Annotated in this window: 57 protein-coding genes (2 of these 57 cut by a window edge); 12 read left to right on the top strand and 45 right to left on the bottom strand. The window is 54.1% G+C overall.

Annotated elements, in window-relative coordinates; genetic code table 11:
- From urtC to SMB34_RS03320, 4 genes are all read right to left on the bottom strand, one after another.
- On the bottom strand, positions 1-842 hold the 5' portion of the coding sequence (gene urtC / locus SMB34_RS03335) for an urea ABC transporter permease subunit UrtC (protein ID WP_037987655.1). 346 nt of this gene lie to the left of the window's left edge; the window shows 842 of its 1,188 coding nt (coding positions 1-842); the start codon lies at positions 840-842; the stop codon falls past the left edge of the window.
- 3 nt (positions 843-845) lie between these two features.
- Positions 846-2,540, bottom strand: coding sequence for an urea ABC transporter permease subunit UrtB (gene urtB, locus SMB34_RS03330; protein WP_205618033.1), 1,695 nt, complete (start codon positions 2,538-2,540; stop codon positions 846-848).
- Between the two features lie 116 nt (positions 2,541-2,656).
- Complete coding sequence (urtA, locus tag SMB34_RS03325) at positions 2,657-3,931, bottom strand: urea ABC transporter substrate-binding protein (protein WP_037987654.1); 1,275 nt, start codon at positions 3,929-3,931, stop codon at positions 2,657-2,659.
- A 355-nt stretch (positions 3,932-4,286) separates the two neighbouring features.
- Entirely contained in the window at positions 4,287-5,183 is an 897-nt protein-coding gene (locus SMB34_RS03320) for a LysR family transcriptional regulator (protein ID WP_240478736.1), read from the bottom strand.
- Between the two features lie 152 nt (positions 5,184-5,335).
- Between SMB34_RS03320 and SMB34_RS03315 the strand changes: the two genes are divergently transcribed.
- On the top strand, positions 5,336-6,319 hold the full coding sequence (locus SMB34_RS03315; RefSeq protein WP_037987653.1) for an MBL fold metallo-hydrolase: 984 nt from the start codon (positions 5,336-5,338) through the stop codon (positions 6,317-6,319).
- Positions 6,320-6,411: 92 nt separating this feature from the next.
- Here the strand turns inward: SMB34_RS03315 and SMB34_RS03310 are convergent, their stop codons facing one another.
- Positions 6,412-7,608, bottom strand: a complete 1,197-nt coding sequence (locus SMB34_RS03310; protein ID WP_037987652.1) for a urate hydroxylase PuuD — start codon at positions 7,606-7,608, stop codon at positions 6,412-6,414.
- 261 nt (positions 7,609-7,869) lie between these two features.
- Between SMB34_RS03310 and SMB34_RS03305 the strand changes: the two genes are divergently transcribed.
- Complete coding sequence (locus SMB34_RS03305) at positions 7,870-8,784, top strand: LysR family transcriptional regulator (RefSeq protein WP_037987651.1); 915 nt, start codon at positions 7,870-7,872, stop codon at positions 8,782-8,784.
- 64 nt (positions 8,785-8,848) lie between these two features.
- On the opposite strand, the gene SMB34_RS03300 is transcribed toward SMB34_RS03305, so the two are convergent.
- The 3 genes from SMB34_RS03300 to SMB34_RS03290 form a co-directional block, all read right to left on the bottom strand.
- A complete protein-coding gene (locus SMB34_RS03300; protein ID WP_037987650.1) occupies positions 8,849-9,886 on the bottom strand; it encodes a histone deacetylase family protein in 1,038 nt (345 codons plus the stop codon).
- 75 nt (positions 9,887-9,961) lie between these two features.
- Entirely contained in the window at positions 9,962-11,137 is a 1,176-nt protein-coding gene (locus SMB34_RS03295) for a methyl-accepting chemotaxis protein (protein WP_007088851.1), read from the bottom strand.
- A 26-nt stretch (positions 11,138-11,163) separates the two neighbouring features.
- Entirely contained in the window at positions 11,164-11,697 is a 534-nt protein-coding gene (locus SMB34_RS03290) for a PAS domain-containing protein (RefSeq protein ID WP_007088850.1), read from the bottom strand.
- 266 nt (positions 11,698-11,963) lie between these two features.
- Between SMB34_RS03290 and SMB34_RS03285 the strand changes: the two genes are divergently transcribed.
- Positions 11,964-12,347: a hypothetical protein gene (locus SMB34_RS03285; RefSeq protein ID WP_037987649.1), complete on the top strand. Its 384-nt coding sequence runs from the start codon at positions 11,964-11,966 to the stop codon at positions 12,345-12,347.
- Positions 12,348-12,418: 71 nt separating this feature from the next.
- On the opposite strand, the gene SMB34_RS03280 is transcribed toward SMB34_RS03285, so the two are convergent.
- The 9 genes from SMB34_RS03280 to uraH all read right to left on the bottom strand — a co-directional run bounded on the left by SMB34_RS03280 (position 12,419) and on the right by uraH (position 23,290).
- A complete protein-coding gene (locus SMB34_RS03280; RefSeq protein WP_174441863.1) occupies positions 12,419-13,501 on the bottom strand; it encodes a BMP family ABC transporter substrate-binding protein in 1,083 nt (360 codons plus the stop codon).
- A 217-nt stretch (positions 13,502-13,718) separates the two neighbouring features.
- Positions 13,719-14,639, bottom strand: a complete 921-nt coding sequence (locus tag SMB34_RS03275) for an ABC transporter permease (RefSeq protein ID WP_051682096.1) — start codon at positions 14,637-14,639, stop codon at positions 13,719-13,721.
- Complete coding sequence (locus SMB34_RS03270) at positions 14,639-15,718, bottom strand: ABC transporter permease (RefSeq protein WP_037987648.1); 1,080 nt, start codon at positions 15,716-15,718, stop codon at positions 14,639-14,641. The genes SMB34_RS03275 and SMB34_RS03270 overlap by 1 nt, the downstream gene beginning before the upstream one ends.
- Positions 15,705-17,288 carry an ABC transporter ATP-binding protein gene (locus tag SMB34_RS03265; RefSeq protein WP_037987647.1) on the bottom strand — a complete coding sequence of 528 codons (1,584 nt, stop codon included), beginning with the start codon at positions 17,286-17,288 and terminating at the stop codon, positions 15,705-15,707. Before SMB34_RS03265 ends, SMB34_RS03270 begins: the two co-directional genes overlap by 14 nt.
- 122 nt (positions 17,289-17,410) lie before the next feature.
- Positions 17,411-17,887, bottom strand: a complete 477-nt coding sequence (locus tag SMB34_RS03260) for a nucleoside deaminase (RefSeq protein WP_007088844.1) — start codon at positions 17,885-17,887, stop codon at positions 17,411-17,413.
- Between the two features lie 108 nt (positions 17,888-17,995).
- Entirely contained in the window at positions 17,996-19,030 is a 1,035-nt protein-coding gene (xdhC, locus tag SMB34_RS03255) for a xanthine dehydrogenase accessory protein XdhC (protein WP_037987678.1), read from the bottom strand.
- 4 nt (positions 19,031-19,034) lie between these two features.
- Positions 19,035-21,443, bottom strand: a complete 2,409-nt coding sequence (gene xdhB / locus SMB34_RS03250) for a xanthine dehydrogenase molybdopterin binding subunit (RefSeq protein ID WP_037987645.1) — start codon at positions 21,441-21,443, stop codon at positions 19,035-19,037.
- Positions 21,436-22,929 carry a xanthine dehydrogenase small subunit gene (gene xdhA, locus SMB34_RS03245; RefSeq protein WP_007088841.1) on the bottom strand — a complete coding sequence of 498 codons (1,494 nt, stop codon included), beginning with the start codon at positions 22,927-22,929 and terminating at the stop codon, positions 21,436-21,438. The genes xdhB and xdhA overlap by 8 nt, the downstream gene beginning before the upstream one ends.
- 7 nt (positions 22,930-22,936) lie before the next feature.
- Positions 22,937-23,290 carry a hydroxyisourate hydrolase gene (uraH, locus tag SMB34_RS03240; RefSeq protein ID WP_007088840.1) on the bottom strand — a complete coding sequence of 118 codons (354 nt, stop codon included), beginning with the start codon at positions 23,288-23,290 and terminating at the stop codon, positions 22,937-22,939.
- A 421-nt stretch (positions 23,291-23,711) separates the two neighbouring features.
- Here uraH and puuE point away from each other — a divergent pair, with 421 nt between their 5' ends.
- Genes puuE through SMB34_RS03220 form a run of 4 tightly spaced genes read left to right on the top strand, consistent with a single transcriptional unit; the run spans position 23,712 to position 26,793 of the window.
- Positions 23,712-24,632, top strand: coding sequence for an allantoinase PuuE (puuE, locus tag SMB34_RS03235; RefSeq protein ID WP_037987644.1), 921 nt, complete (start codon positions 23,712-23,714; stop codon positions 24,630-24,632).
- A gap of 33 nt (positions 24,633-24,665) precedes the next feature.
- Entirely contained in the window at positions 24,666-25,193 is a 528-nt protein-coding gene (uraD, locus tag SMB34_RS03230) for a 2-oxo-4-hydroxy-4-carboxy-5-ureidoimidazoline decarboxylase (RefSeq protein WP_037987677.1), read from the top strand.
- Positions 25,194-25,244: 51 nt separating this feature from the next.
- On the top strand, positions 25,245-26,276 hold the full coding sequence (alc, locus tag SMB34_RS03225; protein ID WP_037987676.1) for an allantoicase: 1,032 nt from the start codon (positions 25,245-25,247) through the stop codon (positions 26,274-26,276).
- A 4-nt stretch (positions 26,277-26,280) separates the two neighbouring features.
- Positions 26,281-26,793 (top strand): ureidoglycolate lyase, encoded by a 513-nt coding sequence (locus tag SMB34_RS03220; RefSeq protein WP_037987643.1) that lies wholly within the window; start codon positions 26,281-26,283, stop codon positions 26,791-26,793.
- Positions 26,794-26,832: 39 nt separating this feature from the next.
- Here SMB34_RS03220 and SMB34_RS03215 read toward each other — a convergent pair whose 3' ends face one another.
- The 9 genes from SMB34_RS03215 to SMB34_RS03175 all read right to left on the bottom strand — a co-directional run bounded on the left by SMB34_RS03215 (position 26,833) and on the right by SMB34_RS03175 (position 35,880).
- The gene (locus SMB34_RS03215; protein ID WP_037987642.1) at positions 26,833-27,510 is read right to left on the bottom strand and encodes an HAD family hydrolase; all 678 of its coding nucleotides are present in this window, start codon (positions 27,508-27,510) and stop codon (positions 26,833-26,835) included.
- Positions 27,507-28,283, bottom strand: a complete 777-nt coding sequence (locus SMB34_RS03210) for a tetratricopeptide repeat protein (RefSeq protein ID WP_240478734.1) — start codon at positions 28,281-28,283, stop codon at positions 27,507-27,509. The genes SMB34_RS03215 and SMB34_RS03210 overlap by 4 nt, the downstream gene beginning before the upstream one ends.
- Before the next feature lie 56 nt (positions 28,284-28,339).
- Positions 28,340-30,046 carry a DUF4153 domain-containing protein gene (locus tag SMB34_RS03205; protein WP_037987641.1) on the bottom strand — a complete coding sequence of 569 codons (1,707 nt, stop codon included), beginning with the start codon at positions 30,044-30,046 and terminating at the stop codon, positions 28,340-28,342.
- Between the two features lie 143 nt (positions 30,047-30,189).
- Entirely contained in the window at positions 30,190-30,972 is a 783-nt protein-coding gene (locus SMB34_RS03200; RefSeq protein WP_007088832.1) for a succinate dehydrogenase iron-sulfur subunit, read from the bottom strand.
- A gap of 25 nt (positions 30,973-30,997) precedes the next feature.
- Entirely contained in the window at positions 30,998-32,794 is a 1,797-nt protein-coding gene (gene sdhA / locus SMB34_RS03195; RefSeq protein WP_007088831.1) for a succinate dehydrogenase flavoprotein subunit, read from the bottom strand.
- A gap of 4 nt (positions 32,795-32,798) precedes the next feature.
- Entirely contained in the window at positions 32,799-33,182 is a 384-nt protein-coding gene (sdhD, locus tag SMB34_RS03190) for a succinate dehydrogenase, hydrophobic membrane anchor protein (RefSeq protein WP_007088830.1), read from the bottom strand.
- 27 nt (positions 33,183-33,209) lie between these two features.
- On the bottom strand, positions 33,210-33,590 hold the full coding sequence (sdhC, locus tag SMB34_RS03185) for a succinate dehydrogenase, cytochrome b556 subunit (RefSeq protein WP_007088829.1): 381 nt from the start codon (positions 33,588-33,590) through the stop codon (positions 33,210-33,212).
- Positions 33,591-33,862: 272 nt separating this feature from the next.
- Entirely contained in the window at positions 33,863-34,915 is a 1,053-nt protein-coding gene (locus SMB34_RS03180; RefSeq protein ID WP_037987640.1) for a MaoC family dehydratase, read from the bottom strand.
- 86 nt (positions 34,916-35,001) lie between these two features.
- Positions 35,002-35,880, bottom strand: coding sequence for an HpcH/HpaI aldolase/citrate lyase family protein (locus tag SMB34_RS03175; protein ID WP_037987639.1), 879 nt, complete (start codon positions 35,878-35,880; stop codon positions 35,002-35,004).
- Positions 35,881-36,099: 219 nt separating this feature from the next.
- Here SMB34_RS03175 and SMB34_RS03170 point away from each other — a divergent pair, with 219 nt between their 5' ends.
- Genes SMB34_RS03170 through SMB34_RS03160 form a run of 3 tightly spaced genes read left to right on the top strand, consistent with a single transcriptional unit; the run spans position 36,100 to position 40,058 of the window.
- Positions 36,100-37,650 carry an OmpA family protein gene (locus SMB34_RS03170; protein ID WP_037987638.1) on the top strand — a complete coding sequence of 517 codons (1,551 nt, stop codon included), beginning with the start codon at positions 36,100-36,102 and terminating at the stop codon, positions 37,648-37,650.
- 1 nt (position 37,651) lies between these two features.
- A complete protein-coding gene (locus tag SMB34_RS03165; protein ID WP_037987637.1) occupies positions 37,652-39,187 on the top strand; it encodes a hypothetical protein in 1,536 nt (511 codons plus the stop codon).
- A complete protein-coding gene (locus tag SMB34_RS03160; RefSeq protein WP_156962629.1) occupies positions 39,177-40,058 on the top strand; it encodes a hypothetical protein in 882 nt (293 codons plus the stop codon). Before SMB34_RS03165 ends, SMB34_RS03160 begins: the two co-directional genes overlap by 11 nt.
- Positions 40,059-40,065: 7 nt before the next feature.
- Here the strand turns inward: SMB34_RS03160 and SMB34_RS03155 are convergent, their stop codons facing one another.
- The 11 genes from SMB34_RS03155 to pspA form a co-directional block, all read right to left on the bottom strand.
- Positions 40,066-40,968 (bottom strand): efflux RND transporter periplasmic adaptor subunit, encoded by a 903-nt coding sequence (locus SMB34_RS03155; protein WP_037987635.1) that lies wholly within the window; start codon positions 40,966-40,968, stop codon positions 40,066-40,068.
- Between the two features lie 8 nt (positions 40,969-40,976).
- On the bottom strand, positions 40,977-41,180 hold the full coding sequence (locus tag SMB34_RS03150) for a DUF1656 domain-containing protein (RefSeq protein ID WP_007088825.1): 204 nt from the start codon (positions 41,178-41,180) through the stop codon (positions 40,977-40,979).
- Positions 41,177-43,270, bottom strand: a complete 2,094-nt coding sequence (locus tag SMB34_RS03145; protein WP_037987634.1) for an FUSC family protein — start codon at positions 43,268-43,270, stop codon at positions 41,177-41,179. The genes SMB34_RS03150 and SMB34_RS03145 overlap by 4 nt, the downstream gene beginning before the upstream one ends.
- 15 nt (positions 43,271-43,285) lie before the next feature.
- Entirely contained in the window at positions 43,286-43,693 is a 408-nt protein-coding gene (locus tag SMB34_RS03140; protein ID WP_233421799.1) for a MarR family winged helix-turn-helix transcriptional regulator, read from the bottom strand.
- A 192-nt stretch (positions 43,694-43,885) separates the two neighbouring features.
- The gene (locus SMB34_RS03135; RefSeq protein WP_240478733.1) at positions 43,886-44,989 is read right to left on the bottom strand and encodes a serine hydrolase domain-containing protein; all 1,104 of its coding nucleotides are present in this window, start codon (positions 44,987-44,989) and stop codon (positions 43,886-43,888) included.
- An 89-nt stretch (positions 44,990-45,078) separates the two neighbouring features.
- Positions 45,079-45,411: a hypothetical protein gene (locus tag SMB34_RS03130; RefSeq protein WP_037987632.1), complete on the bottom strand. Its 333-nt coding sequence runs from the start codon at positions 45,409-45,411 to the stop codon at positions 45,079-45,081.
- Positions 45,412-45,433: 22 nt separating this feature from the next.
- Complete coding sequence (locus SMB34_RS03125; RefSeq protein ID WP_051682094.1) at positions 45,434-46,003, bottom strand: EndoU domain-containing protein; 570 nt, start codon at positions 46,001-46,003, stop codon at positions 45,434-45,436.
- A gap of 102 nt (positions 46,004-46,105) precedes the next feature.
- Entirely contained in the window at positions 46,106-47,482 is a 1,377-nt protein-coding gene (locus SMB34_RS03120; protein ID WP_037987631.1) for an ATP-binding protein, read from the bottom strand.
- Between the two features lie 256 nt (positions 47,483-47,738).
- Complete coding sequence (locus tag SMB34_RS03115; RefSeq protein WP_037987671.1) at positions 47,739-48,317, bottom strand: PspC domain-containing protein; 579 nt, start codon at positions 48,315-48,317, stop codon at positions 47,739-47,741.
- A complete protein-coding gene (pspB, locus tag SMB34_RS03110) occupies positions 48,314-48,562 on the bottom strand; it encodes an envelope stress response membrane protein PspB (protein WP_007088817.1) in 249 nt (82 codons plus the stop codon). Before pspB ends, SMB34_RS03115 begins: the two co-directional genes overlap by 4 nt.
- 56 nt (positions 48,563-48,618) lie before the next feature.
- Entirely contained in the window at positions 48,619-49,284 is a 666-nt protein-coding gene (gene pspA, locus SMB34_RS03105) for a phage shock protein PspA (protein ID WP_007088816.1), read from the bottom strand.
- Positions 49,285-49,452: 168 nt separating this feature from the next.
- Between pspA and pspF the strand changes: the two genes are divergently transcribed.
- On the top strand, positions 49,453-50,454 hold the full coding sequence (pspF, locus tag SMB34_RS03100) for a phage shock protein operon transcriptional activator (protein ID WP_037987630.1): 1,002 nt from the start codon (positions 49,453-49,455) through the stop codon (positions 50,452-50,454).
- Between the two features lie 15 nt (positions 50,455-50,469).
- Positions 50,470-50,925 (top strand): hypothetical protein, encoded by a 456-nt coding sequence (locus tag SMB34_RS03095; RefSeq protein WP_037987629.1) that lies wholly within the window; start codon positions 50,470-50,472, stop codon positions 50,923-50,925.
- Here the strand turns inward: SMB34_RS03095 and SMB34_RS03090 are convergent.
- The 8 genes from SMB34_RS03090 to SMB34_RS03055 form a co-directional block, all read right to left on the bottom strand.
- The gene (locus tag SMB34_RS03090; protein ID WP_037987628.1) at positions 50,922-52,055 is read right to left on the bottom strand and encodes an acyl-CoA dehydrogenase; all 1,134 of its coding nucleotides are present in this window, start codon (positions 52,053-52,055) and stop codon (positions 50,922-50,924) included. The genes SMB34_RS03095 and SMB34_RS03090 overlap by 4 nt on opposite strands.
- Before the next feature lie 69 nt (positions 52,056-52,124).
- The gene (locus SMB34_RS03085) at positions 52,125-52,745 is read right to left on the bottom strand and encodes a carbonic anhydrase (RefSeq protein ID WP_007088812.1); all 621 of its coding nucleotides are present in this window, start codon (positions 52,743-52,745) and stop codon (positions 52,125-52,127) included.
- 142 nt (positions 52,746-52,887) lie between these two features.
- Positions 52,888-53,199, bottom strand: a complete 312-nt coding sequence (locus SMB34_RS03080; protein WP_007088811.1) for a P-II family nitrogen regulator — start codon at positions 53,197-53,199, stop codon at positions 52,888-52,890.
- A gap of 4 nt (positions 53,200-53,203) precedes the next feature.
- Positions 53,204-54,178, bottom strand: a complete 975-nt coding sequence (locus SMB34_RS03075) for a sodium-dependent bicarbonate transport family permease (protein WP_037987627.1) — start codon at positions 54,176-54,178, stop codon at positions 53,204-53,206.
- A gap of 163 nt (positions 54,179-54,341) precedes the next feature.
- Positions 54,342-55,529, bottom strand: coding sequence for an acetyl-CoA C-acyltransferase (locus SMB34_RS03070; RefSeq protein WP_007088809.1), 1,188 nt, complete (start codon positions 55,527-55,529; stop codon positions 54,342-54,344).
- 30 nt (positions 55,530-55,559) lie between these two features.
- On the bottom strand, positions 55,560-56,732 hold the full coding sequence (locus SMB34_RS03065; RefSeq protein WP_037987626.1) for an isovaleryl-CoA dehydrogenase: 1,173 nt from the start codon (positions 56,730-56,732) through the stop codon (positions 55,560-55,562).
- 58 nt (positions 56,733-56,790) lie between these two features.
- A complete protein-coding gene (locus tag SMB34_RS03060) occupies positions 56,791-57,255 on the bottom strand; it encodes a PaaI family thioesterase (protein WP_037987625.1) in 465 nt (154 codons plus the stop codon).
- A gap of 195 nt (positions 57,256-57,450) precedes the next feature.
- A protein-coding gene (locus tag SMB34_RS03055; RefSeq protein WP_240478732.1) for a substrate-binding periplasmic protein crosses the window boundary here: on the bottom strand, positions 57,451-57,671 show its 3' portion. The gene runs 622 nt beyond the window's last position; the window shows 221 of its 843 coding nt (coding positions 623-843); its start codon lies off the right edge, out of view; it ends in the stop codon at positions 57,451-57,453.

The following is a 57,671-nucleotide window of genomic DNA, read 5'->3' as shown; positions in this document are numbered from 1 at the left end:
GCAATCCCGGCCATCACAGCCGATACGGTAAAGACGAACAGTTTGTAATATTCGACCCGGTAACCGGTAAACCGCACGCGCGCCTCGGCATCGCGGATCGCGATCAAAACCTTGCCCAGACGCGAATTGGTAATGCAGCGCGCAACGACGTAACAGATGCCCAGCATCACACAGGATACAATGAACAGGGTCGCCCGCGTTCCATCGGCCTGCAACGAGAATCCAAGAATATCCTTGAAATCGGTCAGGCCATTATTGCCGCCAAAGCCCATGTCGTTGCGGAAAAATGCCAGCAACAGCGCATAGGTCATCGCCTGTGTGATGATCGAAAGATACACACCGGTCACCCGGGACCGGAAGGCAAGGAAGCCAAACACAAACGCCAGAAGCCCCGGCACGAACATCGCCATCACGATGGCGAACCAGAACATGTCAAAGCCGTACCAGTACCACGGCAATTCGGTCCAGTTCAGGAACACCATGAAATCGGGCAATTCCGGGTTGCCATAAACCCCGCGATCCCCGATCTGGCGCATCAGATACATGCCCATGGCATAACCGCCAAGTGCGAAAAACGCCCCGTGACCAAGGCTTAGAATCCCGCAGAACCCCCAGATCAGATCAACCGAAAGGGCCAGCAAAGCGTAGCAAAGGTACTTGCCAAGCAGGCTCATCATCCAGGTTGGAACATGAAAGGCCGATCCTTCGGGCACGATCAGATTGCCAACCGGGATCAGAACCGATGCCGCAATCAGGATCGCAAGCAGGATCATTCCGCCGCGATCACGCAACAGCCAGCCGATCACCGGCGTCATTTGGTATTTCGTGCGATAGTCGGTCATATATCAGGCCTCCACCGCGCGACCCTTAAGGGCAAACAGCCCCTTGGGTCGTTTCTGGATGAACAGGATCAGCGCAATCAGAACAAAGATTTTCGCCAGCACCGCACCGGCCACCGGTTCAAGGAACTTGTTCACAATGCCAAGACTGAATGCGCCAAGGACCGTGCCCCAAAGGTTGCCAACCCCGCCAAACACCACGACCATGAAACTGTCGATGATGTAGGTCTGGCCAAGGTTCGGACTGACGTTTGAAATCTGGCTAAGCGCGACACCGGCAATGCCCGCAATGCCGGAGCCAAGCCCGAATGTCAGCGCATCGACATAACCGGTGCGGATGCCAACCGATCCCGCCATGCGGCGGTTCTGGGTGACAGCACGCATTTGCAGGCCAAAGGCGGTATAGCGCAGCACAATCGCGATCCCGCCGACTACAATCAGACTGAACAGAATGATCCAAAGCCGGTTGTAGGTCAGCACCAGACCGCTTGACAGCTCAAGCGCGCCACTCATGAAATCGGGTGCCATGACCTGCTGGTTGGTGGCACCAAAGATGCTGCGAATTGCCTGCTGCAAGACAAGGCTCACCCCCCATGTCGCCAGAAGCGTTTCAAGCGGACGCCCATACAGGAAGCGGATGACACAGCGTTCGATCACAATGCCAACCAGCCCCGCGACAACAAATGCCGCAGGCACCGCAATCGCCAACGACCAGGGCGAACCCGACGGGAAGACAGATGAAAAAATCTGCTGCACAACAAAGGTGGTATAGGCACCGATCATGATCATTTCGCCGTGCGCCATATTGATCACACCCATCACACCAAAGGTGATGGCAAGGCCAACCGCGGCAAGTAACAGGACAGAACCAAGGCTGATGCCGCGATAGACATCGCCCAGCGTCTGCCACATCGAAAGCCGCCCCTCGACATCGGCAAGGGCGTCTTTGGCCGCTGCAACGACTTCGGGCTGATAGCCTTCGACTTCGGCACTGGCAACGAATTGCGACAATACCGCACGGATTTGCGGTGTGGTTTCGCTTGCCAGCACTTCGATGGCCGTCAGGCGTTCCTCGGTGGTTTCACCAGCCGCCAGCGCCATGGTTGCCCGTGCAAGCTCCATCCGCGCCAAAAGTGTCGCATCTTCTTCACGTTCGATCGCGCGGATCAGCAATGGCAACATCGACGGATCGCGGGCATCCATGACCTGTTCAACGGCAGCGGTACGGATACCGATATCCTGACTAAACAGGTTAAGGGCCGCCAACGCATCGCGCAGCGCACCGCGCAAACGGTTGTTGATCTTGATCTTGTCGAGTTCCTTGGAACTGCTTTCGCCCACCACATCACCGCTGACGACATCGATATGGTTCCAGACCTTGCCCTTTTTCTCACCAATCACGACATGCTCGTCGCTGGCACGCACAAACAGATTGCCTTCAAGCATCGCATTCAGGATCGGCGCCACACGAGGGTCGCCATCGGCCGCCATGGCCTCGATTGCGGCAAGCTTTTTGGTCGAACTTTTATCGTTCAGCTGTTCCGTTACATTGCGCAGTTCTTCGTCGCTAAATGCGTGTGCTGGCTGCGGAAATGCCAGCGTCATAACCGCGCAAATTGCGGCAACAGCAAACAGAGCGGACAGGGAATTTTTTGCGCGGAAACAGAAACGGCACAGGACAGCGGTCATGACAATACGCATGGTCACCAAGCCTTTGAAAATCGGATGTCAGAAAATCGCAAAAAGAATGGTTGCCCGATGATCAGGACAACGAAAAACAGGCTGGCTGCATCAACAGCCAGCCTGTCCAATCCCGATCAGTACATCGGTTTTTCACAGTTGCCGCAGACCCACGGATAGGTCCAGTCGGCGGTCAGCTTCGCGCTTTCGGGCAGGAAGTCCGACCATGCATCGCCAACGACGGTGCCTTCGGTTTCCCAAACGATGTCAAACTGGCCATCATCCTGCACTTCGCCGATCAGAACCGGCTTGGACAGATGATGGTTAGTGTTCATGACAGCGGTACCACCGGTCAGGTTTGCAACTTTCTGGCCATACATGGCCTGGCGGACGGCATCAACATCAGTGGTTCCAGCCTGCTCAACAGCCTGTTTCCACATGTTGAAACCGATATAGGTTGCTTCCATCGGATCGTTGGTGACGCGTTTTTCGTCACCGATAAAGGCATGCCATTTTTCGATGAAGGCCGTGTTGGCATCGGACTCAACCGACTGGAAATAGTTCCACGCCGCCAGATGCCCCACCAGCGGCGCGGTATCGATACCAGCCAGCTCTTCTTCACCGACCGAGAAGGCAACAACCGGAATGTCTTCGGCCTTAATACCCTGGTTGGCGAGTTCCTTGTAGAACGGCACGTTGGCATCACCGTTAATGGTCGAAACCACGGCGGTTTTCTTGCCGGTGGATGCGAATGCCTTCACATCGGCAACAATCGACTGCCAATCGGAATGACCGAACGGGGTGTAGTTCTCCATGATGTCTTCATCGGAGATACCCTTGCCATTAAGGTAGGAACGCAGGATTTTGTTGGTCGTTCGAGGATAGACATAGTCCGTTCCCAGAAGAACGATACGCTCGGCACCGCCGCCATCTTCGCTCATCAGGTAGTCAACAGCCGGGATTGCCTGCTGGTTCGGCGCGGCACCGGTATAGAACACGTTGCGCGAGCTTTCCTCGCCCTCATACTGAACCGGATAGAACAGCATGCTGTTCAGTTCCTCGAACACCGGCAGAACCGACTTGCGCGAGACCGAGGTCCAGCAGCCGAACACGACATCGACCTTGTCTTTTTCAATCAGTTCACGTGCTTTTTCGGCAAAAAGCGGCCAATCCGACGCCGGATCGACAACAACTGCCTCAACCTGTTTCCCCAACAGGCCACCATTTTTATTCAGATCGTCCACCAGCATCAGGACCGTGTCCTTCAGCGTGGTTTCCGAAATCGCCATCGTCCCAGAGAGAGAGTGCAGAACGCCGACTTTAATCGTATCAGCGGCCTGGGCATTTGACATGGTAATTGCAGACCAAGCCAAGGCCCCTGCGCCCATAAGCGCCTGAAGCTTCTTATTCATTCTATTGCCTCCACTGCGAGTTTATTGCACCGCAGTGTTGCTTGCTAAAATCGTGCCAGATTCCGAATAATATGCTGCAACGCCAGAAATCTCGGCAACTCAACGCAATATCCAACTATTTAACAGGCAGAAAGTGGAAAATATTTGCGCCAGGCGCGATTTCAATGATCACTTTTCGATCATTAATTAAAATTTGATTATTTTTTAATCATGTTGACCTTGGGCTTCTTCCCCATTATCTGAGGGGCGGAAGTTTCGCCTTTCTGCGGTTATTGCACCACAATGCCCATAGGCCGAAGCATCCCGCCCCGCCGGTTCGCCGGCGGGGTTGTTTATATATGACAATGCGGAACAATCATTGCGCCGCGATGGCAGGCAGATTCGTTGAAATGTCACCGATCACCGATCTGATCTGATTGCGCAACCAGACCAGCCCGACATCCTTGTCCGCCCAGATCGGCCAGTTCATGGTCACCGGCGGGAAGTTCAGCGGAATAGGCATTTCACAGAACACCAGCCCGAATAAGGGCGCATATTGTGCCGCAATCCTGCGCGGTACAGTCGCAACAATCGGGGCATTCCGGGCAGCGGCAAGCAACGGCATGAAATCTGGTGCGGCCAGAACAACATCAAGACCGATGCCAATCGCACGTAATGCATCCCCAACGCAGCCTTCGACATTTCCGGTCTGAGACAGAACCGCGTGGCGCGCGCCAAGGTATGTTTCGCGCGATAATGGCGGCGTCAGCTTGCAGATATCGGGGTTAAAGCAACAGGCCACACTGGACTCAAACAGCACTTCGCCGATCTGGCGAGACTCCTTGCATCCGATTGCCAGATCGATTTCCCCGGCATTCAGCATCAGATCGACCGTCTCGACGGTAATCGAACGACTTACCAGACGCACACCGGGTGCGGTTGATTGCAAATGGTGCACCAATGCTGGCAACAGGACCATTTCCATTTCGCCAGTGATACCAATGCGAAATATGCGATCTGCCGTGTCCGGATCAAAACTGTCCGTCGCCTGAAGCGCACTTTGTGCCTGCGTCAAAGCCGCCCGAACAGGCCCGGCAAGGGCCCGCGCCTTTGCGGTTGGCTGCATTTTCTGTCCGACACGGACAAAAAGATCATCCTGCAACAGCATCCGGAGCGTTGATAAATTGTGGCTCATGGCGGACTGACCAATCCGCAATTTTTCCGCAGATTTTGTGACACTCAGCTCTTGCATCATTGCGTCAAACGCAATCATGAGATTGAGGTCAAATGACCTTAAATTGAAATGATCAATAGTATCCATGACCCGCATCGATTTGATTACTGACTGATTGGAATATAGCCTTTCTCTATCGCGTTACAAGCTGCCGGTTAAATCCCGGCATTTGATTGAGGGAGAATATTCTGATGCTGTCACGCAGAGACATGCTTAAAGGTTCGCTTGCTGCCACTGCCATCGGGGCGACGGCCAGCACCGTTTTTGTACCGTTGCGCGCTAGCGCCAAGGCACCATTGGTTGGCACACAGGCCCCCGGATATTACCGCCTGATGGTGGGCGAGGTCGAAGTTACCGCACTTTCGGATGGTACCGGGCAGTTTCCACTTGCCGATCTGTATCTCAATACCAGCCCCGAACACGCACGCACGGCCCTTGCCAATGCATTCCAGGGCACACCAACAACGACATCCGTGAACGCCTATCTTCTAAACTTCGGTGATCGTCTTGTGCTGCTGGATGCCGGGACCAGCGACCTGTTGGGACCTGCCCTTGGCAAATTACCGGCCAATATCATCGCATCGGGCTATCACCCCGATCAGATCGACGATGTGGTGATCACCCACATTCATACAGATCATACCGGCGGACTGACCTTGAACGGCAGCAAAGTCTTCCGCAACGCTACGGTGCATGTACCGAAACTTGATGCCGAATACTGGCTAAGCACGGAAAATCGCAACAAGGCCCCGGAAAGTGCCAAGCAATATTTTGATCAGGCCGTCCTATCGACCAAGCCCTATATCGACAGCGGCACACTTTCGACTTTCGAAACCAATGGCTCGCCGGTGCTGGGCCTGATCAATTCAACACATCGTCCGGGGCACACACCGGGCCACAGCGCCCTTTGGTTCGAAAGCAATGGCGAAAAATTCGTTTATTGGGGCGACATCACCCACGGCGATGTCATCCAGTTTGACGAACCGGGCGTCTCGATTGCGTTTGATGTCGATCCAGATCAAGCCATAACCACCCGCGAGGCTGCCTTTGCCGAAGCCGTATCAGAAAAATATCTGGTTGCCGGGTGCCATATCGCCTTCCCGGGCATTGGGCATGTCATCGAAGACAGCACGATGTTTGACTGGGTGCCGATGAACTATCGCGCTGACGTCTGATCAGGCTCCCCACGCGCATTTAAGACGCCAGACGAAAAAGGGCGACCTGTATCACGCAGGCCGCCCTTGATTTCCGTCATCAACAGAACCGGCTATTCCGGCATCCCGGCACGGATCCACTGCCCCAACTGCCCCCGTTCCTCGTCCGTCATTTCGGTCATGTTGCCAAGCGGCATGGCACGCCCGATGACGGCCTGTGCCAGAACGCGCTGCGCATTGGCTTTGACCTGTGCGATGTCATCAAACATTACGCCCATCGGCGCCTCGTCAAAGCCTTCATCGGTCGGGTTGGCAGAATGACAGGCCGTGCAGCGGGTCTGAACAATCGCCAGCGCATGATCGCCGGTGATGATTTCCTGATCGGCCAGCTTGGCGGCATCGGGATCATAGGACGCAAACATCGCTAGGATCGCCATGCCCACCGCAGCCGATGGCAGTTGCCATGCAATCGCCTTGCCGCTGCCCCCGGCATTACGCGTGTTAAAGAAATGGCGCACCAACCCACCAATGATCAGGATCAGACCGACAATCAGCCACGACTGATCATGGGAAAACAGCATCGAATAATGGTTGCTGATCATCATCAGCAACACCGGAAGCGTCAGATAGTTATTGTGGGTGGATCGCTGTTTGGCCTGCAATCCCAGGGCCGGATCGGGTTTCTCGCCCGCCATCAGACTGGCGACGACCTTTTTCTGGTTAGGGATAATGATGCGAAACACGTTGGCAGCCATGATCGTACCCAGCATCGCCCCGACATGGATAAACGCCCCACGACCACTAAACACATGGGTAAAGCCATAGGCCGCAACCATCGCCAGAATGAACACGCCAATCGCAAGTTTTCCGGTGCTTTGGCCAATCGGACTTTTGCACATCAGATCGTAAATCACCCAACCGGCAAACAGGCTTGCAAGCCCGATCAGGATGGCATCCCATTTGCCAAGCGGCATGACATTCGGATCAATCAGATAGCTTTCGGCACTCCAGTAATACATTGTCACCAGAAGCGCAAAACCGGTCAGCCAGGTGAAATAGGCCTCATACTTGAACCAGTGCAGTTCGGGCGGCATGGATTTCGGCGCAACCATCCATTTATTCACATGGTAAAACCCGCCGCCATGGACCATCCAGGCTTCGCCATAAACGCCTTCATCCATGCCCGGACGCTTACGCAGGCTCAGATCCAGCCAGACGAAGTAAAAGGATGAACCGATCCACGCGATACCGGTAATCAAATGCGCCCAGCGCAGGATCAGATTGATCCAGTCCTGAAACAGAATATCCACCCGTTGAAACCTCCGTCTTGCCGGGCGTCGCTCATACCGCCCCGCTGTCCCCTTGCCGGTTATGCGCATCATGCGACCGCACTGATCCGGAATTATTCCAATCAGAGTCCTAACATAGCGTATCCGGGTGCTCTATTATTAAGGGCAGGTGCATAATCGAAATGACTTTCAAGTTATTTTTTAAAATGGCACAGTAGCCGTCAGGATTTGGAAACACACAAATTCAGAAAATAAAAAAGCTGTATCAGGAGCCCACAACCCATGTCCGACTTTGAGGACATCCAGATTTTTGTCCGCGTAGCCGAACTTGGAAACCTGTCTGCCGCCGGGCGCGAGCTGCGCCATTCGGCGGCGGTCGTTTCAAACCGGATTGCGCGCCTTGAAGAACGGCTGGGTGTTCGGCTTTTGAACCGCACAACGCGCCGGGTCAATCTGACGACCGAGGGCGATGTTTATTACCGGCACTGCCTGCGCATTCTGGCCGAAATGCAGGAAGCTGAAAATGCCATCGCCAATCAGAAAAACACCACGCGCGGTCCGGTCACGCTGACGTGCCCGATTGCGTTTGGCAACAAATATGTCGCCCCTATCATCCCGAAATTTGTTGAAAAAAACCCGGACGTTCAGATCAGGCTACACCTTTCCGACCGGTTGCTTGACCTGCTGCAGGACAAGGTCGATCTCGCCATTCGCATTGCCGAGTTAAAGGAAAGCTCTTTGATCGTGCGCAAGCTTGCAGCCAATAAACGTATGCTGGTGGCAAGCCCGGCCTATCTGAAACGACATGGCATTCCCAGGGCGCCGGGCGATTTGTTGCATCATAACTGCCTGTTGCTGCGTTTTCCCGGATCACGGCAATATCAATGGACCCTGCATGGTGCCGAGACGGAAGGCCCGGTAACCCTGTCGGTTTCCGGATCCATGGATTCAGACAATAGTGAAGTGCTGACCCGCTGGTGCCTTGATGGGCATGGCATCGCGCTTAAATCCCACTGGGAAGTCGGCGACCATATCCGCAACGGCCAGCTTCAGGTTGTTTTGCCCGATTATACGCCCCCAGCCCATGCGGTTTATGCGCTTTATCCCGAAAACCGTTACCTGCCAACACGTGTGCGGGCCTTTGTCGATTTTCTGGTAAGCGAGTTTGGCGGAACACCGCCATGGGATAAGAGCTGATACAAATCCGTATATCCACAAAACGCTCCGATAGATGCAAGGCGTTTTGAGGCTTTTGTTTGTATTACTTTTTGATTTCGGACAGATACCCACCCAGAACAGCCGCGACATTGAAACCGATGACGTCATGGGCATAACCACCTTCCATGACAAAGACGGTTTTCAATCCCAATCGCCCGATCATCTGGCCAATCCGTTTAAAATCATCGGTTTGCAGTTTGAAATCGCACAGCGTTTCGGCCTCATGAGCATCAACGCCGAGCGCGATTACCAAAGCTTGCGGCTGCCAGGTGATAATTTTTTGAATAGCTCTTGCAAAACCTTGTGACCACGGCCCGAAATCCGATCCGCCGGGAAGCACGATATTCAGGTTCGCCCCCTGCCCGTCCAGACGACCGGTTTCGTTTTCATAACCCATAAAGAACGGGAATTGATGCTTGGGATCGGCATGGATCGACACGGTCAGAACATCACCACGGTCATAGAAAATATCCTGCGTTCCGTTACCGTGATGGTAATCGATATCAAGGATCGCAACCTTTTTCGCACCTTTGGTAATCATCTGCTGGGCGGCAATGGCAGAGTTATTAAGGAAGCAATATCCGCCATAACGATTGGCATGTGCATGATGCCCCGGCGGGCGGGTCAGGGCAAAGGATGCCTCGCCATCGTTCCAGACGGCTTCGGCCGCCGACACCACGGTTTGCGCCCCCCAATAGGCCGCCTTCCATGTCCCCTTGGTGATCGGGGTATCCGATGAAATGGCATATTGCCCAAGACGCGCACTGATATGGGCGGGATGACCACCGGAGAAACCGGCTGTCGGCCAGACATAGGGAAAAGCATCATGATCATTGCCTGCGGCATTCCAGTCCGCCCAAGCGTTTTCAAGAAAGGACAGATAATCCGCATCATGAATGGCGGCAATCGGTGCCATGCCATGATCGGTAGGGTCAACCAGCTGCGCCTGTACGGAATGGGCCACCGCATCGCGGATGATTGCCATCCGGCGGGAATTTTCAAAGCATGGAATCAAACGCCCATGGTGCATTTCACCATTCCCGTCATGGGCATCGTGGCGGGAATTAAAAAACACACGCATGACTGACTTCCTTTCCGGCAAAGGCGATAAGGGGCATCTATCCCCTTATCGTAGCAGAAAGTTCTTAACAGGTAGCTATTTGCGCGCGGTGCTGTACAGCAGTTCGGCGATGGTATCAAGGAACCCACCCAGCTGTTTGCGCAGATTTTCAGACTCCCGCGCCAGTTTGCCCGCCATATCGCGGGTGGTATCGGCGGCCTCGCCAGTCTGACCGGCCATTTCGGAAACCACGGTGATATTGTCGGTCACTTCCTGTGCGCCGCTGGATGCCTGTTCGACATTGCGGGTGATGTTTGATGACAATGCCGTCTGGGTTTCAACATTATTCGAAATCAGATCCGAACGGATGGCCAGATCATCAATGACAGATGCAATCTCGCGGATCGAATTGACCGATGCCTCGATTGCATTCTGGATGTCCTGTACTTTTTCCTCAATCGATTCCGTTGCCTTGCTGGTCTGGTTGGCAAGGCCCTTGACCTCGTTTGCGACCACGGCAAAGCCCTTGCCCGCCTCGCCTGCACGGGCCGCCTCGATGGTCGCATTCAGAGCCAGAAGGTTGGTCTGTGCCGCGATATCGCGGATAAAGCTGACAACTTCGACAATCTCGCCTGCTGCTGCTTCGAGCTGGCCGATACGCCCATCCGTTTCCTGTGCCAGGCCATTCGCACGATTGGCAATTTCTACCGATTCACGAGCCTGATCGGCAACAGTGCGGATCGACTGATTGAGTTCTTCGGATGCCTCGGACACACCAGCAACATTGGCCGCCGTTTGACGGGCCGCGGCGGCAACGTTTGTCGAACGCGAACTGGTTTCATGTGCAATACGATTGGCGTCACCCGATGCGCTTGAAAGCGCACCCGCGGCCTCGGCAATCTGATCAACGGCTTCGAATGAACCGCTTTTGAATTCTTCAACGATGGTATTGAAACCGGTCAGTTTTTGTTCAATCGACGCGGTCGCCGCATTGATTTTCTGTGCCGACGTCAGATAGGCCCCGACAAGCCCGGTTTCGACAATCCGACGATAATACCGGTTTTCAGAAACAGCCCCCATCGAAGCCGCACTTTCGCGCAAGAAAGCGTCATTTCGGTCAATCAACCTGTTGATCGCGATGAAAAGTTCGCGCATGTCGGGATGACTGTCGACGCTGGTTATGCGCGCTTCGTAATCCCCTTCGGCCGCGGCCAGAACAACGTCCAGTGCCTTTTTGATCCCCGATTTGCTAGAACCACCAAATAGCGACATTTTGAAACCTCGAATTAGCAAACAGCCTAAAGGCTTTGAATGAATTTGTCGTATGCCAGACCGGCATCTGAAAGCTTTTGCGCCAGAGCTTTTTCCGCGGCGATCATGCCGTCCTTACGATTGGCGGTGCTTTCTTCGATCTGGCGGAGTTCCGCATAAAGCGGGATGATCGTGTCTTTAAGAACCTTTGGATCAGCCACCCGACGGTTCGAGTGGTAGCCGATGATTTTGCCATTCGCGTCAAGACTGGGCGTGATATGGGCGTACACCCAGTAATGATCGCCATTCTTTGACATGTTGACGACATAAGCGAAGATCTCGTGACCGGCGGCGATTTCATCCCACAGCAATTTGAAAACACAGCGCGGCATATCGGGATGACGAATAAGCGAATGAGGCTGCCCGAGAACTTCCTTTTCATGGTAGTCAGATAGACGCAGGAAAACCTCGTTAGCATATGTAATCCGGCCTTTAAGGTCAGTTTTGCTGACGATCAGTTCTTCCGGCTCGAAATGACGTTCCTTGCCCGTTGGCTTGGCCCTGACTGGCGTTTGGCTCACGTTTCTTTCCCCGATTTTCTGTCCGATTACCTGCTATTTTAGATCACAGCAGTTTGAATGCCCGGATACCATGTAACGATATATCCGCGAATGATAAATGTAAAATATCCATGTGATACATAGACTAAGCGTGATGATAAAAATTAGATAAATATAATTGGCGCCCACAATCCCAACATACAATAGTAGGATCGACCAACGATCATGTCTTGTCAGGCGGTCATCCTTTTGATCTTCTGATAAGGGGGTGTTTGCAGGGAAGCAACATGACAAAAGATCTTCGGGACTTTCCATTTCGCGTGGTGATCCATGAAAAGCGCTCTGCCCAGGGCGTGCTTGACTGGCTGGACAAGAATATCCGCAGCGACAGATGGACCATGGGCATTCGCAATATCGAACTGCCGCGCGCGACCCAATCCGCCCCCATCGTCGATCTGGTGATCTATTTTTCCCGGCGGGAGGATATGGAGCTTTTTCGCGAACGCTGGGCGGGTAAAACGCGCGAGCACAAGGTCAAACTGAAATTCTGGCGCGCTGCACTTTATGCCTTGCTACACCCGAAGATGGAAATGATCGCCTACGAAAAAGTCGATGACAGCCCGAAACGCATCCGTCCGGGGGATCCGGAAACAAGCATCGAGAAACCCTGAAACGAAACAACCCCGCACATCAGATGCGGGGTTGTTCAGTACGTCGCCGTTACAGGACGTGCAAATCGTGATTATTTCGGCAGCTCGGCATCAATGCCTTTGATGTACCAGTCCATGCCCAGAAGCATTTCGTCGGTTGCATCTTCGCCTTCCTTGATGCGCAATTCGCCAGCCTGATCATAGATCGGGCCTGCGAACGGATGAATTTCACCTGATGCGATCTTGGCTTCGGTTTCTTCGGCCAGTGCTTTTACGTCGTCCGGCATGTTGGTGTAAGGTGCCATGTCCACCATACCGGAATCAATACCGCCCCATGTGTCGATTGATTCCCAAGTACCATCCATGACAGCCTTGGCACGTGCGACATAATATTCATCCCAATGGTCAACGATCGCGGTCAACTGTGCCTTCGGGGCGAATTTGATCATGTCCGATGCCTGACCAAAACCAACGATACCGCGGTTCTCGGCAACCTGAAGCGGAGCCGGGCTATCGGTGTGCTGGACCATGATGTCAGCACCCTGATCAATCAGGGCCTTGGCTGCGTCGCCTTCTTTGCCCGGATCGTACCAGGTGTTTGCCCAGACGATTTTGACTTTCACATCCGGGTTAACCGACCATGCACCCAGCATGAAGGCGTTGATGCCACGAACAACTTCCGGGATCGGGAACGAACCGACATAGCCGACAATGTTCGACTTGGTCATTTTACCAGCGATCACACCAGCAACGTAACGGCCTTCATAGAAACGCGCGGCATAGGTCGAAACGTTTGCATCACGTTTGTAACCGGTTGCATGTTCGAATTTCACATTCGGGAACTGCTTGGCGACCTTGACAGTCGGGTTCATGAAACCGAACGAGGTGGTGAAAATCAGGTTATGGCCGGTCTGGGCCAGCTGACGGATCACACGTTCAGCATCGGCACCTTCCGGAACGCTTTCGACGTAACTGGTGGTGGCATTGTCACCAAGGGCCGCTTCGATTGCCTGACGACCGATGTCGTGACGATAGGACCAGCCATGGTCACCAATCGGGCCGACATAAACAAAGCCGGCTTTGACGTCTTCAGCCTGGGCTGCACCCATGCCGAGTGCAAGTGCACCGGTTGCCACAACGGCGGCAAGCGTGCGCTTCACGAGGTTTGCATTCATTATCTGGTCTCCCTGTTAATCAGCTAATCAGGATTTAAACCCAATTGTTTACGCAATCAATGACGTGTTCTTGTCCAGACCAAGACTCAGCCAAACCGGCCTGATGATATCCAGAGATAATATTCAGAACGGCTTGATTGAGTTTTGGTCCGATACGCACTTCCTCCCACCGGGTCGGGGAATCTTTTTGGCGTTCCCCGATCCCGTTGCACCAGCCCTATTGTGCGGGCCGGAACGCCTGCCCGATACAGGCAGGTGCATTCAATCTGATCTTGGCGCGATCACTGGAAATGATCACCAGAACAATCACGGTCGCAAGGTAAGGCAACATCGACATGAATTGTGACGGGACATGAACACCCGCACTTTGCGCATGGAGCTGCAATACCGAAATAAGCCCGAACATATAGGCACCCGCCAACAGGCGACCCGGACGCCATGTTGCAAACACCACAAGTGCCAATGCGATCCAGCCACGACCCGCGGTCATGTTTTCGGCCCACATCGGCGTATATGACAGTGACAGATACGCCCCGGCAAGCCCCGCCATTGCCCCACCAAACATGGTCGCCATATAGCGGATTTTGATCACCGAATAACCAATGGCATGCGCGGAATGATGCGAATCACCAACCGCCTTGAGGATCAATCCGCCACGGGTCCGTGACAGGAAAAATCCGACCGCAATCACCATCACAATCGACAGATAAACCAGAAAATCCTGACCAAACAGAATTTCACCAACCAGCGGAATATCGGTCAGAACCGGGATATGAAGCCCCGGAAGCGGTTCAATCGCAAAACCGACAAAGCCGGAGCCAACAAGCGCTGAAAAACCGACCCCGAATATGGTCAGAGCCAAACCCGTTGCCACCTGATTGGCCATAAGGGTCAATGTCAGGAAGGCGAAGATCAGCGACATCAACATCCCGGCAACGATTGCCGCCAGAACACCCAGAATGGCCGATCCGCTTGACGCGGTAACCGCAAAGCCGGAAATCGCACCAACCAGCATCATGCCTTCGACGCCAAGGTTCAGCACACCGGATTTTTCGGTGATCAGTTCGCCGGTCGACGCCAGCAAAAGCGGGGTCGATGCCGTAATCACAGTCAGCATCAGTGGAATGAGCCAATCCATTATGCGGCCTCCCCTTTGGCAGCAGGGGTTCCGAAACGAACCCGATACTTGGTCAAAACATCACATGCCAGCAGGAAGAACAGCAAAATCCCCTGGAACAGGCCGGTTACTGCATTTGGCAGCCCCAACGTAATCTGGGCCAATTCCCCCCCTAGGTAGGTCAGCGCCATGATCAGCCCACCAAACAGAATACCCAGCGGATGCAACCGCCCAAGGAAGGCAACGATAATCGCGGTAAAGCCATAACCGGGCGATATGGCGGGTTGCAACTGACCGATAGGTCCGGCAACCTCAAACAGACCGGCAAGACCGGAAAGACCGCCGCCCAGCAACAGGGTAAACCAGACCATGCGTTTCTGCCGGAACCCAACATGACGCGCGGCCTGAGGGGCCTTACCCACCACGCGCAACTGAAACCCGATTACGGATTTCGACAGTAAAATCCACCCGGCAATCACCACCAGTACCGCAAAGGCCGTTCCAAGGTGAACCCGCGTCCCGTCATAAATGATCGGCAACAGGCCTGCATCCGGGAACGGACGTGATTCCGGGAAGTTGAATCCTTCGGGGTTGCGCCACGGCCCATGCACAAGGAAGCTCAGGAACAGTGTTGCGACATAGGTCAGCATCAGGCTGGTCAGGATTTCGTTGGCATTGAATCTGGTGCGCAAAAGCGCCGGTATCGCCCCCCAGAAGGCCCCGCCGATTGCCCCAAGAACAAACATTGCGGGCAAAAGGAACATGCTTTCACTGTCATGAAAATACAGCGCAAGACCACCGCCGAATATGGCGCCCATGGTCAATTGTCCCTCGGCACCGATGTTCCAGACATTGGCCCGGAAGCCCATCGACAGCCCGATGGCAATGATCACAAGCGGGGTTGCCTTAACAAACAGTTCCGAAAGTCCGTAGCTGTTGTTGATCGGCAGGATGAAGAAAGTATAGAGCGCATCGAACGGGTTCTTGCCCATAAAGGAAAAGATGATCCCGCCGACAAACAGCGTCATGAGAATTGCCAGAACCGGCGACAGATAAACCATCGCCTGACTATGCTGGCGACGGGGTTCAAGCCTGACCAACGTGATCTCCTTCGATAAGCTCTTTCGTCTTCAGGGTTACGTCGCCGTCCAGATCGTGAAGTCCCCCCATCAACAAACCGATTTCCTCGACACTGACGTCGGCCATCGGCCGCGGGGCGGACATCTTGCCTTCGGCCATCACTACCACCTGATCACAGATGGCGAAAATCTCGTCCAGATCCTGCGAAATCACCAGAACCGCCGTGCCCTTCGCCGCCAGATCAAGCAATGCCTGATGGATGGCACTTGCCGCACCGGCATCCACACCCCAGGTCGGTTGGGAAATCACCAGTACGCCCGGATCCTGAAGGATTTCACGCCCGACGATGAATTTCTGGAGGTTTCCCCCCGAAAGGCTTCCGGCCTCGGCCGAGGCACCGGTGGTGCGTACATCGAATGTCTTGATGATCTTGTCGGCAAAGGTACGGGTCGGCACTTCGCGGATCAGACCACGTGCAGACAACGCCATACGACGAAACGCTGTTAAAAACCCGTTTTCCGACAGGCTCATATCGGGAACGGCACCATGCCCGTTACGTTCTTCGGGCACAAACGCAGCACCAAGCCGACGGCGGCGGCGCGGACCAAAATGCGCAACCGGGTTGCCATCAATTTTGATGCAGTACGGCGTGCCGATGATTTCGGTTTCGCCAGCCAGTGCCTGAAACAGCTCGTTCTGACCATTTCCGGCGACACCGGCAACGCCCATGATTTCGCCGCCCCGCACCTTAAGACCAATCCCCTTAAGGTCGGTGCCAAACTGTTCGTCGCTGATCAGTGAGAGATCGGAAATATCAAGACGCACATCCCCGAATTTGCGTGTCCCGCTGCGATCGGGTGCGGTCAGTTTCTGGCCGATCATCATTTCGGCCATGGATTTCGCCGTTTCCGCGCGCGGATCACACCCGCCAACGACCTTGCCGCCGCGCAAAACGGTCGCCTTCTGACACAGTGCTTTGACTTCGTGCAGCTTGTGGCTGATATACAGGATCGCGCAACCTTCATCTGCAAGACGGCGCAATGTTTCAAACAGCTTTTCGACTTCCTGTGGGGTCAAAACCGATGTCGGCTCGTCCAGAATAAGCAGTTTGGGATTTTGCAGAAGGCATCTGACGATTTCGATCCGCTGACGTTCACCAACCGAAAGTGTATAGACATGCCGATCAGGATCAAGCGGCAGACCATAGGTTTTTTCGACCTCGATCACCTGCTGACGCAGGGCGGCCATATCGCGCACGTCGTTCATCGCCAATGCGATGTTTTCCAGAACCGTCATGGTTTCAAACAGCGAAAAATGCTGGAATACCAGCCCAATGCCCATTTCGCGTGCGTCATGCGGGCTATGGATCGTGACCGGCTTTCCTTCCCACAGCAATGCGCCATGATCGGCCTGCAACACGCCATAGATGATTTTCACAAGCGTACTTTTACCCGCGCCATTTTCCCCCAGAAGGGCATGGATTTCGCCAGGTTCGATACGAAAACTGATATCGTCATTTGCCAGACAGCCCGGAAAGGCCTTGGTCACACCGCGCACTTCAAGCTGTGCCGGTTTCACCCCGCCTGTCATCACCAAGCCTGTATCTGAGCCGGTATTCCCGGTCCTCGAAGTCACTGCTGCCACCCCTATTTTGCGATCCGATCACGCGCACCGTTGGTATTACCCGTTCACGGTTTGCTAATCAAACGGTCTCAATACGCGATTTTATCTTCTTTGGCATCCCAAGCCGCAAAGACATCACGCGCTTCCCCTAAATCCAGATGTTCGCACGGCAGGCTCCGATCCGGGATCGGTTTTGCCACTTCATCATACAGGAATTGATCGTCAAAGCCGATTGCCGCGGCATCTTCGCGGGAATTGGCATAATAGATTCGGTCAAGACGGGCCCAATAGATCGCCGCAAGGCACATCGGGCAGGGTTCGCAACTGGTGTAAATCTCGCATCCGGCAAGATTGAAGGTACCAAGCTTTTCGCAGGCCGCGCGGATGGCACTGACCTCGGCATGGGCGGTCGGATCGTTGCTGGATGTGACATTGTTCCATCCTTCGGCAACGACTTCACCGTTCCTGACAATGATTGCCCCGAACGGACCGCCACAGCCTTCTTCCATTTTTGCCCGCGATAAATTCACGGCATGGAGCATGTGTTCATGCTTGGCATCACACACAGCCAAATCTCCCTATATGAACTCCTGGTCCGGTGAACGGATCCTCCTGATCAGGCCACTATTGGCGCGGCCCTTTATCATTTATATGCCTTGCAAAGAAGGCCTTTATCATCCGGCAAGGCCGTCTTGTGCGACCCTGTTCACCAGATTTTGCGCCATCCGTGCTTCACGCACGGACAGCAATTGCACCGCGACCGATGCCGCGATGATTGCCGGTTGTTTGCCCACAATGCCTTGAATTCCAATCGGGCATGTCAAACGACCGATTTCCGCATCTCCCAACCCGCGATCTTTTAATCGCCGGACAAAACGCGCGCGTTTGGTTTGGCTTCCGATCATGCCGACAAAACCAAGATCATCCCGCATCAAAGCCGCCCGGCAGATGTCAAAATCCTGCGCGTGACTGTGCGTCAGGATCAGAGCAAAGGCACCAGGCGGCATGTCGCCCACTTCGTTCTGTGGCCTATCGCTTTGATGCAGATGCAGTTTTGCTGTTTCTGGCAGGGTCAGGTATTCATCACGCGAATCGATCAGATGAAGATCGAACGGCAAGGGTGCCAGTGCCTGAACAATCGCCTGCCCGACATGCCCGGCACCAAACAGCCAAAGCGGTGTTGCCCCGTCGTCAAGCCGCAAGCAAAGTTTCCGTTCCTCGCCCGCCCCCGACAAACCGCCGCGCACACCTGTAAAAAGATGATCCAGTGCTTCGGCATCCGCAGCGCTGGCAGTTTCAAGATGTCGGCTTTCGCCCATCGGCAACAATACCCAGTCACCATGACCAGTACCGGCGCGGTTTTGTGTGCTGCTTATTGCGGTGGCCAGCTGATGCTTTTGCATCGGGTTCAGCCGGTGAAATGCAATATCGACAGCGCCCCCGCAACATTGCCCAAGCCCCGGCCCCAAGGGGAACGGGACCAGTTCCGCGATGATATCGCCCTGCGAGGCAAGAGTTTGACGGGCACGCAATGTGACCTGATGTTCCAGATTGCCGCCGCCAATCGTTCCGGCAATGGCATTTTCGCTGACCAGCATAAACGCCCCTGCCTCCCGCGGGGTAGACCCGCGAATGGCCGCCACACTGATTAGCATCACCGGATCAGGGGACTGCAAAACAGCAATATGGGCGTCATGGGACAGGCGCATGATGCTATTCCCCCGCCGCCGGAACCGCATCATGACTTTGGGCGATCATGCCCTTTGCCACATTTGCGACCGCATTCAGGACGGCTTCGGGCGTTGCTGGTGTATCAAGCATCGGGATCACCTTGTAATTCCCGACCGATGCAATCGCATCAGCAATTGCGCGATGCACTGAAATCGCCAGCATCAGGGGCGGCTCACCAACCGCCTTGGATCTGTGGATGGTTTTTTCAACATTTCTTCCGGATGACCACAACTCAAGCCGGAAATCATCCGGACGATCCGAACATGCGGGAATTTTATAGGTGGACGGCGCATGCGTGCGCAAACGACCTGCATCATCCCACCACAATTCCTCAGATGTCAGCCATCCCATCCCTTGAATAAAGCCGCCTTCGATCTGCCCCCGGTCAATCGCCGGGTTCAACGACCGGCCGACATCGTGGCTGATATCAACGCGGGTCACCTTGTATTCACCGGTCAGGGTATCGATCATCACCTCGGAACAGGCCATGCCATAGGCGAAGTAATAGAACGGCCGACCCGATGCGGTTTCACGGTCATAATGGATTTTCGGTGTCGCATAATAGCCCGTTGCCGAAAGCGAAACACGCGCCAGATAGGCCTGTTTGATCAGATCGGCAAATTCCAGTTCGGCAACATCACCAACAATCACCCGGCCCGGAACAAAGCGAATGGCGGCCTCGGCCACACCGTATTTTTCAGCCGCAAACGCAATCAGGCGGGATTTGATTGTGATGGCGGCATCGCGCGCTGCCATGCCGTTCATATCCGCCCCGCTTGATGCCGCGGTTGCCGATGTGTTGGGAACCTTGCCGGTATTGGTTGCCGTGATTTTGATCCGGTCCAGATCAATCTGGAATTCTTCGGCAACAACCTGGGCAACCTTGATAAACAGGCCCTGCCCCATTTCCGTCCCGCCATGGTTCAGATGCACTGATCCGTCCTGATAAATATGGATCAATGCGCCTGCCTGATTAAGGAAGGTCGTGGTAAAGGAAATGCCAAACTTGACCGGCGTGATTGAAATACCGCGCTTGATCACCGGGCTTTCGGCGTTAAACGCATCTATTTCTTTGCGGCGCTTGCGATAATCGCAAGATGCCAGAATGTCGTCCGTCAGTTCCGCAAGGACATTATCCTCGACCGTCATGTGATACGGTGTCGTGTTGCGGTCGGTTGTCCCGTAATAGTTGGCGATCCGTACATCAAGCGGATCGCGGCCAATCGTCATAGCGATTTCATCGATGATCCGTTCAATCGCCACCATCCCCTGCGGCCCGCCAAAACCGCGAAACGCGGTATTGGATACCAGATTGGTTTTGCAGCGATAGGACCGGATTTCAACATCGCCAAGGAAATAGGCATTGTCGGTATGGAACATCGCACGATCACAGATCGCGGCCGACAGATCGGCCGAGAAACCGCAATTGACGGCATATTGAATATCCAGCCCGCAAATCCGGCCATCATCGTCAAAGCCGACATCATATTCGACAATAAAGTTATGGCGTTTGCCGGTCATGACCATGTCATCATCCCGATCCAGACGCATTTTTGCCGGACGCCCGGTTTTGACCGCAACAATCGCGGCCAATGCCGCCCATTGCGATGCCTGGGTTTCCTTGCCGCCAAAACCACCGCCCATACGGCGAACTTCGACCGTTACAGCATTGGCCGGACGACCAAGGACATTGGCGATATTGTGCTGAACCTCGGACGGATGCTGGGTCGAACAATGCAACAGCACATCACCGTCTTCCTGCGGGATGGCAAAGGTGATCTGTCCTTCAAGATAGAAATGATCCTGCCCGCCGATTTCCATCACCCCGGACCGGCGATGCTTGGCACGTGCCAGTGCCGATTTGGCATCGCCCTGCGCCATGACATGGGGTGGTGCAACAAATTGCTGTTTTTCCAGTGCTTCCCTAACGCTCAGGATCGCGGGCAGTTCTTCATACTCGATCTCGGCCAGCTTGACGGCATTGCGTGCCTGTTCGCGGGTTTCGGCGGCAACACAGAAAACCGGCTGACCGTAAAACTGCACAATCCCGTCGGGCAGAACCGGATCATCATGGGTATGGGCGGGTGACACGTCATTGACACCGGGCACATCATCCGCCGTCAGGACACACACCACACCGGGTGCGGATCGCACCTTTGACAGATCCATCTTCGTGATCCTGCCATGTGCGATGGTTGCCGCACCGGGAGCCAGATGAAGGGTGCCGAACGGCTCAAGAATATCGTCAACATAAATAGCTTCGCCCGCGACATGTTTCGGGCCACTGTCATGCTTGCTGGCGGACCGGACCCCACCCGAAAGCCCCGGTGTCGGTGCCAGAAGTTCGTCCGGGTCTTTGGTATCGATGATTTTGGGTGCGTTGTCAGACATAGGCAGCCTCCCTGCCAACCAGACGGGTGGCAATTTCAGGCGCCGTTGTTTCGATAAACAGTTTGGTCAGAAGGTTCTGCGCGACCAGCATGCGGTATTCTTTTGATGCCCGCATATCCGACATCGGTGCAAAATCCCTGGACAAAGCCAGTTGCGCCGCACTCAGGCTGGCCTCGTTCCAGTCCTTGCCGATCAGGGCCGCCTCGCACTTTTTGGCCCGCATCGGTGTTCCAGCCATGCCACCAAATGCCGCACGGAATTCGACCACCTTGCCGCCATCAATCCGAATGGCAAAGGCCGCAAGAACCGCCGTAATGTCCTGATCAAACCGCTTGGAGATCTTGTAGGCCTTGAACTGCACCCCGGCGGCTGGTTTCGGAACGATGATGCTTTCAACGAACTCGCCCTTGGCCCGGTCCTGCTTGCCATAGGTGATAAAGAAATCTTCAAGGGCGACTTCGCGCCGGATATCACCAACGCGCAGAACAATCCGCGCGCCCAATGCAATCAAGGCAGGCGGTGTATCGCCAATCGGCGATCCATTGGCGATATTACCACCAACCGTCCCCGCATTGCGGATTTGCCGTGACCCGATCCGGCGAACCAGTTCCCCGACATCACCGGCAATCATGCCAAGCGCAGCATGAGCATCGCTATAAGTCACACCGGCACCGATGGTCAGAGCACCGCCCTTTTCGCGGACCGATTTAAGATCGGCGACATCCCCGATATAAATGATCGGATCAATCCGCTTAAGCATCTTGGTCACCCAAAGCCCGACATCCGTTCCGCCCGCCAGCACCGTCGCATCGGGATGGGCCACCAAAAGTGCGGCCAGTTCATCGCTGCTGCGCGGGGCGAAGTAACGACCCACCGGCATTTCGAGTGCCAGCATGCCTGCACCTTCGATCATCGCGGTCAATCGGGTCGCAATATCGGAACGGCGTTTTTGTTCGACCGGATCGGTTGCGCTTATGCCACCGGCCTTGCGGGCGGCTTCGATGATCGGGCCGTAACCGGTGCAACGGCAAAGGTTCCCGGCAAGGGCGTCATTGATGGCACCCCGGTCATCCTCGCCCCCATCCAGCCAAAGCTGATAGAGGCTCATGACAAAACCCGGCGTACAGAAACCGCATTGCGACCCATGAGTTTCTACCATGGCCTGCTGCACCGGATGAAGGCTGCCATCATCGGGTTTAAGATGCTCCACAGTCAGAAGCTGCTTGCCATCAAGGGTCGGCATAAACTGGATACAGGCATTGACCGTCCGGTAACGCATGCTGCCCATTCCATCCGGTTCACCCAGAATAACCGTGCAGGCACCACAATCGCCCTCGGCACAGCCTTCTTTCGTCCCGGTCTTGCGCTCGTTTAAGCGCAGCCAGTTCAAAACCGTCATTTGCGGATCGATATCGCGCAGGCGGCGTTCCTCGTTTCCGAAGAAGAACCGGATATCATCGCGTGTATCAAGGGCCGGCTTGGTCATGATGGCCTCAGCTGCCGCGATAGGTGGAATAGCCAAACGGCGAAAGCAACAGCGGCACATGATAATGTGCCTGCGCATCTGAAATACCGAACCGGATTACGACCTGATCAAGGAATTTCGGCTCCGGCAGATCAAGACCGATGGCGTCGAAATACGCCCCGGCATGAAAGACAAGCTGATACTCGCCCGGCTTGAACGAGGCACCATCAAGCATTGGCACATCGGTTCGCCCGTCGGCATTGGTTACGGCTTTGGCGACCAGATCATCATGGCCGTCACCAAAACGGTGCAGCTCGATCCGGATGCCACCCACCGGGCAACCTTTTGCCGTATCTAGAACATGGGTAGTCAGTCGTCCCATGCCGGGCCTCCTCTTTTCTCTCTCATGCGGTGGTCGGTCGCTTCTTCCCTGGTCGGCTTTTCTGATTGATCGTTTTATGCCGAACGAATTTATAGCGTTTCAAAAAGGTCGCATTAGGACACGGATCGTGGAAAGAGGCGATAAAGTGAAACTATATCAATAATTCTTTGAAAAACGATTGCCATAGCTTCGTGCAGAATACTATCAAAGTCGGATCAAAAGCTTTTAAAAGCCAATAAAAAACCGGCCAAAGCGATTTCCCGTCCAGGAACATTATCAAAGTCAGATTGATAGTGCGGCATGATCATCCACCAATCAGCGCGCAGGAGTTCTTCCTTGCTGCGCTTCGACCTATGGTTAATGCTACACCAAACAGCCCGCATGACAAAGCCGGGCGTTGCGATATCAGGAGAGGCCAAAGATGACCGAACAGAATTATGCACGCGACCTGATTGGCTATGGCCCCAATCCGCCAAAGGCCAACTGGCCGGGCAAGGCCCGTGTTGCGGTGCAGTTCGTGCTGAATTACGAGGAAGGCGGTGAAAACTGCGTTCTGCACGGGGATCGCGCGTCAGAATCCTTCCTGTCGGAAATCATCGGTGCCGACATGCGCGAAGGCGTTCGCCATATGAGCATGGAGTCGATTTACGAATATGGTTCGCGCGTTGGTGTCTGGCGGATCCTGAACCTGTTTCGCGAACGGCAAATTCCGATCACCATCTTTGCCGTTGCCATGGCACTGGCCCGCCACCCGAAGGTTGGCGAAGTCGCGATGCGCGATGGTCATGAAATCTGTTCGCATGGTTATCGCTGGATCGATTACCAATATTTCCCCGAAGAACTTGAACGCGAACATCTGCACAAAGCCATCGACATCATCAAGGATGTGACGGGCGAACGCCCGCTTGGCTGGTATACAGGCCGCACAAGCCCGAACACCCGGCGGCTTGTCGCCGAAGAAGGCGGCTTCCTGTATGACGCGGATGATTACAGCGACGAACTGCCTTTCTGGTCGACACAGACAGAAACCCCGCATCTGATCGTGCCCTATACGCTTGATGTCAACGACATGCGCTTTGCCGCCATGCAAGGCTTCAATTCCGGCGAACAATATTTTCAATATCTGAAAGACAGTTTTGATACGCTTTACGAAGAAGGTGCTGAAACCCCGCGGATGCTATCGGTCGGTTTGCATTGCCGTCTTGTCGGCCGTCCGGGTCGGTTTGCAGCCCTGAAACGCTTTGTCGATTATGTGCGCGGTCATGATGATGTCTGGTTTGCACGTCGCATCGATATTGCGCGTCACTGGCGCGAACATCATCCGTTCACCGAAAACCAATAACCATGAAGAAAAACAAGAACTGAAATGGCCGATATGACCAAACCTGCAAAATCATTGTTCGAAACCCGACCACCCAGCACATTGGCGCAAAGCGCCTTTGTCTCGCTGTATGGCGGGGTTTACGAACATTCGCCCTGGATCGCTGAACAGTTATATGATCGCGGCATCACGACCGCCCTTGATACCCCTGATGCACTCGCCGATGCCATGGCAGCCGTGGTAAATGGCGCGGTTGATGGTGACAAACTGACACTGCTTCGCGCCCACCCTGATCTTGCTGGCAAGCTTGCATTGGCGGAACTCACGCATTCCTCGCAGAATGAGCAAACCGGTGCCGGGCTTGATCAATGCACGCCCGATGAACTTGCCCGTTTTACGCAATTGAATGACGACTACAAAAAGAAGTTCGGTTTCCCGTTCATCTTTGCGGTCAAAGGGTTCCATCGGACCGACATCCTGAACGCATTCGAACGCCGCGTTAAGAACGATATCGAAACCGAATTTAACGAGGCCCTCAATCAGGTACACCGTATCGCCAAGCTGCGCCTCGAAGCCCTTTGATCACCAATGACCGGCCCGAACAAAATAACCAATAATCAGGATCTAGAAACCATGAGCCACCACACAAACCATGATGCCCCGGAATTTACCCGGCGTTTTGTCAATCTGGCCGACGAACGTCTGGGCGCAGAAGCAATCTTTGCGACCGACGATTTCTTTGCCGACAAGCAACGCATGTTGCAAACCGCCGATGCCATTTTTTATCCGGATAAATATGATGACAATGGCAAGTGGATGGATGGCTGGGAAAGCCGCCGCAAACGTGTGGAAGGTCATGATTACTGTGTGGTACGGCTGGCAACATCGGGCCGGATTTACGGTGTCGATATCGATACCAGCCACTTCACCGGCAACTTCCCGCCCGCCGCATCGCTAGAGGCATGCTATTGCCCGGATGGTGATCCCGCCGAAGATACGACCTGGATCGAAATTGTTGCCCCGATCGGGTTGCGTGCCGGTGTCGGCGCAGAAGCCCACCATTATGCTGATGTCACGGCAGAGGGCGTTTTCACCCATGTCCGCCTGCATATCTATCCCGATGGAGGCATTGCCCGTCTGCGCGTTTATGGCCGCCCGGATCGGGACTGGTCAAAAATGGCAAGCAGTGCCGATCAGGTTGATCTGGCAGCCATGATCAATGGCGGCGTGGTCCTGACATGGTCAGATGCCCATTATGGCAACCCGAATGCCATTCTGGCACCCGGCCGGGGCATCAATATGGGTGATGGCTGGGAAACCAGACGGCGCCGCGAACCCGGCAACGAGTGGCTTATCGTTGAGCTCGGCCATCCTGGCGAGATCGAGAAAATCATCGTCGACACCTGCCACTTCAAGGGCAACTATCCCGACCGGGTTTCCATTCAGGCCGCCTATGTGGATGGTGAAAAGGATAAGTCGCTGCGAGCACGTTCGATGTTCTGGCAAACCATTTTGCCTGAACAGAAAATGCAGGCCGACCATATCCACGAATTTGATGCGTCGGTCATCGCCAAGCTCGGCCCGGTATCGCATTTGCGCGTCAATTCCATTCCCGATGGCGGGATCAGCCGCCTGCGCATTCTTGGCAAACCGGCAAAGCGATAAGACTATGAAACTGAAAGTCGAACCGCTAACCCCCGCGGCTTTTGCCCCGTTTGGCGAGGTGATATCCACCGCCACCGCGCGGGACGAATATAAAATCAATCTGGGTACAACAACGCGGTTTCACGACATATCGCGCGTTGATGTCGGGGACGAAGGTGGCATACCAATCATCAGCATTTTTCGCGGCACACCGCGCCCGATGCCGATTGAAATCAAAATGATGGAACGCCATCCACTGGGCTCCCAGGCGTTCGTGCCTCTAAGCGGTCAGAAGTTCCTGATTGTTGTGGCAGAGGGTTCAGATACCCCTGCCCTCGAAGACCTACGCGCCTTTATCTCGGACGGGACACAAGGTGTGACTTATGCCAAGAATGTCTGGCACCACCCGCTTCTGGCGCTTGAACCAGAAAGTGATTTTCTGATCGTGGATCGCAGCGGCCCGGGCAACAACCTGAACGAGGTTGATCTGCCGATGGTTGATGATACGCCTGCAACGCTTGACTGGCCGCAAACCTGAGAAAACGATCACAAGACATTGCACCCTGATCAATTGCGATCAGGGTCGTTTTGCCAGTCCCTGATTGCCAAGATACCGGTGCAGTTCACTGGAATCACCGACAACATCCTCGGCCCCGGCCTGCATTAACATTTCGGCATCTTGCGGATTTCGATGGCCTCCACCAAGAAATCCGACGGATCGCATCCCGGCCGCCCCGGCGGCAATAATCCCGGCGGGGCTGTCTTCGATCACAAGACAGTTTTCCGGTTTGGAACCGCATTCCCGCGCCGCATGCAGGAAGATATCCGGGGCCGGTTTGCCATTTGCCACTTCCTCGACCGAGAAAATCCGCGCCCCGAAGAAATCAAGCAAACCGGTATTTCCAAGACAGGTATCAAGGCGTGCCAAATCACTGCCCGATGCAACGCAAACCGGCACATCAAGTGATTTCAGAACCGCGTCAATGCCACCAATCGCCCGCAGATCTGTTTCAAAAAGACTTCCGAGCAGATCTTCACATTCTTTCTGATACTTCACGGCGTCAATCGCGGTTGCATGATCATCATTCAGGCTGTCGACCATCCCGGCATAGGACACACCGCCAAAACGGCCCGCCAGGTCATCCGATGAGACTTCAATGCCATAGCCTGCAAGTATCTGAACATCGACGGCAAACGACAGCACTTCGCTATCGATCAGCACCCCATCGCAATCAAAGATGACAAGATTGATCACTGTGTTGCCGCGCCGCCACCCAGATCAAGGGCAAGCAACCGTTTCTGGATTTCCTGTGACAGCACCGCACTTGGCTGCGCCTCAAGGGCACGCTGATAAGCCGCGCGTGCCATTTCGGTTTTGCCCATCGCAAGGGCATTTTCGGCAAAATGCGCAAGATGTTCAGCCGTCGGCATGGCCTTGTTTACAGCCACAAATATCTCTTCTGCTTCCTGATATTTGCCCTGCTTATAAAGCACCAGCCCGTAGGTATCGAGCGCACCGGGATCATCGGGTGCAACCTGCAAGGCACGCTTGATCAGACGTTCTGCTTCACCCAAATTTTCACCACGAACCGCATAATGGAAGGCAAGCCAGTTCGCCGCACCGGCATTCCCCGCATTCGATGCCTGCGTTGCTTCTGCCAGCATGGTGTTGCGATAGGTTTCCATCACCGCCTTGATGGCATCGCTATCAAGGCCATCAACCCATGTCAGACCGACACGGACCGCCTTGCATCCCTTGCCACCCTTTTCCTGACAAAGGGCAACGGATTCTTCAACCGCGCCCAGCACGGTCGCGCTCGGCCCGGCGGCATATTCAACACCGGCCTCGTCACGCGATAGCGCCTTGAAATCGATCATCGCCCGGTATCGTTCGTCAACCGGCTTTTCCGCCGGGCTTGCGAACATATCCTGGGGCTCCCATTTCGCAGAGGTATCGCCGCAGGCCGCCAGCGTTAGAAGGGCCAGGCCCGCAATGAGATGATGTGTCCGGATCAACAAAGCAGTCATTCCCTGATGCTGTTTCACGTGATGACAAAGCATAGCCTGTCCCGATTAGGCAGGCGTTAACGATACTGGCCCCACTGCACCCCACCGATCAAAAGATCGGAATAACGGGGTGAAACCGCTTTGAAATTACCATCGGCAAGATCACGCAACATTGCCGCATGGTCGATTTCGTTCTGGCCATGGAAGAAATTGGTCACAACCTGCCAATCATCATCCGCGACCTCATAACGATAGATATCAACATAATCACGCGCCGTGAAAAGGGCTGCTTCTTCCATTCCATCGCCGTCAAGATCGACCAGCAACAATGCGCACTGGTCCGGGGTTCCTGTGCCTGAACCTTCCTTGCGACAGAAGCGGCGATCATATTCAAGCTGTGCTTCAAGCAATCTGGTTACGGCTTCCCCAGGCACGCGATATTCCGCAGGATAAACCGGAATATTGTCAATTTCGACCATCACCCGTCCGGCATCGGAATCGATATGGCTGCGCAGTTCAGCAAGTGGCGGCACCGTGTCGGGTTTTGCCATGTCAAGTTCAGCAAGTGCCTTCTCGCCCGGCATTCCAAGATTTCGGGCAATGAAAGAAAGATCAGCCGTGTCCCAGTCTGCCATCGACAAAAGACGGCTTTGCTGATTGCGCGCCGAAATGCTGACCGGGTCAAGCAACGGCAGATGTATGATAAAGGCCGTCAGGGCCCCACAAATCGCGATATGGCCAAACGCCCGGCGCAACGATACCGGGGTTGACTGGCGACGGCCAAATGCCGCCACCGAAAGCCATATCGTCGCCATCAAGACAAATACCGCCGCCCAGATCGCATAAATCCGCGATGGGGTCAGTCCGTATTCACGCACCCGGATATAAATCGTTGCCATCGCAATCAGGGCAAAAATCGGTGCCATCCACAATGTAAAGCGAAAGACACGATCACCGATCCGGCCAAACAAGGTTACACCTTCGCCTGCCTGCACCGCCCCAAACAGTAGGTAACTTAACCCTGCTGCGGCGGCCATCACGGTCCACCAGACACCAAATTCCTGATCCAGCAGAACTTCCCAGCCACCCAATGCCGCCGCAATCAGAAACAGGAAAAGCCCCAGAGCCTGAATCGGATAAAGAATGCGGAACATTCCGCCAATCACTTGGCGGACCGGGATCAGAAGCCCCGATTTTTCACGCGCAATGAGGATACCTGTGGCAAAAGCCGCCCCCGAAAGGGGCATCGCAACATACGCCTCACTGATCAGGTCCCAAATCTGGTCGATCCCCACCAGCATAAACAGCGAAGACAAGGCATAAAGAACGGGCCAGACGACACCAACCCCGACCAAACCAAATGCCAATGCCAGCTTGATTGACCAGATTTCGGGCACCAGTGCCGCCCGATCCGGATAGTTTGGTAAAACAGTCGTCTGCAACGGCCCCCATATCCGCCATATGGCGACAGCAAGCCCGACCCAAAACGCCTGACAGGCGAGCAAACCTAAAATGGCGACATCATCGGTATGATCGAACCCGACCAGATGCTGAAATGCCAGCACCTGAAGGGCTGCGAGGGTTGGTAAAACAAACGTCACCGCAAGATCATCACGCAGACGACACACGCCAATGGCAAACCAGCTGCAATAGGCCAGTGCGGCAATAAAGGTCATCAGACTCGCCAGAAGATAGTCATCCTCCCAGCGATAATCGATCAGATACCAGAATGCGAAGCCATATGCCGCGCCGCTAAGGGGGAACAGCCAATGCGCTTTTTTCATCGGTTTGCCTTTGCTCGTGCCCGATTGTTCGGGTCAGGTTGTCTTTATAAACAGTATTAAAACAGAAAAAGCCGCCGGGATCATCCGATCTCCGGCGGCTTTAACTTTTTGTCTTAAAAAGACTTTTTTATGGTCTAAGCCGATCAGGCGCGGCGTTCTGCGATCATCTTTTTGATTTCGGTGATCGCCAATGCCGGGTTCAGGCCTTTCGGGCAGGTATTGGTGCAGTTCATGATCGTGTGGCAACGATACAGGCGGAACGGATCTTCGAGCGCGTCGAGACGTTCACCGGTATATTCATCACGCGAGTCAGCCAGCCAACGATAAGCCTGCAACAGAACAGCCGGGCCGAGATAACGGTCGGAGTTCCACCAGTAAGACGGGCACGCGGTCGAGCAGGAGAAGCACAGGATGCATTCCCACAGACCGTCAAGCTTCGCGCGTTCTTCACGCGACTGCAGACGCTCGCCATCGGGCGGAGTCGGGCTATCGGCCTTCAGCCACGGCTCGATCGAGGCGAGCTGTGCATAAGGCTGCGACAGATCCGGCACCAGATCCTTGACCACCGGCATATGCGGCAGCGGATAGATTTTGACCTCGCCCTTGATGTCCTCGATCGGTTTCAGACACGCAAGCGTGTTGCGACCGTCGATATTCATCGCGCACGAACCGCAAATGCCTTCGCGACAAGAACGACGGAATGTCAGGGTCGCGTCGATCTCGTTCTTGATCTTGATCAGCGCATCAAGAACCATCGGACCGCACTTATCAAGGTCAATGTCGTAAGTGTCGGTACGCGGGTTATCGCCACTGTCAGGATCATAACGATAGATCTTGAAGCTGCGGGTGTTTTTCGCGTCAGCCGGTGCAGAGAACGACTTGCCCTCTTTAACGACCGAATTGGCGGGAAGATTGAATTCTACCATCTCTCAAATCCTCTCTTGCCGCGCCTTAATAGACGCGCTCTTTCGGCTCGATATACGACACTTCATCGGTAAGGGTGAAGTTGTTGACCGGACGATAGGTCAGATCAACGCCATACCCTTTGTCCCAATCGACAGTCGCAATCGTGTGCTTCATCCAGACTTCGTCATCACGCTTCGGATAATCCTCGTGGGCATGTGCCCCGCGTGATTCGTGACGGGCCTCGGCGGAATTCATGGTTGCAGCAGCGCAGACCATGAGGTTTTCGAGTTCCATCGTTTCGACGAGATCGGAGTTCCAGATCAGCGAACGATCCGACACGGCAACATCAGGAAGCGTTGCTGCGGTCGCGGAAAGCTTTTCGACACCTTCCTTGAGAATCTCGGCAGTACGGAACACGCCGCAATTGCCCTGCATGACGCGCTGCATTTCCAGACGGATTTCGGCGGTCGGACGAGAACCCTTTGCCCAACGCAGACGGTCGAAACGTGCAATAGCCTCGTCGCCATCGGTGGTTTTGAGTTCCTTGTAGGATGCCTTGGCATCGACGACTTCGGCGGCGTGCAAGCCACATGCACGACCAAAAACAACAAGGTCGAGCAACGAGTTGGTGCCAAGACGGTTTGCACCGTGGACCGACACGCAGGCCGCTTCGCCGGCCGCCATCAGACCCGGAACGATTGCGTTCGGGTTATCCGCGGTCGGACGCAGGACTTCGCCCTTATAGTTGGTCGGAATGCCGCCCATGTTGTAATGAACCGTCGGCAGGACCGGGATCGGTTCCTTGGTCGCATCAACACCGGCAAAGATTTTTGCGGTTTCGGTAATACCCGGCAGACGTTCCCACAGCACTTCCGAACCAAGATGTTCAAGGTGCAGGTGGATGTATTCGCCGTGTTCGCCAACACCGCGACCATCACGGATTTCCTGTGCCATACCGCGCGAAACGACGTCACGTGATGCAAGGTCCTTCACGGTCGGTGCGTAACGTTCCATGAAACGTTCGCCTTCGGAGTTGGTCAGATAACCGCCCTCGCCACGCGCACCTTCGGTGATCAGGCAGCCAGAACCGTAAATGCCGGTCGGGTGGAACTGAACGAATTCCATGTCCTGAAGACCAAGGCCTGCACGTGCGACCATGCCATGACCGTCACCGGTGCAGGTATGGGCCGAGGTGCAGCTAAAGAATGCGCGGCCGTAACCGCCCGACGCCAGAATGGTCATCTTGGCGTTGAAACGATGGATTTCACCGGTATCAAGATCCCAGGCGACCAGACCTTTGCACGACCCGTCTTCACCCATGATCAGATCAAGGGCGATATATTCGACAAAGAATTCGGCTTTGTGTTTCAGGCACTGCTGATACAGGGTGTGCAGCATGGCATGACCGGTACGGTCAGCAGCAGCACAGGCACGTTCGACCGGCGCTTTACCGTGGTCACGGGTATGACCACCGAACGGACGCTGATAGATTTTACCATCTTCGGTCCGCGAGAATGGCATGCCGTAATGTTCAAGTTCATGAACAGCCGGAACAGCGTTACGGCACATATATTCGATCGCGTCCTGGTCACCGAGCCAGTCGGAGCCCTTGACGGTGTCATACATATGCCACTGCCAGTGATCTTCGGACATGTTGCCAAGTGATGCACCAATGCCGCCCTGCGCCGCAACGGTGTGCGAGCGGGTCGGGAAGACCTTGGTGATACAGGCGGTTTTCAGTCCGGCTTCGACCGTACCAAGCGTCGCACGAAGACCGGCGCCGCCTGCGCCCATAACAACGACGTCGTAGTTATGGTCGATAATTTTATATGATTCGCTCATTGGTTCAGGCTCCGGCAAAAACGATACGCATGACCGACACGATGGCAGCAACCGACAGGAATGCGGCCACAGCCTTGATCAGGAACAGCGATACGATTTCTGCTTTACGGTTGTGCACATAATCCTCGATCACGACCTGAAGGCCGTGCGTGAAGTGCACAGAAACACTGATGATCATCAGGATCATCATGGTCGAATGGAAATACGAGCTCAGCCAATCACGGACTGCATCATAGTCGGCCGTATGGCCAGACAGAATCGATATGATGAACCAGATGCCGAGCGGAAGGTTTGCGACAGCGGTAACGCGCTGGGTCCACCAGTGCGACGAGCCACTTTTAGCAGAACCGAGGCCGCGAACACGGCCCAGATCGGATTGCATTTTCATGACAGGTTTGTCCCCTCTTGCCCGGCCTTAGGCCAGACCGATAATCCAGGTAAGAATGGTCAGCACGATTGCCGCGCCAAAGACGATCGGGTTGCCTTTTCTGGCGCCCTCATTCGTCAGGCCGCGACCGGTATCCCAGACAAGGTGCCGGACACCGTTGCAAGCATGGTAATAAAATGCCGCCGTCCAACCGAACAGCAGCAGCAGACCAAACCACGAGGTGAAAAATGCGTGATAGCCGTCAAATGCATCACGACCAGCGCCGGCACCAATCAGCCAGGACGCCAGAAATACGAAACCAATGGCAAGACCGACACCCATCGCACGGAACGAAATGGACATCTTGGCTGCCATCGGAAGCCGGTACACCTGCAAGTGCGGAGACAGCGGCCGATTGGCTTTGCTCATAGCGGATTTGCCTCTTCTCAAAGTAGCTGGCGGGAAAGCAGGGTTTATTTACCCATGCAACGGGTTTGAGTCAATCTAGACACCTTTGAAATCCAAAGAAATCCGCGACCAAATTCCGTTTTCGCCTCGGTTAAACTACGTAGTTGACCTCTCTTGTGCCGTCTACGACCCGCGGGAAGGGCCAAGGGTTTCCCCTTAATGCAGAAAACGGCGTAACGTGCATTTAGCAATCGCACAATTAGACCTTAATACGCAAGACTGCACCTGCCAGATTATCTGGGAATTAAAACGGTATAATCAAAGTCCAGAAGAACGCCGGAGTCATATTTTCCTTCTGCGTCACGTAACGGGAAGTCAGATGCCTGCCGATCGCGCACCGCAACAAGACGCAAACGAAGCGCACCGATGTCTCGTCGCCCCGGAATTTCAAACTTGTCCAGAACCTCGGACCAGGCAAATACCGTATCGCCGGCAAAAGCCGGATTAACATGCGCACCGGCATTAATCGCAGCAATACGAAAACCGTTGCCAAGCCCGTTAAAGGACAATGCACGTGCCAGTGAAATGATGTGCCCACCATAAATCAGCCGCTTGCCAAACCGCCCGGCACCTGCCGCAACCTGATCAAAGTGAACCTTGGCTGTATTCTGGTAAAGACGGGTTGCGATCTGGTGTTCGGCTTCTTCGATGGTCATGCCATCGATATGATCGATTTTTTCGCCAATCGCATATTCACCCCAACGATGGGATGCCCCGGCCAGCTCAAAATCATAGGCCGACAGATCAAGGCTTTTGGGGATCTGCAATGCCTCTGGCGCAACGACGCCTGGCAATTCAGGAATGACTGTTTCAGGTGCCCGGGCACTTTCATCATGTTTGCGCACCATGACCCAGCGATTGTAATCCAGCACCATCTCGCCGCGCTGATTACGACCGATGGAATTGACGTAAACCACACCGCTCTTGCCGTTCGAGTTTTCCTTAAGCCCGATCACGGTCGATACCGTACTGACCGTATCGCCAGGATAGACCGGCGCGCCAAACACCCCACCGGCATAACCAAGATTGGCAACCGCATTTAACGACACATCTGGCACGGTTTTGCCAAAAACCATATGAAACGCCAGAAAATCATCCACAGGCGCGCGATCAAACCCGATCCGCCGGGCAAATTCATCAGACGACTGCACCGCAAAACGGGAACCATAAAGGCCGGTATAAAGTGCGACATCACCGGTCGTGATCGTGCGTGGTGTTGCGTGGCGCATTTCCTGACCGATGCGGAAATCCTCAAAGTAATTTCCTGGATTTGTTTTCGATGCCATGGTGCCTCCCTGCATGTATGGCGCTTGGTCTGACGAAATGGAATGCCGATGCTTTTCGCGTTTTTTATCCGGCTATGCGACCGGGCTTAAGCCGCGTCCATTTCCGCAATCTGATCGGCCATTGCGACCAGACGCTTGGCCGAAACCACATGCAAATTCTCGATCAGTTTACCATCGACCACGACAACACCTTTGCCCTCTTGTGCCGCTTCCTGATGGGCGGCAATGATTTTGCGTGCCCAGGCAATCTCGCTTTCGGCTGGGGCGAATGCGGTATTAGCAGCCGCAATGGTTTTGGGATGGATCAGCGTTTTGCCATCAAATCCCATTTCACGTCCCTGCGTACAGGATGCGGCGAAGCCATCATCGTCCGAAAGATCAAGATGAACGCCGTCAAGGATCGCAAGGCCATAGGCACGGGCCGCCAGCAGGCAAAGGCCAAGACTTGTCATCATTGGCAAACGATCAGGCGTATGAGCACAGTTCAGATCCTTCGCCAGATCAGATGTCCCCATCACAAAACCGCCAAGACGCGGATGAGCCCCTGCGATTTCCCTGGCATCAAGCATCGCAAGCGGCGTTTCCATCATGCACCAGATACGCATATCCGCATGCGCACCCTGCGCTTCCATGATGGTCGCAACCTGTCGGACCGTATCGGCACTTTCGACCTTTGGCAGCAAAATCGCGTCGGCCGATGTTTTGGCCGCAGCCACGATATCGGCATATCCCCACGGGGTGTTTAATCCGTTGGTCCTGATCTGGATTTCACGTTTTCCATAACCACCTTCTGCCAGCGCGGCAACGATCTGATCGCGGGCAACATCCTTTGCGTCGGGTGCCACAGCATCCTCAAGATCAAGGATCAGGCCATCAGCAGGCAGACTGCGCCCCTTTTCCAGTGCCCGGGCGTTTGAACCCGGCATATATAAAACGGAACGACGCGGACGGGCAGTAACAGCCACAGGACACCTCCACAAAACGTAATTTTTGTACAACACTTAATAATAATCTTTATGAAAATTACCCAAACTCAAAATACGCTTCAAGTCACTTTTGCAGTGCGATATCGGGAACGGGCTGCGGCTTATTATTTAACAATCAGTACTTGCTGATCTTGCGATGATAAAGATAATAGCATTAGAGGGGACTACTACGCACAATAATTGAATCCAGGGGTCAGAATGAAATCGCAACCTGCTAAGGCGTTGGTAGCCGCTTTATGCGCCACCAGCCTTTTAAGTGGTTGCGTTACCAACGGCGGTAACGGCAACTTTCTGAGCACTACGCCCGGGGCAAATGGCGAATGTGAATATAACGAAGCAGCCTATGTAATCGGCGGAGCATTGCTGGGCATCGGTATCGGTCTACTTGCGGGTGGTGACAACAGAGGGGTCGCAACAGTAGCCGGGGGAGCCGCTGGCGGACTCATTGGCAAAGGACTGCAATCGTACCTTCAGAACAGATGCAAAGAACTTGCGGCTGTTAAAAAGCAAATGAAAGAAAGTGATCTCAATGTTCAGGCAGTGAACGCACCTGCACCAAGCAGCTGGGTTAACCCGGACGCATCGTCACCAAAAGAAGGCGAACAAGGCATCATCGTTACTGTTTCTAATGCAATGATGTTTGCCAGCGGCTCATCTGTACCAACAAAGTCTGCCGCTGCTGATCTGCAACAATTGGCAAAGACCTATGCAGGCAAGAACCGAAAGGTTTTGATTATTGGGCACACGGACTCGTCCGGCCCCGAACAGCTGAATCGGACCCTTTCGGAAAAACGCGCACGCGAAGTTGCCAAAATCTTTGAAAGCTCCGGGGTCGGCCTGGCTGATCTGTATTACAAGGGTGCCGGCGCAGATCGCCCGATCGCAACCAACCTCACCGCAGAAGGGCGCACTGCAAACCGCCGGGTTGAGGTCGTCGAACTTGGAACGGAAGAGGGCATCATCGCCTATGATAATTTTGTTGAAAGTGATCCAACTCTTCCCACTCGCGTTGTAAAATCGCAAGATTCACCTGATATTCCCCGGCCTCCTCAAACGTCCAAACCAGCGACGGAAAACAAACCCGAACTCCCCACCAAAACGATACCAACAGTCGCCTCCTTGAAATCTGGCAGCTCAATCGATTTCGGCGGCCTGCCCATTGATAAGTTCGATCAGAACGTGGCTGCTAATGTGGAGAAAAGCCAAGAAGAAAAATCTCTTTTTTCTAATTTGTGGCCGGTCTCTGAAGCAAAAGCCTCCAACGAGGCCGACATGATGCTTGGAACGACTTGCATTAATGACAGTTATAGACCAGTTGGAAGCATCATGTCTCTGGACGGAGACATGCCGGTTCATCGCACATCGGATTATATTCCCGGACTTTACTCGACCTCATGGCATGACACTGTTAACGGGCATCTTATTGGCCTGACCAAGGTGGCTGTCTTGGAAGATAGCGGCCTTGTCGAGAAAGCGCCCGGTCTCTTTGTCTTTGAAAATTACAAGAAAGGGGACCAAGCACCGACCCTTAGCGCCGAAGGCTCTGCAAGGTCCTATATCGGCGCGAACGGCGTGGTCTATCGCGTATTCTTTGACGAAGGTGCATGGCCGGTCAGATGTATCGATACCTTCTTCCCGCGAAATGTGGCTCAACAAGGCCTCGCGCAAGCTCGGGTATATTACGACAAAGATAGCAAAGTCTTTGCAAACGAGATGCACTTGAAAATCGCCAAAAGCACGGAACAATAAAATGGATGAACTTTACGCATTCTTGCTGTTATATCGTGCCATCATTGGCGCAGCTGTCCTTACCGCAATCTTTGTCATTCTTGTCATTGCTTGGTGGGATGAAGTAAAACTGTTTTTCAAGAGCGCTCTCTACAGCTTACCCCTGATCGGTAAGACGCGTCGCTTATCAAAGGATATCTCGGTACGCAGAGATGGCTGGTTTGCATCCGAACGTACTCTTTGTGATGACTTTGCTGGTGACATCCGGCGAATTGCCGCAGATCCCGAAATGTATGACCGCTCCAAAAGCTATCTGGGGAAAGTACAAGAACTGGGCAGGAACGAACTGGGCATCCTCATGCGTGTTCTCCTGATCGCAATGGTATTTGTCGAAGCCCTCGGTTTTGCGTATGTGCTTGCCGGATACACGCTGCCCGGAGCGAGTGAACAGTTACAGGTTCAGGGATCTTTCTTTATCGCCTTTCTCATTTCCTGCGTGTTGGTGTTTCTTACCCACCAATCAGGTCAGGAACTTCACAAGCGAGGCCTGATCAAGAAAATTCGGACCTGGTGGATCCATGACAATGCGGAAGACCGCCCTAATCTTCTGGGTCGCACAAACAAGGTCACACTTGAGAACGATCAGGTGGATGATAACGATCCCGCCTATATGCAAATTCTGCATCGCGTTGACACTAATGCACATGTTACGCCCGGCGCTCCAATGTGGACCATCATCGCCGCGATCGCCATTATCGGTGTCGCAATTGGAGCGACATATGTGCGCTATGAGACCTATCAACAGGAAAAAACTGCGGAAACCATTGGCGCGAACACCTCGCCAAACAATTCCCTTTTCTCGCTTGAAGGCCTAGCGTCTGAAGGGCTTCCTGATGTTTTGACCGAGCCGCAGACAGAAGCCAATAATCAAGCGCACAATGAGCAAGAGGGTGCGCGTGACGCTGCCAACTTGACGACCTATGCCATTTTGGCGACCCTCTTTATCCTTATTCAAATCATGGGTATTGGCATCGGTTATAAAACCGGATTTGCAGGTAAAGAAAGCTCGACCGCACGGCGCATCATTCGCAATTTCCCAAGCAGAACATCTTACGAAGCCTGGTACGAACGCAAACGTGATGCAATTGCGCGGGTCGCGCAAAAACACCTTTCAAACTTGCAGGCACGACTGACCGAGAACGCAACTTCCAATGGTGTAGATAAAACGCATAGAGAAGTTATACAACATTCAGCTGACCGCACCTTTATCGAGCATTACGAACAAACGGAAATCAAGGCAGAGCAATCTCGCCAAAACAGCGAAGCTCGAAAACTTTCGCGTACTGTGGAAAGCAAACTCCAACCATCGGAAAGCATCAAAACGACCTCCGCGCCAGATCCTGTAAACCAGGGCAAGACAGCAGCGGAGAGTCCGGAAGAAATGGAAGCACGCATTCGCAGGGAATTGCTTGCCGAAAAAGAGGCAAAAGAAAAGCATGTCGAAACCGAAGACGAAATGCGTGAACGCATGCGTAAGGAGCTCGGACTTGGATCTTAAACGTTTAGCTCCGAGAACTACACAAAACTTCGGGCCACTTTTTGCCGTCGCAATACTAGTTGGAGCGTTGATTTTTTGGTTCGACCAAAAGACGGCAAATGCCACAACCGCAAAAATCGGCAGTTGCTATCAATTGGTCACACTGGGGGATATTAATCCCCCGGCTGCATCACGCGACTTATATGTACTTGTCGACCAGACAATGACTCTTCCCAAAAAACTCCAAGAAGAAACATATCGAAAAATTATCGAGTTTTTACGCCCAGGGGATGTCATACAGATTATCGGATTTTCTGCAAATGCTGCTGGTTTCTATACTGAGGTCATTCTCAAAGGCATTATAGATAACCGCTTAGGCGATGACATTCGCTATTCCGTCTCCAAGAAAGTTCTGCACCAACTCGATCAGTGCTATCAAGCTCAGGATACCCAAGTGCGTCAATATACCGGACGCGCCTTAATCCACGCATTTTCCCAAGCAACAACAGAACTCCCCAAAACAGAAATTGTTTCCAACCTTGCGGTTGTTGCAAAGGACATTATCGCCAAGTCGGAAACACCTGAAAAATATGTACTGATCGTTTCAGACATGATGGAAAACTCGGACCTCATGTCCCTGTATGGCAATGGCAAGCTCGAAAACCTGCCCATCGATCAGGAAATCAAAAAACTGGGCGAAAAGCTGGCATTTGAAGATATGAGCAACGCCAAAGTATATGTCATTGGCGGAGGCTATCTTGACAATGGCAATTACAGATCATCCTTGGAATTGAAAGCGCTGGAGCATTTCTGGGCAAGCTACTTTGAGCATTCCAATGCTGAACTCAAGCAGTTTGGCACCCCTTCATTGCTGAGCGGAATTGGAAACTAGATCTTCGCTAAAAGACGGATGACCAGAAATGGTCACCGTCTTTTTCACCCAGAACCGTCACCGTCGCACTGCGCCCCGCAACCAGCCGGACATTTTCAGGGACGTTATCAAGCGAAACCCGCACCGGTACACGTTGCGCCAGACGGACCCAGCTAAAGGTCGGTTTGACATTTGCAAGGTTCCCCCCTGCGCCCGACCGTTCACTATCCTGAATACCACCTGCGATGCTGACAACATGGCCGTAAATAGCGTTATCTTCACCCATCAGACGGACTTCGACCTGATCGCCGATTGCGATACGCGGCAGTTTGGTTTCTTCGAAATAACCCGCCACATAAAATGACTGGCTATCGACCAGGGCTGCAATCGCCTGCCCTGCACCAACATAGTTCCCCCGACGTAACGAGAAATTCGTCAGGATGCCATCAACCGGGGCAACAACCTTGGTGCGTGCCAGATTCAAAACGGCAAGATCAAGATCGGCCTTGGCCAGATCCATATCTGCCTGTGCGGTCGCGAGATTGGTTGCAACCTGTTCTTTTTTCTGGCGCGAAACAACGTCGCTATCAAGCCCCCGGTAGCGTTTCACTTCACGCTTGGCCTGATCACGTGCGGCAATGGCACTTTCAAGTTTTGCCTGTGCCTGATCAACGGCCACCTGATACCGGGCTGGATCAATGGAAAACAGCAAATCCCCGGCATGAACAATCTGGTTGTCGGTAACGTTTACCTCATTGACCAGCCCGGCGATGTCCGGCGCAATTGCCACAACGTCGGCACTGACCCGCCCATCCCGGGTCCAAGGAGAATTCATGTAGTAATCATAAAGCTGATAACCGCCAGCAGATGCCGCCAGAACAAGAACAAGCGTCACCAGAACGCGAAGGAAATTGGCAAAAGTCGGTTTCATATCGTCACCTATTGAACAAACAGAGCCGAAAGTGCCGTCAGGATCAGCACGAACAGGGCCAGATCCGTTAAAGCGGGATGCGCGGTTATCTTGTAAAAACCGATCCGCGCAAGGCCGACATGCAGCACTTTCAGGCAGAACCAGGCGCCAAGCGCCATTATCAGAAAGGCGGGTACAAACACGCCGTAAACATCGATCATCGGATTGATCATGCGGTTTCTCCGATCAGGGGTGGCAGATCGGAGACGAATGCCTTATCTGCCGAGCGATCCAGCACCGGTGCGCCCGCGCGGCATAAGGCACGGCGCAGCGCAATCAGAGGGATCAGCAATTTAGCGCGAAGCGGTGTGGGTGAAATTGCCACGACTTCACGCAGGATATTATCGACTTCATCAAGGATCACAGGATCGGGCAGTGCGCCAAAATCTCGACGGCGATTGTCAAAATGACGCGCCATGTTTCGCAAAACCACATCCAGTTTGGTCGCGATCCTTTGATCCGCCAGCGCCTTGAAACGATGCAGGTCATAAATGCTGGCAGCAATCGAGACCTCCGGCATTGACCGGATCAAAGTATCGCGATGGTCTGGTGCCAATGCCAATCTGGGCAAAATCAAACCCTGCCGATCCAGTAAACGGCGGATCATCACCATGCGCGGCAAACGGAGCGTCCCGCGCGCAATAGCACTAATGTCGCGCCAGTTTGACATCACCAGTCGCCGAATGCTGGCATCGACTGTCACGCTGCGCACAAAGGCCGTAACAAGTGCCGCGACAGCAAAACCGGCAAGCGATGCCAGACCGCTATCGAGCAGGGTGGCAAAGTCGCTGCTGTAACTGGTATCGACATTCAGGATCATCACGACATTGACCAGCATCGCCAGACCAAACCCGTATGTCTGCGGGGAAGTCATCAACACCCCCAGCAAAAGGAAATAGGGTGCAAACGCCATAACAAGAAGCGGGAAGCCATCAATGCCGGGCAGAATCGCAAGGCTGTAGATAATCACGACAACAATTGCCATCGCGGTATAACGGATGAAGCCCTTCAAGGCCGGAACCGGATTATCAAGGAACGACATGATACTGGCACCGACTGCTGCCATCATCGCCGCCGTCCCGCCTGCAGGCCATGCCGTCATGATCCAGAAACCGCATACCAGCAAGGTTGCAATCACCGCCGTCATGCCGGACCGGAACGCAACACCATAATCGCGATGCAAAGCCCGCTCCTGCGCACTATCACGCCAGCGATCCACGACGTCGGCTGGAACATTGTCGACACGCAACCCATCCCACAACCGGCAGCAATCGGAATGAAAATTCAAAAGCCGGTGCAAACGATTACAAAGATTAAGCTGCAACAGGCCATCCCATTCCGATGCATTCGAAAACTCGGCACCATATGCGGCAATTCGCGCATGAAGCGCCTGCGCTGACGAACCATCGTAGTGGCCGGTTGCCATATGGATCGCAACATCATCAAGAATGGCCCGCAAATCTTTGGGGATGCTCCCACTGTAATCGACAAGCGCTGTTATTCTGTCATGAACGGCGAAAAGCACAGGCAAAAGAGCGGCTATCGCGCTCTGCAGGGCTTGCAATTGGCGGGTTCGCCCAGCAAATCGGGACTTTTCATATCCCAGATGAACAGAAAGCCCGTGCAATTCACCAATATCTGCCGCGATGCGTGTCCGGTCCTGATGCAACTTTTCAGGATCAGAACCGGCATCAAAACTTAGCTTTGCCAGGTCGGCAATATCGTCCATCCAGCCATCAATCCGGGCCGCGACGACCGGGCCGACATGGCGTGGGAAAATGATATGACTGACCAGTGTGGCACAAATGATGCCGAGCGAAATTTCCTGGACACGCGCGACGGCCGTATCAAAAATAATCCCGGGGTCCGTTACGCACGGAAAACCGACAATCGCCGCGGTATAGCCCGCCAGCATGAAAAGATAGCTCTTGGGCGTCCTGTCCAGTCGGGAAAGATAAAGACAGCCCCCAACCCAAAGTGCGAGCGCAAGCGATAGCAAAACCGGCGCATTTACAAGATTGGGCACCATTACAATCGCCGCAACCGCCCCAATGATCGTTCCGATCACACGATAAAGTGCCTTGGACGCCAGAACACCGGACAAAGGATGGGCAACGATATAGACCGTTGCCATCGCCCAGACAGGCCGATCAAGATCAAAGGCCAGCGCAATGAACAATGCAAGAACCGCCGCGGCAAACGTTTTTGCCGAAAACAGCCAGTCAGCACCTTTGGGACGCAGGGCAAGAATATTTGCAAACATCTTATTCCCCGCACCCTAAGCGTCGCCACCGCGTTGCGCCAGTTTACCAAGCAATTGCTGCATGACATCAAGAGTGGTCGCAAGATTTTCGGGGTCGATATCGGCCGTGAGTTCGTTGCGGATATCGGCAAGAATGATCTCGATCTCGGCGGCTTTGTCTTTACCTGCTGCCGTTAGCGCAACCATTTTGGCGCGCCGGTCGCTCAGATCGCAAACACGCGAAATAAGTCCATCGCGTTCCAGCGCATCAATAACCCGCACAAGAGACGGGCCTTCGACGCCGATTTCATCCGCAATCAAACCTTGTCTTACGGGACCGGCTGCCCGATTGAGAACAATCAGGGGCATCACCATGGTTTGAGACAAGCCGTGCGATTGCAATGTGCTGTCGATCTCGCGACGCCAGCAACGCGCGACACGCATCAACGTGCTTCCAAGACTCAGATAAGGGGTATCAAGATCATTGTTTTCCATGATGCAAAGCATAACAGAGAAATTAGATAGAATTCTAACTATTATAATCCTATCAGTTATGCGCTGTAAGCATAAATGTCCGCCCGCATGCTCGCGATGAACAATTAATCGATTAGTTTCAATTATTTAAATTGCACTGAACTATTGCGCCTTGCCAAACAGGCCCGACAACAGCAGGCCCGTTACAGGTAGCACCTCGTTCAACGCGCGCCCATTGGACAAGAAAACAATCGCGACATCCTGTTTGGGGAACCACGAAAATTCCGCAGAATAACCGAAATAAACCCCGTCATGCCCCCAAACAGGTCCCCAATCGGTTTTGCCGATCATCATGCCATAGCCATAGGAACCTTCGCCGGCGAATAATGTATCCGTCGTGGCCCGCTCCAGCGCGTTCGCGCCCAGCAAAATACCATCCGCAAACAGCGCCCGGCCAAATTTCAAAAGATCTTCTGCGGTTGAAATCACCCCGCCATCTGAAAGCTGATCGCCGACATCAAAATCGGTCACATCCTCAAGCTTGCCATCCCCATTGGCGTCATCAAAGCCGCGCGCAAGATCATCGGGGCGCGGATACCGGCCAAAGGATGTATTGCGCATTTCGGCTGGCTCAAAAATCCGTCGATTGAACACCGCTTCGATGTGATCGCCTTCGACCTGTTCTATCAGGACACCCAGCAGGATATAATTGCTGTTGGACGGTTTATATTGGGTACCGGGCTTGAAATGTGCTTCACGGCCCGCAATCAGCGGCAGCAATTCGCGATTACGCCATCCATGCTGGGGATCGCGCCCGACCAGCTCAAAGAAAAATTCCCCATCCAGATAATCGGGAATGCCTGAACTATTGCGCAAAAGATCACGAACGGTCGCAACATTGGCATTGGCAATCTTGTCGCGGAATTCCGCAGGAAGCCATTTGGCAATCGGATCGGAAAGGTCGATCCGCTTTTCAGATGCCAACTGCAACACAACCACCGCAGTCATCATTTTGGTCAGCGACCCGATATAGAATTGCCTTTCGCGCGTCATGCCTGTGTCGGGATTTACCGACGCATACCCGGTTGCGGCAAAGCGCATCTGACCGTCACCATAACCAATGCCGATTACTGCCCCCGGCAAACCGGCCTGCTCGACATATTGCCGCAAAAATTTGACAAGCGGATCATCGGGCTCGTTTTTTTCCTCGGCATATGCCGCCGACGGCACCGATACTGCGACAAGCAGCAGAAATAATACCGGCACCAAACGCCGCCAAAACCCTGAAGTCACGACTTTGTCCCCACAAAACGTCAAATTTGGTGCCAGCATTGATGATATTGTTTATCGGCTGGTTAACCTGTTGATTGATCTATCTGTTTTATCCATGCGACCAGAGCCGCACGAAATTCCAAAGACGGGACCCAGACAATTTCTTCGTCCTGCTCTTCATATGCCGGGGCAATTTCGCAAATTGCCGCATCCATTTTTAAGATATAGGCATTCATTGCCATCTCCCAATGGTCTTCACTGCCATTGATGATCGCATCCACCCGATCAAGCACGATTTGCGCCCATTCCGGTGCATTCTGAATATCCAGAACAAGACAGGCGGCGATGCGATCATGCCCTTCATCGCCAACAATCCTGCCTGGCCAATCGGGTACCATCATTTCACCGCCTGCCATTTTCAAGCCTCACATTTCACGGTTAACGCAGCGGGAACGCGGTGTTGATGTTTCCGCCATTGACCCCAACCGCGATGTAGAAACGGTTTGAATCGTCGTCACCTTCGCAATACGGCCCCTGTGTAGCCATCACCGGATCTGGTCGATTTTTCCCGCAGACCACCCAGCCGGGTGCTCCCGCCGGACAGGCTTCCTGATTGGCCTCGGCATAAAGGATGGAGTTCACAACCTCATCCTGGGAACAGCTGTCGGGGAACATTGTCGAAATCGACTTCTGAACCCCGTTCTTTTTAAAGGATATATTGTAAATTCCCATCGGGTTTGCTGGCTGGGTGATCACAACATTCGTTATCCCCCCACCCGCAGGATTGTTTCCGCCGGGACGGGAATGGAAACCGACAGCCTTGCCTTTGCTGTTTATCTCGCCACAGAAAACATGATCGCCATTGATGTCGGGCAGCCCTGCATTTGTGATCGCACCGACCGGGCACGCGACCTGAGCCATCGCGGATGTGGCATTGATCATCAACAGCCCGCAAACCAGCAGGATCGCGGCGACAAAAGTATGGGAGAGCTTTGAAAGTGTCGTCATAAACGACCTCCTTTGCCTTGTCCTAGCAGTTCCTGCCGCCACCATCAGGGCTGCGGCATACTGCCCGGAACAGACGCCATCAAACCAGCACTGTGACGCCGCTCAGAGCTGCGAGAATTCCAGCCCGATCCGAAGTGCCAGGACACTCGCAGGTTCAAAACGCATTGGCACGCCACCGATTTTACCGCCATGCCATTGCGCCTTGGTCAGGACGAATGCCCCTAGTGGCAAGGCATGACTGGTGCGGAAATTGACCAATGCACGGATTTCCTTGGGCTTTCGAATGCCTTCATCACGCCACAGGCAGTGATAGGCAAAAAGCGGTGTTCCGCTTCGCCGGTCAAGGAAAACGAACGGCACCTCGTAATGCCCCCAACGCGCGTAATAAAGGCTTTCAAGCCCGACACTCGACGTCAGGAACTGGGTCTGGATCGCGGTTTCCGCCAGTCGGGTGATTGTCGCACTGTCCGCGGCCTTGGCACCGATCAATCCGGCGCGAAGCCCGGGGTGAATCAGATGGACCTTAAATGCCACCGCGCGCTGAAACGGTTTTGCATCCTGATCGACACGTTCCAGCCTGCGCACCAGCCATGCACTTTCAAGATACTCAAGATAACGGCGTAGCGTATTTTTGGCGATATCAAGTTCCCGCGCCAATGTCTCGATCGAGAATTCCGCACCGGTGTTATAGGCCAGCAACACAAACAGACGGTGCAAATCCGATGGATTTGAAATGCCGTGCAACCCGGGAAGATCGGAATGAAGCGATCGATGGATTGCCCCCGCCTCGCCGTCACGATCATGGAAACCGCCTTCGTTGATATAGGCTTCGAACAGGTCGTTAAGCTCGATCAGGCCATCGGGAATATCGGCGGTATAGCGCCCGACATTGGGTGTTTGCGGCAAGACGTCTGACGGCGCGATCCCGCGCTGCTCAAGATATTCGGCGAAACTGAAAGGCGGTAAAAACAAGCTTTGAATATGACCAAGCGCGTTTGGATTGGGTGCCAACGCACTAACCGCAACCACGCGCAACATCGGGTCCGCCACCAGCAATTTTGCAACCCGGTCTTCCCAATCGCGCTGATAGGACACCTCGTCGATAAACAGCCAAAGCGGATGATCTGCCGATATACCCCGCATGGAACGGAGTATTTTTGGCAGTCGCGGCAAATCGATTTCAAGAAACAGCGGGTGCTCAAGCGAGATATAGCAAACATGTCGACGTGGTGTATCGGCATTAAGCAATTCGGCAACGGCCTGCCGCAACATGACGGTCTTACCCACCCCACGCGGCCCGGTTAAAACAACGGCCTTTGTTCCGTCGTTTTTTTCAATTGCGGCCCAGAACCGTTTGAAAAACGCACGCTGCGGCAGATCATGAACCAGATCATCGGTGATGCCATCCCACCACGGATTATCAAGCATCAACCGATGCAGAAAATCCTGTTCGCCCGGATGTTCGATCATGGCCGCCATATCACCCCCCGTTTTGCTGGCAGGCTTTCCCGCCAGATATCGCCAGAGGACACCAAGCTAGTCAGAAAACCTTTAAATTAGGTATAGTGATAAATGCTATTTGGTTATTTTTCAGCAAATAGTTGCGATCACGAACAAAAACAAAAAAAGAAACCGAACCCGTAGAAACAGGTCCGGCTCGAAAGGTGAAGCTGCGGGATAACTCAATATCACTGCGAAGCAGGGGGGATTGATACCGATGTCATCGCAGCATCGACTACGCTTTATCGTTGGGGGAGGTCGAAGCATCATCGTCGCTGCCATCGGCGTCTTTCTTGCCGCTGGCATCGTCTTTTTTCATCTTTTCAAGTTCCGATGCCAGCCGGTAATCACCAGAAGCAACGTAACCTTCCATTGAACCGGTCCGGCGTTCAAGGTCATCGAATTTCTCGCGAAGGTCTTCCATCCAGGGCTCTTCGAAATCGACACCCATGGTCGGGCGCTCTTCTGGCGCGTCGGCATGCGCGGTCGAGGCATTATACGACCCCGTCCGACCGGCCCCGCGAAACTTGCCGCGCAGACCATCAAACCATTCCGGATGATGCACATAGGCCCACGCAAGGGCGAACAGCATCACACCGACAGGGAAGCTGAAAATCAGGATCAGGATAAAGGCGATCAGCACACCTTTGCGCGGGATACCAAACTTTTCGGCAATTCCCCGGGTCGTGCGGCGAATGACGCCACCACACTCCTTGCCGTCCTTGCCCTCACGCCGGAAACGGCAACCGCCATGACGATGTTTATTGTGACCGCGCTGATAGCCGGCACCGGCAGCAGCTTGCTGTGCAGTCATATCCTGTTCCTCCATTCGGCAACCTCGGCATCCAACAGGCGTTCAAGTGTTTCGACACGATTTTCAAGGCGTTCTGCCCGGCCTTTGAGCGTGGCGACGATTTCCTTTTCCTTCGCCACCTGTTCCGGACTGGATTTTTGCTGTTCGGCTTTCATCCGTTTCCAAAGTGTTATGTAGTGAAACACAACCCAAACCGGGCCGACAACGACAACAAACACAATTAACGGTACAGCAATCGCCCACATCTTTGTCAGCTCAACCTTTGTTGCAGCTTATCGCATCGAAACACGCGAACCGCTGATTATTTGTCTTTCTTGACCCGCGCTTTAAGCTCTTTCAGATCGTCCTCGATCCCAAGCTCGGCTTCAAGGTCTTCGAACTGTTCTTCAAGGCTCTGCCCGCGACCAAGATCCCAGGAGTCCGCACCGGCCTCAAGCTCATCAATGCGGCGTTCCATCTGCTCATAGCGCAGCAATGCTTCATCGATCTGACCAGAATGCAGCTTTTCCCGCATCTTGACACGCTTTTCGGCAGTCTGCATGCGGATTTCAACCGCACGCTGCTTGCCCTTGGCTTCGTTAAGCTTGCTCTGAAGCTTGTTCAAGTCATCGTCAAACTTGCCAAGCGTTTCCTCGATCACTTCAAGCTCGCGCTCCAGCACGATGCTCTGATCGGCCAGACGGCGACGCGCCATCAGCGCACCTTTCGCCAGATCATCACGGCCTTTGGAAATGGCAAATTCCGCTTTGCCTTCCCACTCAATCTGACCGTCATGAAGCTTCTTGAGCTTGCGCTCGACCTCTTTCTTATCGGCAATCGCCTTGACGGCGGCGGAACGGACTTCAACCAGAGTATCTTCCATTTCCTGGATCATCAACCGAACCATTTTCTCCGGATCTTCGGCACGATCCAGAAGCGAGTTGATATTGGCATTTACGATATCGGACAAACGCGAAAACACGCCCATTGTCTGATCTCCTTAAAAATACGGGGGACGCAAAAATTCTGATCTCTCTATTTCAAATGCCATGCCAGTTTTGACATCCAATAAAATCAATGACTTAGAATCACTCGCCTTATCCAATTAACTTTTATCGCGACAATTTTGTCTTTTTTCGATAACGTTTTTCGCGAAATGGATAGCTTGCAACCGATATTGGGTGAAGACCCCGTTTTTCTGGCCGCCCTTGAACATGTTTCACGTCTGGCGCCAATTGAACGGCCATGCCTTGTGATCGGGGAACGGGGATCGGGCAAGGAACTGATTGCTTCACGCCTGCACTATCTGTCCCGTCGCTGGGGCGGCCCGCTGGTCAAGGTCAATTGCGCGGCCCTGTCCGAAACCCTGCTTGATACCGAACTGTTCGGGCACGAGGCCGGAGCCTTTACCGGGGCAACCAAACGTCATGTCGGGCGATTTGAACGCGCACATGGCGGCACCATCATTCTCGATGAAATCGCCACCGCAAGCCCGGTGGTGCAGGAAAAACTCCTGCGGGTGGTGGAGTATGGCGAGATCGAGCGGGTTGGCGGCTCCGAAGTGATCGAAGTTGATGCCCGCGTCATTGGTGTGACAAATGAAAACCTGCGCGAATTGGCCAAAACCGGGAAGTTTCGCGCCGACCTGCTCGACCGATTGGCTTTTGATGTCATTGCCGTACCGCCGCTACGCGAACGGTCCGATGACATCCTGCCGTTGGCCGAACAATTTGCGCTTGAAATGACCAAACGCCTGTCCCGTTCGGTCTTTGCCGGGTTTACCCCCGCCGCCGCCCGACAGCTCTTGACCCATTCATGGCCAGGTAATGTGCGCGAATTGCGTAACGCAGTTGAACGAAGCCTTTATCTCGCCGAGGATGACGAAAGCCCGCTTTCGCGCATTGTCCTTGATCCGTTTGCGGGCATCTGGAGCGAAACCGCAGGCAAAACCGAACCTGTCAATACCGAAACCCCGACCTCTCGAAACGATACCGGCATCGACTTCAAATCAGAAGTTGCAACCTTTGAAATTCGCCTTCTGGAAAAGGCACTGGCAGACAATACCAACAATCAGACCGAAGCTGCCAAACAGATTGGCCTGAATTATCATCAGTTCCGCCGATTGCTCGACAAACACAATCTGCTTCCCGGAAAATAGACCCGGAACACAGGAATGTATCAGCCCCGTACCGCGCATTACTGCAAATCCGATCCTGTCAAACGCTGGAATCTGCCCGACAGGGTCTTTTTTGCCTGCGGTGCCTGTCACATTCTCGCACACGCATTTCTTGAACTGCACGCAACAAGCACGATGCAGCCACTCTGGCTCCGACCGTTTGAAGGCTATACCGGCAACCATATCATCGTCATATGGAACGAGTGGGCGTTTGACTATCATGGTTACAGCAAACGTACCGACCTGATCGCCCATTACTTCAAGCGGGCAAGGCAACACTGGCCGGGATGGAATGCTGAACCAACCCTGCTGCCTCGCAACATTCTGATATCGGAGAAAAAATCAAAGGAAATCAAAGGCCTCTGGTTGCGCGAACCCGATCAGTTTCTTCACAACGCGCTGCCCCGTGCCGAACGCTATCTAGATCGATTTGGCCCACCACCCGGCACTTAATCGGCCAGTGATCGCGCGATCACCATGCGCTGGATATCGGATGTGCCCTCATAAATCTGGCAAACCCGGACATCACGATAGATGCGTTCGACCGGAAAGTCCTTCAGATAGCCGTATCCGCCATGAATCTGGATTGCCGCCGAACAGACTTCTTCGGCGATTTCGGATGCGAACATCTTGGCCATGCAGGCCTCGGTCAAACAGGGTTTGTGATCGTCGCGAAGTTCGGCAGCACGATGGACCAGCAAACGGGCCGCATCGATTTTCGTCGCCATATCGGCAAGGCGAAATGCCACCGCCTGATGTTCTATGATCTTTTTACCGAACGTCTCGCGTTCATTGGCGTAATCACGCGCAGCTTCAAATGCGGCACGCGCCATGCCGACAGACTGGGCAGCAATGCCGATGCGCCCGCCTTCAAGGTTCGCGAGTGCGATTTTATAGCCTTGCCCCTCTTCACCCAGCATGTATTCACCGGGCACCCGGCATTCGACAAAGGTGATCTGGCAGGTGTCCGATGCATTCTGGCCAAGCTTTTCCTCGACCCGCGAAACGACATAGCCCGGCGTATCGGTTGGCACGATGAAGGCCGAAATACCGCGTTTACCTGCTTCCGGGTCTGTAACGGCAAAGACAATCGCCACATCACCCTCACTGCCGGACGTGATGAATTGCTTGGAACCGTTGATAATCCAGTGATCGCCGTCGCGCACGGCACGTGTGCGCAATGCGCTGGCATCCGAGCCTGCCTGCGGCTCGGTCAGGCAAAATGCGCCGATCTTTTCGCCACGCGCCATCGGGACCAGATATTTTTCTTTCTGATCTTCGGTACCGAATTTCAGGATCGGCATACACCCGACCGAATTATGCACCGACATGATGGTGGAGGTTGCCCCATCGCCAGCAGCTATTTCTTCGAGTGCCAGCGCATAGGCGACGTGATCCATGCCCGCCCCGCCATATTCTTCGGGCACCAGCATGCCCAAAAAGCCAAGCTCTCCCAATCCGGCAATCGCTTCGGCCGGAAAGGTATGGTGGATGTCCCATTTTGCGGCATGAGGTTTGAGTTCATTTTCGGCGAACTCGCGCGCGGTATCGCGCACCATGATCTGATGTTCTTCCAACCGCATGGCGGTCACCCTCCCAATTGGGCGATGCACCGGCCATGCGATCAGAAGATCGTTTTCATCAGGCCGGGCCTATTCTTCGCCCTGAACAAATTTGTCCTGCTCGGCATCAAAGCGCCACAGGATTCCTTCTTTCATGCCGTACCACCAGCCATGCAGCTTGAGGTCGCCAGCTTCGACCCGTTCCTTGATGAACGGGAACGACATCAGGTTTTGCAGCGAGTTACGGATCGAATGACGCGATACCTTGTCGACATCCGGGCCATGTTCCAGACAGCATTTCGCAATGCTGACCCACTCGCCGATAAAGTCGCGATCCGGCACCTTGCCCGCTTCGCCGTGCTCGACCAGAGCCTCCATACCACCGCACGCCGAATGGCCCAGAATGACGATGTCCCTGACCTTGAGATCACGCACCGCAAATTCGATCGCCGACGACGTACCGTGGTAATTCTCATCGGGCTCATAGGGCGGAACAAGGTTTGCCACGTTACGGATAACAAACATCTCGCCCGGTTCGGCATTGGTCAGGATGGCTGGATCAACGCGGGAATCAGAACAGGCAATCAGAAGAACTTCCGGGCGCTGGCCCATATTGACCAGGTCCTCGACGCGTTCCGGGCGCTGATCATAATACATCGCCTTAAAGCTCTTGAACCCGGCAAGCATCCGATCAACGGTTGGCTTTGACATCTCGCGAAGTCCCCTATTCTGTCATAACGCTGCCGACAAAATAGGACCAAATTGCCCAAGTTGATAGTCCCCATTCAAACCTTTTGAACCGTTCTAAACGTACGATCTCCTTTGTTTCGCAGACAACCAAACCCTGACGTTTCTAGAAACGATCCGCGCGCAGCACCTGACAGTCACTGATCGTGACAACGCCGATATGACGATCCACCACCTCGAACGCGGCTTCAAGCATCCGGTCAAGTTTCTCCGGGCGAATAATGCAGATCACCTGAACCATGCCGCCGCCGCGCGACACGGTATCGTCACGGCTCCAGCTGCCTGACCGCCCCGATCCACCAAGCACCGGCAGCACGGAAAAGCCGGTAACCCCCGCCCCCTCAAGCGCCTGGCGCAGGCGGCTTTCCATAATGGCTTCGATAATGATCGCCACGCGTTTGGCATCATGCTTTTCCATGGGATTAACCTCCGTGAACGGCGCTGGCCATCGCAAGATAAAGCGGAATGCCAAGCGTCAGGTTGAAGGGGAACGTCACGCCAAGCGACAGCGTAAGATAGACCGACGGATTGGCCTCTGGCAGGGCGACACGCATGGCCGCAGGCACCGCAATATAACTTGCCGAGGCGGCCAGAACCATCAAAAGCACTGTACCCCCCAGTGACAGGCCGATCAGCAACGCAAATACCAGACCAAGGCAGGAGCCGATCACCGGCATCATCACACCAAAGGCCAGTGGCCCCGCACGCAGCACGGCACGACCCTGTTTAAGCCCACGCCCCGCAACCAGCCCCATATCAAGCAGAAACAGGCAAAGAACCCCCTGGAAGGGTGAAACAATCAGCGCCTCGATCTTTGCCATGCCCTCAGCCCCGGTGATCCAGCCGATAAAGAAACTGCCGACAAGCAAAACGATGGAACCATTGAGCAGGATTTCACGGATCAACGCGCCATCCATCCGCCCCTTACCGCCCGATGACACAAGTAACAGGGCCGAGAAAATAGCCGGTGCCTCCATCGCCGCCGCGACAGCAACCATGTAACCCTCTGCCACAATGCCGGAACTTTGCAGGACCGAGGTCGCCGCAACAAACGTCACGATCGAGATCGAGCCATAATGCCCGGCAACGGCGGCGGCATCTGTCCGGCTGAGTTGCGATATCCACCGCAAAAGGCCAAAGGCGATAAAGGGCAGAACGAAGGACAGGATCACACCTGCCATCAGGGTCATACCCAAGGTCAGGTCGATCCCGTTATCTGAGACCGCAACCCCGCCCTTGAAGCCAATGGCAAAGAGCAGATAAAGCGATATGCCTTTGGCCACGGCTTCGGGGATCGTCAGATCGGATCGCGCAAGGGCAGCCCCCACCCCCAGAACAAAGAAAAGTACGATGGGCGACAGAAGATTTTGCGCCGCCAGGCTCAACACATCTTGCATGGCTGTCCCTTGACTATGATACCTTGGTGTTGGTGTCGCGCAAGCAGTCTCGCCCCTGCGCCAAAACCGCAATTCCGATAGCAGGATCACGGTTTTCTGTCATCAGAAAGCCGAACCCTCCGATCACAGGGGCGTAACTTCGTTCACATAATTTACCAAAAACTTAAAGCAGCTCGATGGCGACCGCCGTGGCTTCACCGCCACCAATGCAAAGCGACGCCACGCCCTTGGTCCCGCCATGGGTTTTAAGCGCATGGATCAGGGTCACCAACAACCGCGCACCGGTGGCACCTATCGGATGGCCCAGCGCACAGGCACCGCCATGGACATTGACCTTGCCGTGATCAAGTTCCAGATCACGGATGGCGGCCATCGCCACCACGGCAAAGGCTTCGTTGATTTCCCACAGATCAACATCGTCCTTGGACCAGCCGGTTTTGCCCAACACCTTTTTGATCGCATCAATCGGAGCCGTCGTGAACCAGCAAGGTTCTTGGGCGTGGGTAGACTGACCAACGATTTTGGCAAGCGGCTTAAGCCCGCGCTTTTCGGCTTCCGACGCGCGCATCATGACAAGAGCCGCCGCCCCATCGGAAATCGATGCCGAATGGGCCGCGGTTACTGTGCCGTCCTTGGCGAATGCCGGGCGCAGGGTCGGGATTTTTTCCGGCTTGGCCTTGGGCGGCTGTTCATCGGCATCAATGGTAACCTCGCCGTTACGGGTGGCATAGGTCACCGGGGCAATTTCATCAGCAAAATGGCCTGACTTGGCAGCATTCTGCGCACGGGTCAGCGACGTGATGGCATAGTCGTCCTGTGCTTTGCGGGTAAATCCGTATTTTTCGGCTGTTGCCTCGGCAAAAGTGCCCATCGAACGGCCCTTGTCATAGGCATCTTCCAGCCCATCCAGCGCCATATGGTCATAAACCATGTCATGGCCGTATTTGTGGCCCGACCGCATTTTCGGAAGCAGGAACGGCGCATTGGTCATGCTTTCCATGCCGCCCACCACCATGACATTGGCGCCACCGGCGACCAGCGTATCATGGGCAAACATCACGGCCTTCATGCCCGATCCGCACATCTTGTTGATCGTGGTTGCACCGGCAGAACGCGGGATACCCGCCTTCCATGCGGCCTGACGCGCCGGGGCCTGTCCCTGACCAGCGGGCAGAACGTTACCCATAATGACTTCGTCAACATCTTCGGCAGCAACACGGCCATGCTCAAGCGCGGCCCTGATGGCAACGCCGCCCAGTTCGGATGCGGTAACGGTTGCGAAATCCCCCTGCAGGCCGCCCATCGGGGTTCTGGCACAGGAAACGATAACGATGGGGTCTGAATTGCTCATGGATCTGATCCTGTATTCCAAATATGGGGATTAGGCGGTTTCGCCGAAAAGTTCACGGCCAATCAACATGCGGCGAATTTCGCTGGTGCCTGCGCCAATCTCGTAAAGCTTGGCATCGCGCAGCAAACGTCCCGTCGGGTATTCATTGATATAACCATTACCACCCAGCGTCTGAATGGCTTCAAGCGCCATCCAGGTCGCTTTTTCGGCAGCATAAAGGATCACTCCTGCCGCGTCCTTGCGTGATGTTTCACCACGATCACATGCCTTGGCGACCTCGTAAACATAGGCCCGGCAGGCATTCATTGTGGTGTACATATCGGCCATCTTGCCCTGCATCAGCTGGAATTCACCGATCGCCCTGCCGAATTGTTTGCGTTCATGAATATAGGGCACGACCACGTCCATGCAGGCGCGCATGATGCCGGTCGGTCCGGCGGCCAGAACGACACGCTCATAATCAAGGCCGCTCATCAAAACACGAACGCCGCCATTCAAATTCCCAAGGATATTTTCCTCGGGCACTTCGCAATCCTGAAACACCAGTTCGCAGGTGTTTGACCCCCGCATCCCCAGTTTATCGAGCTTCTGCGCCGTCGAGAAACCATTGAAACCCTTTTCGATAATAAATGCCGTAATACCCTTGGGCCCGGCATCCATATCCGTTTTGGCATAAACCACCAGCGTATCGGCATCCGGACCATTGGTGATCCACATTTTGTTGCCATTCAGGATGAAACGGTCACCTTTTTTTTCTGCCCGCAATTTCATCGACACCACATCGGAACCGGATCCCGGTTCGCTCATGGCAAGCGCACCGACATGTTCACCACTCATCAACTTTGGCAGGTACTTTGCCTTTTGCTCGGCATTGGCATTGCGTTTGATCTGATTGACACACAGGTTGGAATGCGCCCCGTAGGAAAGTGCAACCGATGCCGATGCACGGCTGATTTCTTCCATGGCAATCACATGTTCAAGATAGCCAAGCCCGGTTCCGCCATCTTCCTCGGGGACTGTCATACCCAGCAGACCAAGATCGCCAAATTTGCGCCACAGATCATTGGGGAATTGATTTTTTTCATCAATCTCGGCCGCGCGCGGCGCGATTTCTGCCTCGGCGAAGGATGAAACGGTTTCGCGGATCGCTTCTGCGGTCTCGCCGAGATCAAATTTCAATCCGGGAAAGTCGAAAAATGCCATTTTACTATTCCTGCCCTGGGTGTTTTGATTTTTTGATAAAAGTGAATAATTAAACCGATTATGCAGCGTTACTTAATAATTCCGGCGGCAGCTTCATGACCTTGAGCGTCTGAAGCGACGTCGCACACAGAACCGGCTCACTATTCCTCATACCAAAGACATCGATGCGGGTGACAATGATCGACCGACCGCGTGAAACCACCTCGCCAACCGCGCGCAACTGATCGCCCATGCCCGGCGCGACGATGTTAAGCTTGTATTCGATGGTCAGCATGCCCTGATCTTCGGCAACGAGGCTCCATCCAGCAAAGCCGCCCGCGATGTCGGCAAGCCCGGCGATCAGGCCGCCATGAAAATAGCCGTTATGCTGGATCAGATCCGCGCGTGACGGCACGACAATCTCGACCCGCCCCGGCTTCACATCAACGACCTCGGCCCCGATCGAAAGATTGTAGGGCTGCTGAGAAAACCGATGCCGGACTTCAGCATCATAGTTCGGATTTTGCGACTCAAACTGTGCCATCTTGCGGTCCTGTCCTGCCTGCAGTCATGCCGGTTCAATATATCGAGCACCGGTCATCACGGGTTATGAAGCAAATCTGTTGTAGTTTACGTTAACGTTAACGTAAACGTCAAATAAAAATCCGCATCACTATACCTATTTATGATCGCAAGAGGCAAAAGGCCGGTTTTCAACTTTATATCAACTCATCGGGGGTCAGTTTGTGCCGGTGCTCCAGCGGGCGATGCTGGCTTCGAGCATTTCATCCATCACGCCGTCGCCCACAAGCTTGAAAAGTGCCTGAGCAATACGGCCACGCATCGCGCCGGTATTGCAGGGCGACTTATGCGACATGGTCAAATACAGGCTTTCTTCGCTTACCGCGATATCATAGCTGCGAATATCGTCAATCTTTTCCCGCGCAGCAAAAGCTTTGC

The sequence above is a fragment of the Thalassospira permensis NBRC 106175 genome, from assembly GCF_000714555.1.
Classification (GTDB): domain Bacteria; phylum Pseudomonadota; class Alphaproteobacteria; order Rhodospirillales; family Thalassospiraceae; genus Thalassospira; species Thalassospira xiamenensis.
The sequence above is the reverse complement of the archived record's forward strand: the minus strand, read 5'-3'. Positions and strand labels throughout refer to the sequence as shown.

Bases quoted from the DNA above. Each gene is read 5' to 3' on its own strand.
- urtB (WP_205618033.1), bottom strand. From the start codon at position 2,540: ATGCGTATTGTCATGACCGCTGTCCTGTGCCGTTTCTGTTTCCGCGCA.
- urtA (WP_037987654.1), bottom strand. From the start codon at position 3,931: ATGAATAAGAAGCTTCAGGCGCTTATGGGCGCAGGGGCCTTGGCTTGG.
- SMB34_RS03320 (WP_240478736.1), bottom strand. From the start codon at position 5,183: ATGATTGCGTTTGACGCAATGATGCAAGAGCTGAGTGTCACAAAATCT.
- SMB34_RS03315 (WP_037987653.1), top strand. From the start codon at position 5,336: ATGCTGTCACGCAGAGACATGCTTAAAGGTTCGCTTGCTGCCACTGCC.
- SMB34_RS03305 (WP_037987651.1), top strand. From the start codon at position 7,870: ATGTCCGACTTTGAGGACATCCAGATTTTTGTCCGCGTAGCCGAACTT.
- SMB34_RS03300 (WP_037987650.1), bottom strand. From the start codon at position 9,886: ATGCGTGTGTTTTTTAATTCCCGCCACGATGCCCATGACGGGAATGGT.
- SMB34_RS03295 (WP_007088851.1), bottom strand. From the start codon at position 11,137: ATGTCGCTATTTGGTGGTTCTAGCAAATCGGGGATCAAAAAGGCACTG.
- SMB34_RS03285 (WP_037987649.1), top strand. From the start codon at position 11,964: ATGACAAAAGATCTTCGGGACTTTCCATTTCGCGTGGTGATCCATGAA.
- SMB34_RS03280 (WP_174441863.1), bottom strand. From the start codon at position 13,501: ATGAATGCAAACCTCGTGAAGCGCACGCTTGCCGCCGTTGTGGCAACC.
- SMB34_RS03275 (WP_051682096.1), bottom strand. From the start codon at position 14,639: ATGGATTGGCTCATTCCACTGATGCTGACTGTGATTACGGCATCGACC.
- SMB34_RS03265 (WP_037987647.1), bottom strand. From the start codon at position 17,288: ATGACAGGCGGGGTGAAACCGGCACAGCTTGAAGTGCGCGGTGTGACC.
- xdhC (WP_037987678.1), bottom strand. From the start codon at position 19,030: ATGCGCCTGTCCCATGACGCCCATATTGCTGTTTTGCAGTCCCCTGAT.
- xdhB (WP_037987645.1), bottom strand. From the start codon at position 21,443: ATGTCTGACAACGCACCCAAAATCATCGATACCAAAGACCCGGACGAA.
- xdhA (WP_007088841.1), bottom strand. From the start codon at position 22,929: ATGACCAAGCCGGCCCTTGATACACGCGATGATATCCGGTTCTTCTTC.
- uraH (WP_007088840.1), bottom strand. From the start codon at position 23,290: ATGGGACGACTGACTACCCATGTTCTAGATACGGCAAAAGGTTGCCCG.
- puuE (WP_037987644.1), top strand. From the start codon at position 23,712: ATGACCGAACAGAATTATGCACGCGACCTGATTGGCTATGGCCCCAAT.
- uraD (WP_037987677.1), top strand. From the start codon at position 24,666: ATGACCAAACCTGCAAAATCATTGTTCGAAACCCGACCACCCAGCACA.
- alc (WP_037987676.1), top strand. From the start codon at position 25,245: ATGAGCCACCACACAAACCATGATGCCCCGGAATTTACCCGGCGTTTT.
- SMB34_RS03220 (WP_037987643.1), top strand. From the start codon at position 26,281: ATGAAACTGAAAGTCGAACCGCTAACCCCCGCGGCTTTTGCCCCGTTT.
- SMB34_RS03210 (WP_240478734.1), bottom strand. From the start codon at position 28,283: ATGACTGCTTTGTTGATCCGGACACATCATCTCATTGCGGGCCTGGCC.
- SMB34_RS03205 (WP_037987641.1), bottom strand. From the start codon at position 30,046: ATGAAAAAAGCGCATTGGCTGTTCCCCCTTAGCGGCGCGGCATATGGC.
- SMB34_RS03200 (WP_007088832.1), bottom strand. From the start codon at position 30,972: ATGGTAGAATTCAATCTTCCCGCCAATTCGGTCGTTAAAGAGGGCAAG.
- sdhA (WP_007088831.1), bottom strand. From the start codon at position 32,794: ATGAGCGAATCATATAAAATTATCGACCATAACTACGACGTCGTTGTT.
- sdhD (WP_007088830.1), bottom strand. From the start codon at position 33,182: ATGAAAATGCAATCCGATCTGGGCCGTGTTCGCGGCCTCGGTTCTGCT.
- sdhC (WP_007088829.1), bottom strand. From the start codon at position 33,590: ATGAGCAAAGCCAATCGGCCGCTGTCTCCGCACTTGCAGGTGTACCGG.
- SMB34_RS03180 (WP_037987640.1), bottom strand. From the start codon at position 34,915: ATGGCATCGAAAACAAATCCAGGAAATTACTTTGAGGATTTCCGCATC.
- SMB34_RS03170 (WP_037987638.1), top strand. From the start codon at position 36,100: ATGAAATCGCAACCTGCTAAGGCGTTGGTAGCCGCTTTATGCGCCACC.
- SMB34_RS03165 (WP_037987637.1), top strand. From the start codon at position 37,652: ATGGATGAACTTTACGCATTCTTGCTGTTATATCGTGCCATCATTGGC.
- SMB34_RS03155 (WP_037987635.1), bottom strand. From the start codon at position 40,968: ATGAAACCGACTTTTGCCAATTTCCTTCGCGTTCTGGTGACGCTTGTT.
- SMB34_RS03150 (WP_007088825.1), bottom strand. From the start codon at position 41,180: ATGATCAATCCGATGATCGATGTTTACGGCGTGTTTGTACCCGCCTTT.
- SMB34_RS03145 (WP_037987634.1), bottom strand. From the start codon at position 43,270: ATGTTTGCAAATATTCTTGCCCTGCGTCCCAAAGGTGCTGACTGGCTG.
- SMB34_RS03140 (WP_233421799.1), bottom strand. From the start codon at position 43,693: ATGCGTGTCGCGCGTTGCTGGCGTCGCGAGATCGACAGCACATTGCAA.
- SMB34_RS03130 (WP_037987632.1), bottom strand. From the start codon at position 45,411: ATGGCAGGCGGTGAAATGATGGTACCCGATTGGCCAGGCAGGATTGTT.
- SMB34_RS03125 (WP_051682094.1), bottom strand. From the start codon at position 46,003: ATGACGACACTTTCAAAGCTCTCCCATACTTTTGTCGCCGCGATCCTG.
- SMB34_RS03120 (WP_037987631.1), bottom strand. From the start codon at position 47,482: ATGGCGGCCATGATCGAACATCCGGGCGAACAGGATTTTCTGCATCGG.
- SMB34_RS03115 (WP_037987671.1), bottom strand. From the start codon at position 48,317: ATGACTGCACAGCAAGCTGCTGCCGGTGCCGGCTATCAGCGCGGTCAC.
- pspB (WP_007088817.1), bottom strand. From the start codon at position 48,562: ATGTGGGCGATTGCTGTACCGTTAATTGTGTTTGTTGTCGTTGTCGGC.
- pspA (WP_007088816.1), bottom strand. From the start codon at position 49,284: ATGGGCGTGTTTTCGCGTTTGTCCGATATCGTAAATGCCAATATCAAC.
- pspF (WP_037987630.1), top strand. From the start codon at position 49,453: ATGGATAGCTTGCAACCGATATTGGGTGAAGACCCCGTTTTTCTGGCC.
- SMB34_RS03095 (WP_037987629.1), top strand. From the start codon at position 50,470: ATGTATCAGCCCCGTACCGCGCATTACTGCAAATCCGATCCTGTCAAA.
- SMB34_RS03090 (WP_037987628.1), bottom strand. From the start codon at position 52,055: ATGCGGTTGGAAGAACATCAGATCATGGTGCGCGATACCGCGCGCGAG.
- SMB34_RS03085 (WP_007088812.1), bottom strand. From the start codon at position 52,745: ATGTCAAAGCCAACCGTTGATCGGATGCTTGCCGGGTTCAAGAGCTTT.
- SMB34_RS03080 (WP_007088811.1), bottom strand. From the start codon at position 53,199: ATGGAAAAGCATGATGCCAAACGCGTGGCGATCATTATCGAAGCCATT.
- SMB34_RS03075 (WP_037987627.1), bottom strand. From the start codon at position 54,178: ATGCAAGATGTGTTGAGCCTGGCGGCGCAAAATCTTCTGTCGCCCATC.
- SMB34_RS03070 (WP_007088809.1), bottom strand. From the start codon at position 55,529: ATGAGCAATTCAGACCCCATCGTTATCGTTTCCTGTGCCAGAACCCCG.
- SMB34_RS03065 (WP_037987626.1), bottom strand. From the start codon at position 56,732: ATGGCATTTTTCGACTTTCCCGGATTGAAATTTGATCTCGGCGAGACC.
- SMB34_RS03060 (WP_037987625.1), bottom strand. From the start codon at position 57,255: ATGGCACAGTTTGAGTCGCAAAATCCGAACTATGATGCTGAAGTCCGG.